Source organism: Pseudomonas spelaei (assembly GCF_009724245.1).
In the GTDB taxonomy this organism is placed as follows: Bacteria; Pseudomonadota; Gammaproteobacteria; order Pseudomonadales; family Pseudomonadaceae; genus Aquipseudomonas; species Aquipseudomonas spelaei.
In genome coordinates this window covers 1-57,280 of sequence record NZ_WNNK01000023.1, presented here as the reverse complement: position 1 = coordinate 57,280, position 57,280 = coordinate 1, and the positions used below count along the sequence as shown (strand labels likewise).

47 protein-coding genes, 1 tRNA gene and 1 pseudogene are annotated in these 57,280 nt (G+C 60.8%); 22 read left to right on the top strand and 27 right to left on the bottom strand.

From position 1 onward, the window contains the following. Positions 1 to 233 precede the first annotated feature (233 nt). Positions 234 to 1,085 carry a LysR family transcriptional regulator gene (locus GNF76_RS23415; protein WP_155585454.1) on the bottom strand — a complete coding sequence of 284 codons (852 nt, stop codon included), beginning with the start codon at positions 1,083 to 1,085 and terminating at the stop codon, positions 234 to 236. A 105-nt stretch (positions 1,086 to 1,190) separates the two neighbouring features. Between GNF76_RS23415 and GNF76_RS23410 the strand changes: the two genes are divergently transcribed. Then, entirely contained in the window at positions 1,191 to 1,652 is a 462-nt protein-coding gene (locus tag GNF76_RS23410) for a nucleoside deaminase (protein WP_155585453.1), read from the top strand. Then, entirely contained in the window at positions 1,639 to 2,826 is a 1,188-nt protein-coding gene (locus GNF76_RS23405; RefSeq protein ID WP_155585452.1) for a CynX/NimT family MFS transporter, read from the top strand. The genes GNF76_RS23410 and GNF76_RS23405 overlap by 14 nt, the downstream gene beginning before the upstream one ends. A gap of 59 nt (positions 2,827 to 2,885) precedes the next feature. On the opposite strand, the gene GNF76_RS23400 is transcribed toward GNF76_RS23405, so the two are convergent. Then, on the bottom strand, positions 2,886 to 5,252 hold the full coding sequence (locus GNF76_RS23400) for a TonB-dependent receptor (RefSeq protein ID WP_155585451.1): 2,367 nt from the start codon (positions 5,250 to 5,252) through the stop codon (positions 2,886 to 2,888). Between the two features lie 155 nt (positions 5,253 to 5,407). Here GNF76_RS23400 and GNF76_RS23395 point away from each other — a divergent pair, with 155 nt between their 5' ends. After that, positions 5,408 to 6,343, top strand: coding sequence for a LysR family transcriptional regulator (locus GNF76_RS23395; protein WP_155585450.1), 936 nt, complete (start codon positions 5,408 to 5,410; stop codon positions 6,341 to 6,343). Positions 6,344 to 7,133: 790 nt separating this feature from the next. After that, the gene (locus GNF76_RS23390) at positions 7,134 to 8,747 is read left to right on the top strand and encodes an alkaline phosphatase family protein (RefSeq protein ID WP_155585449.1); all 1,614 of its coding nucleotides are present in this window, start codon (positions 7,134 to 7,136) and stop codon (positions 8,745 to 8,747) included. A 122-nt stretch (positions 8,748 to 8,869) separates the two neighbouring features. Here GNF76_RS23390 and GNF76_RS23385 read toward each other — a convergent pair whose 3' ends face one another. Continuing rightward, positions 8,870 to 9,775: a TauD/TfdA dioxygenase family protein gene (locus tag GNF76_RS23385; protein WP_155585448.1), complete on the bottom strand. Its 906-nt coding sequence runs from the start codon at positions 9,773 to 9,775 to the stop codon at positions 8,870 to 8,872. A 182-nt stretch (positions 9,776 to 9,957) separates the two neighbouring features. Here GNF76_RS23385 and GNF76_RS23380 point away from each other — a divergent pair, with 182 nt between their 5' ends. Beyond that, entirely contained in the window at positions 9,958 to 10,887 is a 930-nt protein-coding gene (locus tag GNF76_RS23380) for a LysR family transcriptional regulator (RefSeq protein ID WP_155585447.1), read from the top strand. 109 nt (positions 10,888 to 10,996) lie between these two features. Here GNF76_RS23380 and GNF76_RS23375 read toward each other — a convergent pair whose 3' ends face one another. Continuing rightward, positions 10,997 to 11,998 carry an ABC transporter substrate-binding protein gene (locus GNF76_RS23375; RefSeq protein ID WP_155585446.1) on the bottom strand — a complete coding sequence of 334 codons (1,002 nt, stop codon included), beginning with the start codon at positions 11,996 to 11,998 and terminating at the stop codon, positions 10,997 to 10,999. Between the two features lie 287 nt (positions 11,999 to 12,285). Here GNF76_RS23375 and GNF76_RS23370 point away from each other — a divergent pair, with 287 nt between their 5' ends. Genes GNF76_RS23370 through GNF76_RS23360 form a run of 3 tightly spaced genes read left to right on the top strand, consistent with a single transcriptional unit; the run spans position 12,286 to position 16,321 of the window. Then, a complete protein-coding gene (locus GNF76_RS23370; protein WP_155585445.1) occupies positions 12,286 to 13,884 on the top strand; it encodes an ABC transporter permease in 1,599 nt (532 codons plus the stop codon). Continuing rightward, positions 13,881 to 14,696, top strand: a complete 816-nt coding sequence (locus GNF76_RS23365; RefSeq protein WP_155585444.1) for an ABC transporter ATP-binding protein — start codon at positions 13,881 to 13,883, stop codon at positions 14,694 to 14,696. Before GNF76_RS23370 ends, GNF76_RS23365 begins: the two co-directional genes overlap by 4 nt. Before the next feature lie 14 nt (positions 14,697 to 14,710). Beyond that, positions 14,711 to 16,321: an arylsulfatase gene (locus GNF76_RS23360; RefSeq protein WP_155585443.1), complete on the top strand. Its 1,611-nt coding sequence runs from the start codon at positions 14,711 to 14,713 to the stop codon at positions 16,319 to 16,321. On the opposite strand, the gene GNF76_RS23355 is transcribed toward GNF76_RS23360, so the two are convergent. After that, entirely contained in the window at positions 16,293 to 17,372 is a 1,080-nt protein-coding gene (locus GNF76_RS23355; RefSeq protein ID WP_155585442.1) for a fatty acid desaturase, read from the bottom strand. The two genes, GNF76_RS23360 and GNF76_RS23355, sit on opposite strands and share 29 nt — an antisense overlap. A 101-nt stretch (positions 17,373 to 17,473) precedes the next feature. Here GNF76_RS23355 and GNF76_RS23350 point away from each other — a divergent pair, with 101 nt between their 5' ends. Then, positions 17,474 to 18,478 (top strand): AraC family transcriptional regulator, encoded by a 1,005-nt coding sequence (locus GNF76_RS23350; RefSeq protein WP_155585441.1) that lies wholly within the window; start codon positions 17,474 to 17,476, stop codon positions 18,476 to 18,478. 47 nt (positions 18,479 to 18,525) lie between these two features. On the opposite strand, the gene GNF76_RS23345 is transcribed toward GNF76_RS23350, so the two are convergent. Both GNF76_RS23345 and GNF76_RS23340 read right to left on the bottom strand, forming a co-directional pair. Then, the gene (locus tag GNF76_RS23345) at positions 18,526 to 18,891 is read right to left on the bottom strand and encodes a response regulator (protein ID WP_155585440.1); all 366 of its coding nucleotides are present in this window, start codon (positions 18,889 to 18,891) and stop codon (positions 18,526 to 18,528) included. A 38-nt stretch (positions 18,892 to 18,929) separates the two neighbouring features. Next, entirely contained in the window at positions 18,930 to 19,616 is a 687-nt protein-coding gene (locus tag GNF76_RS23340) for a Crp/Fnr family transcriptional regulator (protein ID WP_155585439.1), read from the bottom strand. Between the two features lie 83 nt (positions 19,617 to 19,699). Between GNF76_RS23340 and GNF76_RS23335 the strand changes: the two genes are divergently transcribed. Beyond that, positions 19,700 to 20,224, top strand: coding sequence for an Mpo1 family 2-hydroxy fatty acid dioxygenase (locus tag GNF76_RS23335; protein ID WP_155585438.1), 525 nt, complete (start codon positions 19,700 to 19,702; stop codon positions 20,222 to 20,224). A gap of 116 nt (positions 20,225 to 20,340) precedes the next feature. Here GNF76_RS23335 and GNF76_RS23330 read toward each other — a convergent pair whose 3' ends face one another. From GNF76_RS23330 to dibA, 6 genes are all read right to left on the bottom strand, one after another. Then, a complete protein-coding gene (locus GNF76_RS23330) occupies positions 20,341 to 21,321 on the bottom strand; it encodes a sulfate/molybdate ABC transporter ATP-binding protein (protein WP_155585437.1) in 981 nt (326 codons plus the stop codon). A gap of 3 nt (positions 21,322 to 21,324) precedes the next feature. Next, positions 21,325 to 22,197, bottom strand: coding sequence for a sulfate ABC transporter permease subunit CysW (gene cysW / locus GNF76_RS23325; RefSeq protein ID WP_155585436.1), 873 nt, complete (start codon positions 22,195 to 22,197; stop codon positions 21,325 to 21,327). Positions 22,198 to 22,210: 13 nt separating this feature from the next. After that, positions 22,211 to 23,029 carry a sulfate ABC transporter permease subunit CysT gene (gene cysT, locus GNF76_RS23320; RefSeq protein ID WP_155585435.1) on the bottom strand — a complete coding sequence of 273 codons (819 nt, stop codon included), beginning with the start codon at positions 23,027 to 23,029 and terminating at the stop codon, positions 22,211 to 22,213. Between the two features lie 134 nt (positions 23,030 to 23,163). Beyond that, positions 23,164 to 24,174, bottom strand: coding sequence for a sulfate ABC transporter substrate-binding protein (locus tag GNF76_RS23315; protein WP_155585434.1), 1,011 nt, complete (start codon positions 24,172 to 24,174; stop codon positions 23,164 to 23,166). 77 nt (positions 24,175 to 24,251) lie between these two features. Continuing rightward, on the bottom strand, positions 24,252 to 24,434 hold the full coding sequence (oscA, locus tag GNF76_RS23310) for a sulfur starvation response protein OscA (RefSeq protein WP_003170956.1): 183 nt from the start codon (positions 24,432 to 24,434) through the stop codon (positions 24,252 to 24,254). A gap of 254 nt (positions 24,435 to 24,688) precedes the next feature. After that, on the bottom strand, positions 24,689 to 26,599 hold the full coding sequence (gene dibA / locus GNF76_RS23305) for a phosphodiesterase DibA (protein WP_155585433.1): 1,911 nt from the start codon (positions 26,597 to 26,599) through the stop codon (positions 24,689 to 24,691). 165 nt (positions 26,600 to 26,764) lie between these two features. Here dibA and desA point away from each other — a divergent pair, with 165 nt between their 5' ends. Both desA and GNF76_RS23295 read left to right on the top strand, forming a co-directional pair. After that, entirely contained in the window at positions 26,765 to 27,949 is a 1,185-nt protein-coding gene (gene desA / locus GNF76_RS23300) for a delta-9 fatty acid desaturase DesA (RefSeq protein WP_155585432.1), read from the top strand. Positions 27,950 to 28,252: 303 nt separating this feature from the next. Beyond that, positions 28,253 to 29,266, top strand: coding sequence for a GGDEF domain-containing protein (locus tag GNF76_RS23295; RefSeq protein ID WP_155585431.1), 1,014 nt, complete (start codon positions 28,253 to 28,255; stop codon positions 29,264 to 29,266). On the opposite strand, the gene GNF76_RS23290 is transcribed toward GNF76_RS23295, so the two are convergent. The 3 genes from GNF76_RS23290 to GNF76_RS23280 are packed head-to-tail and all read right to left on the bottom strand — an operon-like array spanning position 29,263 to position 33,694. After that, positions 29,263 to 29,400 (bottom strand): hypothetical protein, encoded by a 138-nt coding sequence (locus GNF76_RS23290; RefSeq protein ID WP_155585430.1) that lies wholly within the window; start codon positions 29,398 to 29,400, stop codon positions 29,263 to 29,265. The two genes, GNF76_RS23295 and GNF76_RS23290, sit on opposite strands and share 4 nt — an antisense overlap. Then, positions 29,397 to 32,528, bottom strand: a complete 3,132-nt coding sequence (locus GNF76_RS23285; RefSeq protein WP_155585429.1) for an efflux RND transporter permease subunit — start codon at positions 32,526 to 32,528, stop codon at positions 29,397 to 29,399. The genes GNF76_RS23290 and GNF76_RS23285 overlap by 4 nt, the downstream gene beginning before the upstream one ends. Positions 32,529 to 32,530: 2 nt before the next feature. Further along, on the bottom strand, positions 32,531 to 33,694 hold the full coding sequence (locus tag GNF76_RS23280; RefSeq protein WP_155585428.1) for an efflux RND transporter periplasmic adaptor subunit: 1,164 nt from the start codon (positions 33,692 to 33,694) through the stop codon (positions 32,531 to 32,533). 115 nt (positions 33,695 to 33,809) lie between these two features. Here GNF76_RS23280 and GNF76_RS23275 point away from each other — a divergent pair, with 115 nt between their 5' ends. Further along, positions 33,810 to 35,231 (top strand): ATP-binding protein, encoded by a 1,422-nt coding sequence (locus GNF76_RS23275; protein WP_379652618.1) that lies wholly within the window; start codon positions 33,810 to 33,812, stop codon positions 35,229 to 35,231. 4 nt (positions 35,232 to 35,235) lie between these two features. Next, positions 35,236 to 35,910, top strand: a complete 675-nt coding sequence (locus GNF76_RS23270; RefSeq protein ID WP_155585426.1) for a response regulator — start codon at positions 35,236 to 35,238, stop codon at positions 35,908 to 35,910. Here GNF76_RS23270 and GNF76_RS23265 read toward each other — a convergent pair. Continuing rightward, complete coding sequence (locus tag GNF76_RS23265; protein WP_155585425.1) at positions 35,907 to 37,121, bottom strand: HDOD domain-containing protein; 1,215 nt, start codon at positions 37,119 to 37,121, stop codon at positions 35,907 to 35,909. The two genes, GNF76_RS23270 and GNF76_RS23265, sit on opposite strands and share 4 nt — an antisense overlap. A 244-nt stretch (positions 37,122 to 37,365) precedes the next feature. Between GNF76_RS23265 and GNF76_RS23260 the strand changes: the two genes are divergently transcribed. The 6 genes and pseudogenes from GNF76_RS23260 to GNF76_RS23235 all read left to right on the top strand — a co-directional run bounded on the left by GNF76_RS23260 (position 37,366) and on the right by GNF76_RS23235 (position 45,520). Next, entirely contained in the window at positions 37,366 to 39,540 is a 2,175-nt protein-coding gene (locus tag GNF76_RS23260) for a TonB-dependent receptor (RefSeq protein ID WP_155585424.1), read from the top strand. 31 nt (positions 39,541 to 39,571) lie between these two features. Continuing rightward, positions 39,572 to 40,936 (top strand): annotated as a pseudogene (locus GNF76_RS29670) (type III PLP-dependent enzyme domain-containing protein). Between the two features lie 37 nt (positions 40,937 to 40,973). After that, positions 40,974 to 41,966, top strand: a complete 993-nt coding sequence (locus tag GNF76_RS23250; protein ID WP_155585423.1) for an ornithine cyclodeaminase — start codon at positions 40,974 to 40,976, stop codon at positions 41,964 to 41,966. After that, positions 41,960 to 43,342, top strand: a complete 1,383-nt coding sequence (locus tag GNF76_RS23245; RefSeq protein ID WP_155585422.1) for an MATE family efflux transporter — start codon at positions 41,960 to 41,962, stop codon at positions 43,340 to 43,342. The genes GNF76_RS23250 and GNF76_RS23245 overlap by 7 nt, the downstream gene beginning before the upstream one ends. Further along, the gene (gene hisC / locus GNF76_RS23240; protein ID WP_155585421.1) at positions 43,335 to 44,489 is read left to right on the top strand and encodes a histidinol-phosphate transaminase; all 1,155 of its coding nucleotides are present in this window, start codon (positions 43,335 to 43,337) and stop codon (positions 44,487 to 44,489) included. The genes GNF76_RS23245 and hisC overlap by 8 nt, the downstream gene beginning before the upstream one ends. Continuing rightward, positions 44,486 to 45,520 carry a PLP-dependent cysteine synthase family protein gene (locus GNF76_RS23235; RefSeq protein ID WP_155585420.1) on the top strand — a complete coding sequence of 345 codons (1,035 nt, stop codon included), beginning with the start codon at positions 44,486 to 44,488 and terminating at the stop codon, positions 45,518 to 45,520. The genes hisC and GNF76_RS23235 overlap by 4 nt, the downstream gene beginning before the upstream one ends. Before the next feature lie 39 nt (positions 45,521 to 45,559). Here GNF76_RS23235 and gabT read toward each other — a convergent pair whose 3' ends face one another. Further along, the gene (gene gabT / locus GNF76_RS23230; protein WP_155585419.1) at positions 45,560 to 46,840 is read right to left on the bottom strand and encodes a 4-aminobutyrate--2-oxoglutarate transaminase; all 1,281 of its coding nucleotides are present in this window, start codon (positions 46,838 to 46,840) and stop codon (positions 45,560 to 45,562) included. 185 nt (positions 46,841 to 47,025) lie between these two features. Then, positions 47,026 to 48,468 carry an NADP-dependent succinate-semialdehyde dehydrogenase gene (gene gabD / locus GNF76_RS23225; RefSeq protein WP_155585418.1) on the bottom strand — a complete coding sequence of 481 codons (1,443 nt, stop codon included), beginning with the start codon at positions 48,466 to 48,468 and terminating at the stop codon, positions 47,026 to 47,028. 369 nt (positions 48,469 to 48,837) lie between these two features. Here gabD and GNF76_RS23220 point away from each other — a divergent pair. After that, positions 48,838 to 48,914, top strand: a tRNA-Arg gene (locus tag GNF76_RS23220). A 60-nt stretch (positions 48,915 to 48,974) separates the two neighbouring features. Here the strand turns inward: GNF76_RS23220 and GNF76_RS23215 are convergent. Genes GNF76_RS23215 through GNF76_RS23205 form a run of 3 tightly spaced genes read right to left on the bottom strand, consistent with a single transcriptional unit; the run spans position 48,975 to position 51,868 of the window. After that, positions 48,975 to 49,604: a hypothetical protein gene (locus tag GNF76_RS23215; RefSeq protein WP_155585417.1), complete on the bottom strand. Its 630-nt coding sequence runs from the start codon at positions 49,602 to 49,604 to the stop codon at positions 48,975 to 48,977. Further along, positions 49,601 to 50,173 carry an RNA polymerase sigma factor gene (locus GNF76_RS23210; RefSeq protein WP_155585416.1) on the bottom strand — a complete coding sequence of 191 codons (573 nt, stop codon included), beginning with the start codon at positions 50,171 to 50,173 and terminating at the stop codon, positions 49,601 to 49,603. Before GNF76_RS23210 ends, GNF76_RS23215 begins: the two co-directional genes overlap by 4 nt. 30 nt (positions 50,174 to 50,203) lie before the next feature. Beyond that, positions 50,204 to 51,868: a vWA domain-containing protein gene (locus GNF76_RS23205; protein ID WP_155585415.1), complete on the bottom strand. Its 1,665-nt coding sequence runs from the start codon at positions 51,866 to 51,868 to the stop codon at positions 50,204 to 50,206. A gap of 239 nt (positions 51,869 to 52,107) precedes the next feature. Here GNF76_RS23205 and GNF76_RS23200 point away from each other — a divergent pair, with 239 nt between their 5' ends. Then, on the top strand, positions 52,108 to 54,288 hold the full coding sequence (locus GNF76_RS23200) for a M10 family metallopeptidase C-terminal domain-containing protein (RefSeq protein ID WP_155585414.1): 2,181 nt from the start codon (positions 52,108 to 52,110) through the stop codon (positions 54,286 to 54,288). Positions 54,289 to 54,334: 46 nt separating this feature from the next. Here the strand turns inward: GNF76_RS23200 and GNF76_RS23195 are convergent, their stop codons facing one another. The 5 genes from GNF76_RS23195 to GNF76_RS30005 form a co-directional block, all read right to left on the bottom strand. Continuing rightward, on the bottom strand, positions 54,335 to 54,985 hold the full coding sequence (locus tag GNF76_RS23195) for a DUF799 domain-containing protein (protein WP_155585413.1): 651 nt from the start codon (positions 54,983 to 54,985) through the stop codon (positions 54,335 to 54,337). Then, the gene (locus GNF76_RS23190) at positions 54,982 to 55,341 is read right to left on the bottom strand and encodes a DUF4810 domain-containing protein (protein ID WP_155585412.1); all 360 of its coding nucleotides are present in this window, start codon (positions 55,339 to 55,341) and stop codon (positions 54,982 to 54,984) included. Before GNF76_RS23190 ends, GNF76_RS23195 begins: the two co-directional genes overlap by 4 nt. A gap of 29 nt (positions 55,342 to 55,370) precedes the next feature. Continuing rightward, on the bottom strand, positions 55,371 to 56,054 hold the full coding sequence (locus GNF76_RS23185; RefSeq protein WP_169357286.1) for a CsgG/HfaB family protein: 684 nt from the start codon (positions 56,052 to 56,054) through the stop codon (positions 55,371 to 55,373). A 648-nt stretch (positions 56,055 to 56,702) separates the two neighbouring features. Continuing rightward, complete coding sequence (locus GNF76_RS23180; RefSeq protein WP_155585411.1) at positions 56,703 to 57,116, bottom strand: SMI1/KNR4 family protein; 414 nt, start codon at positions 57,114 to 57,116, stop codon at positions 56,703 to 56,705. A gap of 34 nt (positions 57,117 to 57,150) precedes the next feature. Continuing rightward, positions 57,151 to 57,280, bottom strand: a 130-nt coding sequence (locus tag GNF76_RS30005; RefSeq protein WP_218585306.1) for an HNH/ENDO VII family nuclease, incomplete at its 5' end; no start/stop codon positions are given.

The following is a 57,280-nucleotide window of genomic DNA, read 5'->3' as shown; positions in this document are numbered from 1 at the left end:
TCCCTACGGTCTTTAAACAAAAAAACCGACAGGCCTGCCTGAGCGGCCGTCGAGGGCTGAATCATCGGGGCCAGACGCTTATCTCTTAAAGTAATCTTTAAAGTTATACATAGACTTAAATCGAATATTAAAAAATGACACACACGGCAAAGCCACGCCGTTCGTGGGCTCGCGCCCAGGCGCTGAATTCCAATGCTCTACAGGCATAAAAAATATTCGCCAAAGGCATCCATTCAGCGCGGATTACGCCCGCACAACGCCAGCAACTGACGCTGTAATGTCTGCCCCGCCGCTCCCAAACCCGTGCGTCCATACAACGCCAAGCGCACGCCCTGCACTGCCGGCAAACCACTGTCTGGCCCGAGCATCACATGCCCGGCTTGCACCACTCGCACCGGCAACAAACTTATCCCCAGTCCCGCCGCCACTGCCGAGCAGACGCTGGCCAGGCTCGCGCTGGAATAACCGATGCGCCAGCGCCAACCGCCGACTTCCAGGTGATGGAGCATTTCATTGCGGTACAAACCGCCTACGGGAAATGCCACCAGCGGCAACGGATCACGCCCCAGGGACGGCGTACTGCGGCTGTCGACCCAGCACAACGGCTCCGGCCATGACGCCAGGCAGTCATCGCTGTCGCCCATCTGCTTGACCAGCAACACATCGAACTCACCGCCGCGATACTGGCGCAGCAACTCAGGCCCCAAACCACTGGTGACCTCCAGTCGCACCCGTGGATAAGCCACAACAAACGCCGAGAGCAACGGCATCAGCCGCTCGGCCGCAAAATCCTCGGGCACGCCCAGGCGCAGCACGCCGTCACTTTGCTGATTGGCCATGACGTCGGTCGCTTCTTCGTGCAGCGCCAGGATCCGCCGTGCATAGGCCAACAGGCGCTCACCCTCGGCGGTGGCAACCACGCGACGCTGATCGCGGTCCAGCAGCACACAGCCAACGCCCTCCTCCAACCGTCGAATCTGTTGGCTGACGGTGGACTGAGTCAGGTGCAGGCGCTCGGCCGCGCGGGTGAAATTGCCGCAATCAGCGACGGCGACAAAACTGCGCAACAGCACGGGATCGAACATGGGTATCACCATTCCATTTGCCACTGATTGGCATGGTTATATTTAATTTCAGAATACCTCGCAGGCTGCCCATACTTCACCCTTCATTGCGCCCGGAGGCTTTCCATGACTGATGATCAACGCCATTTGCAGCGAGCCATAGCGTTGGCCCGACACAACGTGGCCGGTGGTGGCCGTCCATTTGGCGCAGTACTGACCTATAACGGCGAAGTGTTGGTAGAGGCGGCCAACGAGATTCACCTCAGCCAGGACCCCACCGCCCACGCCGAAATGCTCGCAATCCGCACCGCCAGCCAACGCTTGGGCGCCCGCCTGCAAGACTGCGTGATCTACGCCAGTGGCCAACCCTGCCCGATGTGCTTGAGCGCGATGTACCTGAGCGGCGTATCACGGGTGGTGTTCGCCGCCAGCAATGAAATGGCGGCGCCGTTTGGCCTGTCGACAGCGGCCATCTCTCAACAGATCGCACTGCCCCTGGCCGAGCAACACCTGGCCATCGAGCATCTGCCACAGGCCGCTATGGCCACCCTTTATCACGACTGGCAGGCCTTGCATGACGCTGAATAACTCACTGGCTGGCAAGCTCGCTGGCTGGGGCTTGTTGGTGGTGCTGGGGCTCAACCTGCGACCGATCCTCAGTTCCATCAGCCCGCTGCTGGGAGAGATTCGCCTGGCCACCGGCCTGAGTTTCCAGAGCAGTGCCCTGCTCACCAGCCTGCCGGTGATCTGCATGGGCCTGGTGGCGCTGGTGGGCGTACGCGTGGAAGCGCAGTTGGGAGAACGTCGCGGTATTGCCCTGGGCCTGATGATGATTCTGCTGGCCTGCCTGGCGCGCTGGCTGTTTGGCCAGGCAGCAGCGCTGTTGACGACGGCGTTGCTGGGTGGTGCTGGTGTGGCACTGATTCAGGCGTTGGTACCGGCGATGATCAAGCGCCAGTTTCATCAGCAGGTCCCCTTGGCGATGGGAGTGTATTCGGCCTCGTTGATGGGCGGTGGGGGGTTGGCAGCGTTGCTTAGCCCAGTGGTCGCCAGCCAATTCCAACACTGGCAAGCGGGCCTGGGAATCTGGTTGCTGCCAGCACTGGGCGCCCTGCTTTTATGGGCGTGGCTGCCGTTGGGCGCGGCAAAAAGTCAGCGGATCACAACGCCGCTCAAAGGCCTGCGTAATCGTCGGGCGTGGTTGCTGGCGGTGTATTTCGGCCTGGTCAATTGTGGCTATATGAGCATGGTGGCGTGGCTGCCGGCCTACTATCAGCAATTGGGTTGGGGCGTGTTGCCCAGCGGCTCATTGCTGGCCTTCATGACGATCTTCCAGGTGATTGCCGCGCTGCTGATGCCAGCCTTGGCTCAGCGAGGTATCGACCGTCGGCCCTTGTTGGGCATCAGTCTGCTGGCCCAGGCGGTGGGTTATCTCGGCTTGCTGATGGCGCCACTGCAACAGCCGCACCTGTGGGTGGCACTGATCGGTTTCGGCCTTGGCGCCTGCTTTGCGCTTAGCCTGCTGCTGACACTCGACCACCGCCGCGACCCTCGGGAAGCCGGGCAATTGGCGGCGTTTGTGCAGGGCGTGGGCTTTTTGATCAACGCCATTTCACCGTGGCTGACCGGTTGGTTGCGCGCGCTGACCGGCAGTTTCGTCAGCGCCTGGGTGGTGCTGATGGTGACCGTGGTGGCGATGCTGGTGGTGACCCGGGTGTTCAGCCCGGCAACGTACCGCACCGCACGATTGGAACCGACATAACCGCCAACCATGTAGCCGCTGCCGAGGCACGAGGCTACATCGGTTATGTCGGTTGAAGGCTAGAAGTCATACCGACCGGTCACTCCCAGCGTGCGCGGAGTGCCCAGCAGACCTTCATAACCACCGTTGCCCGCGGTCCACAGGGTGGTGTAGTAGGTCTTGTCGAAGGCATTTTTCAGCCATAACGACACATCCCACTGCCCTTGCTGATAATTGCCGCGCAACCCGGTGGACAGGTTGACCACCGCGTAGCTCGGAATCTGCCCGTAGTCGGAATCTTCGACCGTGCCCACCGCCTTGGAACGGAAGGCGTAGCTGGCGGTGACGTAAGGTTCAAAGCCGTTATCCAGGTTCCACTTGTATTCGCCATTGGCGTTGACAATCCACTTCGAAGCCCCCACCACTTGATGCCCGCTGAGGTCGCACGAAGCCGGCGCACCAGGACGCAGGCTGACCTCCGGTGGGCAAGGCGCGTCCTTGTAAGACAGATAGCTCACATCGTTGAAGGAGCCGTTGACGTTCAACGTCAGCCCCTTGATCGGCACCAGGGTGCTTTCCACCTCCACACCCCGTGAGCGCACCGAACCGGCATTGGTCAGGTATTGCACGCGATTGCTGTCGTCGTAGGCGTTGGTCTGGTAGCCGTTGACCTGGGTCCAGAACAGGTTGGCGTTAAGCTGCAAGCGACGGTCCCACAAGGTGCTTTTGAAACCCAACTCGGCGTTGTTGGCGCGCTCGGTACCGATCAGCAACGAGTCCGCCCCCGCCGTCGGTGCAGAGCCCACCGCCAGGTTGACGCCACCGGACTTCTCGCCATGGGACAAGGTCGCGTAGCCCAGCAAGTTATCGGTGAAGCGGTAGCTGAGGTTCAACAAGCCGGACGGGCTGGTGCTGTATTGGTTGAGGTCACCGGAGTCATAGGCGCCCGCGCGACCGCGTCGAACAGTCGCGGCAGCGCCCGTTACCGCAGCGCCACCGACGGGTGCATTGCGGGTAACCCAGGCGCTTTTTTCTTCGTAGGTGCCGCGCAGGCCCGCGGTGAAATCAAGGCGCTCGGTCAAGTGCCAGGTGCCCTGGCCGAACAGCGCAAAACTGTCGGTGCGGATATGACCGTTGCCGACGCTGCTGACGTTGTTCAAGGCGCCCGTGGGCGTACCATTCCAGATGTCGGCCTTGGGCCCGTAATAGGCGAAGGATTTGTTGCTCAGGTCAGAGCCAAAGTAATAGGCGCCGAGCACGTAATCGAAGAAACCACCGGTGGGCGACGCCAGGCGAAATTCCTGGGACCACTGCTTGTCCTCTACCGACACGCCCGCGTTATAGGACGCCGGCACGTTGAGACCGTCATCATTACGCGGGGTGAAATTCCACCAGCGATAACTGCTGACCGAGGTCAGAGTGAAGTCACTGGGCAAGGTCCAGTTGGCCTCCAGCGACGTGCCACCCTGGAACACCGTGACGTGCTGCTGGCCATCCAGATTGACCTTCCGATGGGTACCATCCACCAAGGTCGCCCCCGCTGCATCCGCCCGGGATTGGTACAGGTTGGTACCATTGATGGTCGGCCCGGTGTTGTACAGCACACGAGTGCCAGCGCTGGAATCCTCTTCGTTGTAATCGCCGATCCAGCGCAGGTTGAATGCCTCGTTGGGCTTGTACAGCAGTTGCCCACGAAAGCCCTGGCGTGAACCGCCGTTGAGGTCGTGGCCGTCGTATTCGTTCTTGATGTCGCCGTCGCTGCGGGTGCGATAGGCGGAAAAGCGTCCCGCCAATTCATCAGTAAGCGGACCGGAAATCGTGCCCTTGGTCTGGAAATAACCGTCCTCGCCCAGCGAGGTTTCGATGCTGCGCTCGGGGGTAAAACTTGGCGCACGGGTACTGATATTGATCACCCCGGCCGTGGTGTTCTTGCCGAACAGCGTGCCTTGCGGGCCGCGCAATACTTCAAGCTGCTCGATGTCCATCAGGTCGAATACCGCCATCCCTGGCCGGCCGAGGTAAACGTTGTCGATGTACAACCCGACGCTGCCTTCCAGGCCATCACTGGCCGGGTTGTTACCCAGACCGCGAATCGACACGCTGGACTGGCGCGCGTGCATATAAGCGACGTTGACGCTGGGCACCAGTTGCTGCAAATCCTGAATCCGGTACACCCGCTGACTCTCCAACGCCTGACCACCGATCACGCTCATGGGCGTGGGCGTGGGCACATCCTGGGCGCTTTCGGTGCGCCGCCGGGCCGTGACCGTGACGGTTTCCAACTGGCCGCTGGCGCTCTGGCCCTTGCTTGCAGGCGCAGGCTCGGCGTCCGTGGTTTCAGCAGCCTGGCTGTGGGACCAACTCGCGCTGCCGGCCAGCAACAACGCCAGTGGCAGGCGCTTGAGCCGCAGGGGAGAGGAAGGGACAGCGGGCTTCAACAGGCTCATAAGCGGCTCCGGCATCAGGAAATAGGCAGCAGCGCATATTCCATATGGTTATTTATTTATGTTTTTACAAACATTTACTGCATAAGAGATAGCCTTTATAAGGAGTCGACCTAATGCATAGCCAATGCATTTCCCCGATATTTTTAATGTGAAAAATGCATATCGATCTGCGCCAGCTTCGCCACTTCATCGCCCTCGCTGAACAGCGCAGTTTTGTCGCGGCCGCGTTGACGGTGAACCTGTCGCAATCGGCGTTCAGTCGCAGCATCCAGGCCCTTGAACACAGCGCCGGGTGCCAACTGGTGGATCGCGGCCGCAAGGACCTGGCGCCAACCAAGCAAGGCCAGGTGCTGCTTGAACATGCACGACGGCTGGTCAGTGGCGCCCAGCAACTGGCCAACGAGATCAGCCAGTTCAATGGCCTGGAGGCTGGCGAGTTACGCTTCGGCTGCGGCCCGGCACCGGCGGCGGGGTTGATCCCCCGGGCAATCGGCAGTTTTATCGGGCGTTACCCCAAGGCGCGAGTGCAGTTCCAGGTGGACGATTGGCAAAGCCTGAGCAAGCGTCTGCTCAGCGAAGAGTTCGAATTTTTCGTCGCCGACACCCGTCACTTCGAAGCCAACCCGGACTACCAGACGTACCGCCTGCGCCCGCGCAAATGGCATTTCTGCTGCCGCACCGGACACCCGCTGGCCCAACTGGACAGCGTGAGCGCGGCCGAGCTGATGAGTTATCCCCTGGCCGTGACCATCCGCCCGCCGAACTTGCGCAAGGTCATCGTCGACCTCAGCGGGCGGCCCGATTACATCCCCAATGTCGAATGCGAAAACGGCTACAGCTTGTTGGGAGTGGTGTTGCGGTCCGACGCGATTGGCATCGTCAGTGCCAACAATGATGTGCTGCGCATGGCTCGGGGTGAGTTGGTGTGTTTGAAGATTGATGGGTTGGCCGAGGATCTGGAGGAACGCTATACACGCTATGGCATTGTCAGCCGTGCGGGGTATCGGTTATCGCCGCTGGCGGAGGCGATGATCGAGCAGATCAAGGCAGTGGATGAGGAGGTGTGTGCATTGGAGAATTTTGCGGTTTGAGTGGGCTGTTGCGGGGGGTTGTGTACATATCCGTTGCTGAGGTCACGGCGGCTATTGGTTCCGCTTTTACAGCGGGTCACTTTCGAAAAGCGCGAAAGTAACCAAAGCGCTCTTGCCCCACCACTCGGCACCTCGCTAGTGCTCGGTGTGCCTTCTCTCCGGCATTGCTCCGTGGGCCGCCGCAATGGGCCATCCCTGGCCCAGTGCGGCTAAACCGGCGTCCTGCCGGTTTACCCACGGACCAATGCCTACGCTCAGCCAGCGTGGTTTAACGGGGCACCTAAGATCAAAAACAAAGCGAGGCGGCCTAGTAGCCGACCTAGTATCTGAAGCGTATGCGTTTCCTCCTAACACCCTCGCGTAGCAGCTGTCGAGCGCCAGCGAGGCTGCGTGCTCTTGATCTGCTTTTGATCTTGATCTTGATCTGAGGCGCCCCGTTAAACCACGCTGGCCGAACGCAGGTATTACGCAGTGGGTAAACCGGCAGGACGCCGGTTTAGCCGCGTTGGGCCAGGGATGGCCCGTCGCGGCGGCCCACGGAGTAATGCCTGCGTTCGGGCACACCGAGCCTGAGCGAGGTGCCGAGTGGTGGGGCAAGAGCCCTTTGGTTACTTTGGGGCTGTTCCAAAGTGACTCGCTGTAAAAGCGAAACCATAAGTAGCCGTTACCAAAAAAATGGATAAGCCCCCACCCATGCACCCCCTGCATAAAACCCATTCCCCAAATGCACTTGCCTCCCCCCCACCCAACCGGCGAAAACCCTCACCTGTCCTCCGATCGGTGAACCCTCATGCCCCATCCCCAACCCGTGCGCAACGTGCTCTACATCATGTGCGACCAACTGCGCCGCGATTACCTCTCGTGCTACGGCCACGCTCATCTGCACACCCCCAATATCGACCGCCTGGCAGCGGCCGGCGTACGTTTCAGCCGCGCCTATACCCAAGGCACCATCTGCGGTCCATCGCGGATGTCGGCCTACACCGGCCGCTACGTCAGCAGCCACCAGGTGGCATGGAACGCGGTGCCGTTACCGCTGGAAGAGCTAACCATCGGCGACTACTTGCGCCCCCATGGCATCCGTACGGCACTGGTGGGCAAGACCCACGCCACACCCAACGTCGAGGCCTTGCAGCGTCTGGAGATTGACCCCGCCAGCCCCCAGGCCGAGCCACTCAATGAAGTCGGTTTCGACGCCTACTTTCGTCACGACGGGATCTATCCCGACAGCCCGTTATTCACCGACAAACGCGAGTCGGCGCCCTACACCCATTACCTGCGCGAACACGGTTATGACGGCACCAATCCATGGCATGAATGGGCCAACGCGGCCGCTGGCGAAGCAGGAGAAATCCTCAGCGGCTGGCACATGCGCAACGCTCACCTGCCGGCGCGCGTGGCCGAACAACACTCTGAAACCGTCTACACCACCGACCGCGCCATGGACTTCATCACCGAGCAAGGCGAGCAATCGTGGTGTTTGCACCTGTCCTATATCAAGCCGCACTGGCCCTACATCGCCCCGGCGCCGTACCACGCGCTGTATGGCGCCGAGCATGTCCAGGCACCGATTCGGCCACAACCCGGGCACGCCAGCAATCACCCGGTGTACCAGGCCTTCCGCCAACACCAGGAAAGCCTGAATTTTTCCCGGGACGAGGTTCGGCTCAACGTCATTCCGACCTACATGGGCCTGATCAAACAGATCGACGACCAGCTCGGCCGGCTGTTCGATTTCCTCGAAAGCAACGGCCGCTGGGACGACACGCTGATCGTGTTCACCAGCGATCATGGCGACTTCCTTGGCGATCATTTCCTGGGAGAAAAGGAGTTTCTGCTGGAGCCTGCGGTAGGCGTGCCACTGATCGTGCGCGATCCACGTGCCGTTGCCGATATCAGTCGTGGTTCGGTGGATGAACGTCTGGTGGAAACCATCGATGCTCTGCCGACCTTCCTTCAAGCCTTGGGATTACCCGGTGCCGAGCATCGCCTGGAGGGCCGCTCGTTGATCCCGTTGCTGCACGGTGAAGACACGCCTTGGCGCCGCTATGCCATCGCCGAATATGACTACGCCTTCCAGGCCCCGGCCCGCGAACGCCTGGAGCAACCTATCGACCGTTGCCGGATGACGATGGTGCGCAGCGAGCGCTGGAAATACCTGGCGTATGACGGCTTTCACGCGCAGCTGTTTGACCTGGAAAATGACCCCCAGGAATTACGCGACCTGGGCACTGACCCTGCGTATGCCCAGGTGCGCGAGACTCATCAGGGTTATCTGTTCGAATGGCTGCGAGGGTTGAAGCGGCGCACCACCATCAGCCACGCAGAGATTGATCTGCGCGGCCAACGGTTTCGTTATGGTGAGCCTGAGGCGCAGAAGGTGGTGCAGATCGGGGTGTGGTAAGCACCGCAAATCCAGTGTGGGAGCGGGCTTGCCCGCGATAGCGGTGTACCTGTCGCCACATCTATCGACTGTACTGCCGTCATCGCGGGCAAGCCCGCTCCCACAGGGGATCAGCGGTGTATCTAAAGCCCTTTAGTGGTCTGGCTGCGATGCCCCAGCACGCCCACCGGAACATCCCCTTTCAACGTCACCCGCCGCACAATGCGCTCCTGGGTACCGTAGTCATCCACCGCGTAATGCTGGGTGGCGCGGTTGTCCCAGATCGCCACATCACCGGTATTCCAGCGCCAGCGCACGGTGTTTTCCAGGCGGGTGACGTGACTTTGCAGAAGGTTGAACAGTTGCGTCGAATCAGTCTGTGAATAGCCCTTCAGGCGTTTGACAAAATGCCCCAGCAGCAAGGTTTTTTCGCCGCTGACCGGGTGCACACGCACCACCGGGTGTTCGGTTTCGTACACCGTCGAGGTGAACACCTTGCGGTACTCCTCAAGCTTCTCCACCGACACGTCCGGCTTGCGCGCGGCGTAGTCGTATTCGTTGCTGTGCACCGCCCAAAGGTTGTCCGCCAGCGCACGCAGCTCAGGCGTCAGGTCGTTGTAGGCGCTGGCGGTGTTGGCCCAGACCGTGTCGCCACCCGAGGCCGGCGACAACACCGAACGCAGGATCGAGGCTTTCGGATAAGCGTCGACGAAGGTCACGTCGGTGTGCCAGGAGTTGGCTCGATGCCCGCGGGCGCCGTCCAGCTCCAGCAGAAAACGCGTTCCGTCGCGCACCGGCACCGTCGGGTGGGCAATCGGCTCGCCGAGCAAATGGGCGAAGGCTTCCTGGCTCTGATCATCAAGGTGAGTCTGCTCACGGAAGAAGATCACCTTGTACTGCACCAGTGCCTGCTGGATGGCTTCGACGGTGGCGGCATCCAGGTTACCGGACAATTTGATGCCCCGGATCTCGGCGCCAATGCGCCCGGCGACCGGGTGAATGTCCAGCGCCTGGGCGACGGGTTGAACAGCTAGTGCGGCATTGCTCATTGTGATGACCCTCATGTGCCTGCTTACGGTGGGGAAGCGCTTCGACAACGCTCTATTCATATGCAATTTAGATCTAGCAAATGAACACATGCTTCGTTGACGGAATAAGAGCTTGCATTTAAAACCTCAGATCCCTGGGTCGCAAATGCCTTCGACCTATTTTTCAGATGCCGGGAAAGCATATGGATCTTCGCCAACTGCGGTACTTCATCGCCCTCAACGAACACCGCAGTTTTGTACGCGCAGCGGACGCCATGGGCATCACCCAACCAGCGTTCAGCCGCAGCATCCAGGGGCTGGAACAGGAGTTCGGCTGCGTGCTGGTGGACCGTGGCAACAAGGACCTGCGCCCCACGCCGGAAGGCCAGGTGGTACTGCAACATGCCCTGACCCTGGTGCAGGGCGCCGCCTTGTTGAACAGTGAGGTGACGCGCATGACCAAGCTCGACGCCGGTGAACTGCGCTTCGGCTGCGGCCCGGCGCCGGCGGTGAAACTGGTGCCCGACGCGGTGGCGCGATTTATCAACGCCCACCCGAAAATCCGCACCCATTTCCAGGTGGATAACTGGGAAACACTCAGCCGCAGCCTGAGCCGTGAAGAAATCGAATTTTTTATCGCCGACATCCGCCAATTCGAAGCCGACCCGAACTTTCAGACTCAAGCACTGACACCCAAGCGCGGGGTATTTTTCTGCCGGCCGGGGCACCCGCTGTTGGCCAAGGACAGCCTGTCGACCAACGATATGTTTGACTATCCCTTGGCGACTCCGCTGATCTCCCAAGGGATTCGAAAACTGCTGGCGAACCTCAGTGGGCGGATGGATTTTTCACCCAACATCCAGACCGAACACTTCCCGGCGCTGGTGAAGATCGTGTTGCAGTCCAATGCGATTGGCGTGGGCACCGAAGAGGCATTTTCCGAGGACATCGCCAAGGGTGAACTGGTGCTGCTGCACTGGCGCAACCTGCCGCAGAACATGGAAACCATGAGTGCGCGGTGCGGGATTGTCAGCCGCACCGGGTTCAGGTTGTCACCGGCGGCGAAGGCGATGATTGAGACGTTGGTGGCGGTGGATGGCTGTAGCCCTGTAGTCGCTTGCAATGGGTTGTAGCCGCTGTCGAGGTACGAGGCTGCGATGGGTTGCGCAGCGACCCCCGAGGGCGGTCCTGCGGACACGCATCGCAGCCTCGTACCTCGTCAGCGGCTACAGCGTTGGAGGGTTACAACCCCGCCGCCGCCAAATTCGGCGCCACCCAGTCACTCACCTGAAACGACTTGCGGATCAGCCGCTCTTTCGACGCCAAATCCACCGCGTCCTGCAATTTTCCAAGGAACACCGGGTCCAGGCTCGAGGGGAAAATTTCGCTGAGTTTCTGGTCTTTCAAATCATTGGTCAGAATCACCGGCGGATAACTGGCCAGCCCCGATACCAGGTCAATGTAGGCCTGCTTGTTGTTGTCATCGGTCAACCATTGCACCGCTTGTTGCTGCGCCTTGAGCAACTTGGCCACAGCTTCCGGATGCTCATCGACAAACTTGCCGCTGCCCACCAACACCGCCTGAATACTGCCCGCGTCACCGAGGTCCTTGGTACTCAGCGGTATTTCGGCCAACCCCTTGGCCTGCAATGCACTCAGGCCCGAACTGCCCCAAGTGGCGTCAATCTGCTTGGCCGCGAGTGCGGCGACGGCGGCGTTAAAGTCCAGGTTGATGACTTTCAAATCCTTTTCACTCAAACCCTGGCTGGCCAGGGCGCTGTCAAACGACAGTTGGCTGGCCGTGCCGCGAAACACCGCGACGCGCTTGCCCTTGAGGTCCTGCAAGGTCTTGATGCCCGAACCCGGCACCACGCCCAGGTAATGTTTCACGCCTCGGGCACTGGCACTGAGCAGCCGCGTATCAAGGCCATTGGACTTGCCGATGATCGCCGCCAGATCCCCCAGATAAGCCAGGTCCACCTGGCCGTTGGCGAAGGCTTCATTGATCACCGGGCCTGCGCCCTTGAAGTAATTCCATTGAATCTTGATGCCCTGGTCGGCGAAGGCTTTTTCAAAGATTTGCTGTTGGCGCAACACGTCCGTCACACCGCCGCCACTGTGTTGGGCACCCGCACTGAGGTCGGGCACGGCGATGCGGATTTCCTTGAGGTCAGCGGCATGCACCAACCCGGCCAGCGCAGTGCCTGCGAACAGCGTGATCAAGCGTTTGAACGGCAGCTTCATGGGTAGTGCTCCTGTGGGCGACGGTTGCCTGGGAAGCAGAAAGTAGGCATAAGCCGACCAAAACTTTAAATACTATAAATTCACAATTTAATAACTTTTAGAACTATGCGAGCCAATACACAGGCTCCAGAGGGCTATGCATCAACAGCATGGAAAATATTCTCCGAATGCATTGGATGCGTGCCAGGCAGAGGCTTTAAATGGTTTTTCTTATCCCTCAATCGTATTGATTGTTTGTTTATAAGATCAAAAAGACATAACACCCCACCGGACAACGGAGGTCATCCATGGCCCGAATCTCGCTGCTGAGCTTGCCGCTGACGGCCCCGGCCCAAGGAACGCCGCCACGCTGGCCACATTTGAGCGAACGCGTGCTGCCTTGGCTGCTGCCGCTCACGCTGTTTACCCTGTGGTGGCTGGCCAGCCGTAATCACTGGATGAGCGAGCAGATTCTGCCGGCGCCTTCACTGGTCTGGAGCAGTGCAGTGGAACTGGCGGGTGGCGAGTTGTGGAGCCATCTGGCGGTCAGCTTGCAACGGTTGTTCTGGGGCTTGCTGGCGGGCGTCAGCGCCGGGGCGTTATTGGGTGCGCTGCTGGGCTTCAGTGCCCGCGCCGAGCGCCTGGTGTTTCCGACGTTCAGCGCCTTGTCGCAGGTGCCGACCCTGGCCTGGATTCCGCTGTTCATGGTGTTTTTCGGCATCGGAGAAACACTCAAGCTGGTGGTGCTGGTGAAGGCGATTGTGGTGCCCGTCACCCTGCATACCCTGGTGGGCGTACGCGATGCCCAGCCTGGTTTACGTGAGGCCGCACGCGTCTTGCGTCTACCCACTCACCTGCTGATCCGCCGCCTGATCCTGCCTGCTGCGCTGCCTGCCTTCATGGCCGGCGTGCGGTTGGCGCTGGCGGCCGGCTGGACCTCGTTGCTGGCCGTTGAACTGTTGGCGTCCAGCGAAGGCATCGGTTACCTGATGGTCTGGGCGCGGCAGTTGTTCATGCTCGATATCGTCTTCGTCTGCATCGTGGTCATCGGCGTACTGGGTGTGGTGATGGATCGCGGCATCGGCTGGCTGGACCGCAAGTGGGTGCATTGGCCGCATCCCGCCACCGCGCAGATTCGACGCGGCCCGCGTTATCAAGGTTGGCAACGCCTGCAACCGTGGTTGCTGCCCCTGAGCTTACTGGCACTGTGGCAGGTGGCAACGCAGCAGGACTGGGTAGACCCGAACATTCTCGTCAGCCCATGGGCGGTGCTGCAAACCGCTGCCACTGGCGTGCGGGATGGCAGCCTGGTCAGCGCCCTGGGCCTGAGCTTGAGCCGCACCCTCGGCGGATTGATTCTGGGCGGTGGCCTCGGCTTTGCCTTGGGATTACTGCTTGGCCTGTCACGCACCAGTGAGCGGGTGCTCGGCCCGACGCTCTCTGCCCTGCGCCAGATCGCGATTTTCGCCTGGGTACCGTTGCTCACCGCCTGGTTCGGCCTGGGCGAGTTGGCCAAGTGGGTATTTATCGCCCTCGCCGCCTTCTTCCCATTGTTTATTGCCACCCAACGCAGCGTGGTGAACCTGTCGCCACAGCTCAACGAAGCCGCGCAAGTCTTGCGCCTGAGCCTGGGCCAGCGGCTGCGGCGCCTGGTGTTGCCAGGCGCGGCGCCGGGGATTTTTGCCGGGCTGCGCCTGAGCCTGATCTATGCCTGGCTGGGCACCATCGGTGCCGAATACTTCATGCCGTCCAACGGCGGCATCGGCAGCCTGATGATCGGTGCCCAACAGTTGCTACGCATGGACCTGATCATGAGCGGCATGCTCCTGGTAGGCCTTACCGGCGCGACTCTCAACCTTATCGGCCAACGTATCGAAACCCGCGCCACGCGCTGGAGACACGCATGACTGCACCTATTGTCAGCTTCAATCACGTGGGCAAAACCTTCGATGTCGACGGCTTTGAACTGGAAGCCATTCGCGAATTCAACCTGGACATTGCCGAGGGCGAATTCGTCGCCATTGTGGGCTCCAGCGGCTGCGGAAAATCCACCCTGCTGCGGTTGCTGGTGGGCCTGGATGCACAATTTCGCGGCGAAATCCGCGTCGACGGCAAGGCAGTGACCGGCATTGGTGGCGAGCGCGGCATCGTGTTCCAGGAACACCGTTTGTTCCCCTGGCTGACCGTGGAAGAAAACATCGGCCTGGGCCTGGTCAACGAGCCGTTGAGCGAGGCCGAACGCAAACGACGCATCGGCGATTTTATCGAGTTGGTGGGCCTTACCGATTTCACCCGCGCCTATCCGCATCAATTGTCCGGCGGCATGGCGCAACGGGTGGCGATCGCCCGTGGCCTGGTGGCCAGCCCACGCATTCTGCTGCTGGACGAGCCCTTCGGCGCCCTGGATGCCCTGACCCGCCAGCAAATGCAGGACGAACTGCTGGCGATTCGTACCCGGGCCAGGATCACCACGGTGCTGGTGACCCACGATGTGGAAGAAGCGATTTTCCTCGCCGACCGCGTGGTGGTGATGGAACCCCGCCCCGGGCGGATCAAACAGGTGGTGGACATCGCCCTGCCCCATCCCCGCCAGCGCAGCAGTTTCGACTTCCATCAACTGCGTGAAGAACTGCTGCACGAACTGATCAGCGACGACCACTACCAGCCGCCAGTACGCGAACAAATCCGCGACCTGCCACTGGCCTTTATTGCCTGCTAATGAGGAGCGCCTTGATGCCGCAACGTCCCAACTTTTTAGTGATCCTGGCCGATGACATGGGCTTCTCCGACCTGGGAGCCTTTGGTGGAGAAATCTCCACGCCACACCTGGACGCCCTGGCCCTCGGCGGCCTGCGCCTGACAGATTTTCACACCGCGCCCACCTGCTCGCCGACCCGTTCGATGCTGCTGACCGGCACCGATCACCACATCGCCGGCATCGGCACCATGGCCGAAGCGCTGACCCCGGAACTGATCGGCAAACCGGGGTACGAGGGTTACCTCAACGACAAGGTGGTCGCCCTGCCGGAACTGCTGCGAGACGCCGGTTACCAGACATTGATGAGCGGCAAATGGCACCTGGGGCTGACCGCCGAACTTGCGCCCCACGCCCGAGGTTTCGAGCGTTCGTTCTCACTGTTGCCGGGTGCGGCCAACCACTATGGGTTCGAGCCGACCTACGACGACAGCACGCCAGGCCTGCTCAAATCCACGCCCGCGCTGTACATCGAAGACGACACCTTCGTCGAGCAGCTACCCAAGGATTTCTATTCCTCCGATGCCTTTGGCGACAAGCTGCTGCAGTACCTCAAGGAGCGCGACCAGACCCGACCGTTCTTCGCCTACCTGCCGTTTTCCGCACCGCACTGGCCGTTGCAGGCGCCGGTCGAGGTTGTCGACAAGTACCGTGGCCGCTATGACGCCGGTCCCGAAGTGCTGCGCCTGGAACGCCTGGAAAAACTCAAGGCGCTGGGGCTGATCGACGCAGACGTCGAGCCTCATCCGCTGATCGAACTGAATACCCAATGGGCTGCACTGAGCGACGAGCAGCGCCAAGTGTCGGCGCGGGCCATGGAAGTGTATGCGGCGATGGTCGAGCGCATGGACTGGAACATTGGCCGGGTGGTGGAGTACCTGCGCCAACAGGGGCAACTGGACAATACCTTCATCCTGTTCATGTCCGACAACGGCGCTGAAGGCGCGCTGCTGGAAGCCTTTCCCAAGTTCGGGCCAGAGCTTTTGACCTACCTCAACCAGCATTACGACAACAGCCTTGGGAACATCGGACGCGCGAACTCCTACGTCTGGTATGGGCCGTCCTGGGCCCAGGTGGCGACTGCGCCGTCACGGCTGTTCAAGGCGTTTACCACCGAGGGCGGGATTCGAGTGCCGGCGCTGGTGCATTACCCCCAGCTGTCACTCAAGGGCCAGATCAGCCATGGCTTCGGCACGGTGATGGACATTACGCCGACCATTCTTGATTTGGCCGGCGTACGTCACCCCGGCAAGCAGTGGCGCGGCAAGCCGGTGGCACCGCTGCGGGGCAAGTCGTGGCTGGGGTTCCTGTCTGGCGAGACCGAGCAGGTGCACGACGAACACACCGTTACTGGCTGGGAGCTGTTCGGGCGCCGGGCGATTCGCCAGGGCCAGTGGAAGGCTGTGTATATCCCAGGCCCCGTGGGGCCGGCGACCTGGCAACTGTATGACCTGGGCCAGGACCCGGGCGAGATTCATGACCTCGCCCTGAGCCACCCCGAGAAACTGGCCACCTTGATCGGCCACTGGCAACAATACGTCGAAGAAACCGGCGTGGTCCTCAGCGCGTCACCGTTTCAACCGGATTGATCACCACGGATGAGTGCGTGGTGCGCTCAAACCGATTGGCCCGGGCAAAGGTCCCGAAATCATTGAAGCGCACGCCCATGTCAGCCATCACCTTGTGTGCCACCTTGGCGGTCATCTGCCGAATGTAGAACGGCTCCTTGACCACAAAGTGGTGGATGCCATGGGTGCTGCCGAAGTTGAAGCAGAATGCTTGCAGCGGCCACAGCCACCAAGGGTTCAGCACCTGGGTCTGCTGGATCACATTGCCCAGCTCCACATCGCCGTAGTAGTGCATGTTGGAGCTGACAAAGTGCAGGCAGAAGGTGCGCAGCACGTTGGGGCCGATGATCACCACCGCCGCGATGTCGATGACGTGCATCACCGACAAAGTGCCCGCCGACCACTCGATCGGTGCACCCATCAGGCTGGCGATGCCATTGGCGGCGTGAAAACCCAGGAACACATACCACGCCCCCCAATGCAGCAGCGCCAACGGTGCGTAGACCAGCGCCGTACGCTTGAGGATGTTCAGTTTTTGCTGCCAGGACGGTGCCCGCAACACACGGATCAGCGCCGACATGATGTTGTCGCCCACCATCAGCAACCGGACAATGCCCCAGGGCTCACCGTTGGTGATCGCCCGCTCTTCGATATCGGTTTCGGTGCCCGACACCTTGTGGTGATTGAGGTGAATATGCCGGCGTACCCATGGATTGATCGTGCTCGGCCGCGCCAGCCAGACCAGGCCCATCATCAGGTTGTGGGGCAGGCGCTGTTTGCGAAAGTACATGCTGTGGATCAGGTCATGTTCCAACTCATGGGTCAGCGATGCCAGGAAGGCGTTGAGCAGCAGGCACGCCCACCACGCCATATAGCCGGTGATATACAGCGCCGCCAAGCCGATCATGCCCAGCAAGGCAAACGCCAGGATGCCCGCGCCCAGGGCGTCCTGATGCAGCAGCCAGGGGTGGCGCTGGCGCCATTTCACGCCTTCGGCCAGCACCACTTCACGGATATGCGCTGAACGCTGTTGTGCGTTCATCTGCTGGGGACTTGCAGAAGTACCGTCCATGCTTCCATCCTCTGACTTATTGATGCGTACATCCTGCCCTATGCGATCTGGCAGGACGCTAGCTCCGGACGCCAACCTGTTGACCGCAAGCGCCAATCAACATGACTGAACCCACTTCCCTTGCCAGCTGGACCCGCGCCTTGCGCAAGCAACTCGATGCCCTGGGCCTCGACAGCGCCGCGCTGTGCGTGCAAGCCGGGCTCGACCCGCAGCAGATGGACGATCCCAACGCCCGCTACCCCCTGTCGGCCACCACGCGCCTATGGGAGCTGGCGGTGCAGGCCAGTGGCGATCCCGCCATTGGCTTGCGGGTGTCACGTTTCGTCAGCCCCACCACCTTCCATGCCCTGGGCTATGCGTTGGTGGCCAGCGGCAGCCTGCGGGAAGTATTTGAACGAATCGTGCGCTACCACCCGGTGGTCAGCGACGCGCTGACGCTGGAGCTTAGTCGAATCGGCGAACGTTATTGCCTGCGCTTGCAGCAGCCCAACACCAGCCCGACGCCGGCGCTTGAAGCCATCGATGCCTTCGCGGCGATTTACGTGCGCACCTGCCGCAACCGCCTGGGCCGCGACTATGCGCCGCTGGCGGTGTACCTGAGACGGCCGGAGCCGGCGGACCCCAAGCCCTGGCACACGGTGTTTCGTTCCCCGGTATTTTTCGGCGCCGAGGAGGATCGCCTGGAGTTCGCCGCCCATGACTTCGACAGCCACCTGGACGACGCCAACCCGGAACTGGCCGCACACAATGAAACCGTGCTCAAGCGCACCCTCGCCCAACTGCAACCGCTGACCTGGGAACGCAAGGTACGCGCGGCCATCGAAGCGCAGTTACCGGAGGGTGAGCCAAGTGCCGAACGCATTGCCCAGACGTTGCATTTGAGCTTGCGCAGCTTGCAGCGACACTTGGCGGATGAGGGGTGTCGGTTTGATGCGTTGCTCAATGAGTGCCGCGAGAACCTGGCGCTGTTGCACCTGCGCGATCCGCAGTGCTCGCTGGCGGAGGTCAGTCATTTACTGGGATTTGCTGATACCAGCAGCTTCAATCGGGCGTTCAAGCGCTGGACGGGGATGACGCCGGGGCAGTTTCGGGATGGGTTGCGGTAAATATCTGTAGCCGCTGCCGAGGCACGAGGCTGCGGCTACAGGGTTTCTCAGCGCCCCCGATCACGCCGCAACAGCGTCCTCACCCGCGCCACCAACCCTTTGGCATCAAACGGCTTGAGTAAATAATCATCCTCATGCAGTTCCAACCCACGCAAACGGTCTTCAATGCCATCGGGCGTGGTCAGGAACAACACCGGCGTCTCACCCTTCAGCCGAATCGCCTGCTGCAGCTTCCAGGCATTCAGCCCAGGCAGCATCACATCGAGGATCACCAGATCGTACTCGGTGCTTTCGACAAAGCGCAGGGCCGCCATGCCGTTGGCCGCCACCTCCACCGTGTAACTGGCCTCCTCCAGGCTCTTGCCCATCCACTCGGCCGTCTCCGGCTCGTGTTCCACTAACAGCACACGCATAACACACCTCGAATAATCGTGACCGCAGGCTAACACCCTCAGGCGTGCGCCGCCTCGCGCAACCGCTGAACGTCGAGGATTTCGATCTCGCCATAGCCCAGGCGCACGATGCCTTGGCTTTGCAGGTCCTTGAGCAAGGCGTTGGTGGTCTGGCGTGACAGGCTTAACATCGCCGCCAGGTCTTCCTGGGGCAGTTGCAGCATTCGCCGCGCCTGTTCGATCTCGCCGTAGCCTTCGGCGATCATCAGCAGGCGGTGGGCCACACGCACCGACGCCGGCATCAGGCTCAGTTGTTCGATATTGATAAAGGTCAGGCGCAGCTTCTGGCTCATCAGCAGGGCCATGTCACGCCAGTAACGCGGGTGCTCTTCGAGGATCTGCAACATCGCCGGCTGCGGCACCTGCAGCAGGGTGCAGGGCCCGACGGCGCAAGCGTCATGGGTGCGGGGCAAACCGTCGAACACGGAAATCTCGCCAAACCAGTGGGGCAGCTCCACCAGGCTCAACACCGCCTCCTTGCCCTGTTCGCTCACCGCGCTGATGCGCACCGTGCCTTCCAGCACCGCGTACAGCCCGCACGGCGGGTCGCCGCGCTTGAACAGGTACTGCCCCGCCGTCAGATGCCGCAGGCGGGCGTTGGCCAGCAAGCTATCCTGCAAGGTAGCGGGCAAGTGGCTATACCAGTGGCCAGTCAGCAGCCGCGCATGCCATTTCGCTGCGTCCATGAGAACTCCGAAGATTGTCGCCCAGTTGACAGTTCGCCACAGGCTTACAGGGCATGATCAAACATCCTACAGGAGGAATAACAATGAAAAGCCTCGTCGACCACCTCAGTCAATACGCCGCCTACCACCGCGACCCGCGCAATATTGCCAGTCACTTCATCGGCATTCCGCTGATCGTGGTGGCCGTGGCGGTCCTGCTCTCGCGCCCCGAATGGTCGGTGGCCGGGCTGTGGCTGTCGCCAGCGGTGTTGCTGGCATTGTTCTCGGCCTGGTTCTACCTGCGCCTGGAACTGGCGCTTGGCGTGCTGATGACGGTATTGATGGGCTTGTCGGTATGGGCAGGGCATGTGTTGGCGGCACAAAGCACGCCGGTGTGGCTCGGCAGCGGCATCGGGATGTTTGTAGTGGGCTGGGTGATCCAGTTTGTCGGCCATTACTACGAGGGCAGAAAACCTGCGTTTGTCGATGACGTGTCGGGGCTGATTGTCGGGCCGTTGTTTGTGGTGGCGGAGCTGGCGTTTTTGTTGGGGTTGCGGCACGACCTCAAGCAACAGATTGAAGCGCGTTCGGGGCCGGTGACAGTCAGGGGCAAGCACGCCACAATGTAAAAATGTGGGAGCGGGCTTGCCCGCGATTACGGTGGATCAGCCAATACACTCATCAACTGACAGACTGCTATCGCGGGCAAGCCCGCTCCCACATTAGGTTTGTGGTGGCCCCAGACTCAGGCCTTTTGCCAGACCTTCGGCTTGAAGAACAACGTCTCGCCCCGCGCCAAACCGGTCAGGCTGTCGTGGTCTTTCACCACTTCAGCCTCAATCAGTTCGCTCTGGCCTTCGACTTTCAACGTCACCCGAGTCGTCGCACCCAGCGGCCGAATATCCCGCACCTCAGCCGCATGGTGATCTTCCAGCTCATGGCGTGACAGCGACACCTCATGCGGGCGGAACAACACGTGTTTGTCCTCGCCCAGGTGCAGGCGGTTGGAATCACCGAGGAAGTGGTAAACAAAATCGCTGGCCGGGTTTTCGTAGACGTCGCCCGGTGAGCCGATCTGCTCGATCACGCCCTTGTTCATCACCACGATGCGGTCAGCCACTTCCATGGCTTCTTCCTGATCATGGGTCACGAATACCGAGGTCAGGTTGATGTCCTCGTGCAGGCGCGCCAGCCAGCGGCGCAGTTCTTTACGGACCTTGGCATCCAGGGCACCGAACGGCTCGTCGAGCAACAGTACTTTGGGTTCCACCGCCAAGGCGCGGGCCAGGGCGATACGCTGGCGTTGGCCACCGGAGAGTTGTTCCGGATAACGGTCGGCCAACCAATCCAGTTGCACCATGTTCAGCAGTTCGTGAACCTTGGTCGCAATCTGGCTTTCGCTGGGGCGCTGGTTTTTCGGTTTCATGCGCAGGCCGAACGCGACGTTGTCGAACACCGTCATGTGGCGGAACAGCGCGTAGTGCTGGAACACAAAACCGACATTGCGATCACGCACGTCGTGGCCGGAGACGTCTTCGCCGTGGAACACAATGTTGCCGGTGTCCGGGGTTTCCAGGCCGGCAATGATGCGCAGCAAAGTGGTCTTGCCGCAGCCGGACGGGCCGAGCAACGCCACCAGCTCACCGCTCTGGATATCCAGGCTGATGCTGTCCAGGGCCTTGAAGGCGTTGAAGTTCTTGCTGACATTACGGACTTCGATGGACATGCGTTATTCCTCAGCTGCACTGGCGCGCAGGCGGTTGATACGGTTCTCGCTCCACTGCTTGAGCAGCAGGATGAAGAGCGCCAGGATCAGCAACAGGCTCGCCACCGCAAACGCGGCGACGTGGTTGTATTCGTTGTAGAGAATTTCGACGTGCAGCGGCAGGGTGTTGGTGACCCCACGAATGTGCCCGGACACCACCGACACCGCGCCAAACTCACCCATGGCCCGTGCAGTACACAGCACCACGCCGTAGATCAGGCCCCATTTGATATTCGGGACGGTGACGTGCCAGAACATCTGCCAGCCATTGGCGCCCAGCAGGCGCGCGGCCTCTTCTTCCTGGGTGCCCTGCTCCTGCATCAGCGGGATCAGCTCCCGGGCCACGAACGGCACGGTGACGAAGATCGTCGCCAGCACAATGCCCGGCAAGGCGAACACGATCTGGATGTCATGGTCCTGCAACCATGGGCCGAAGAAGCCCTGGGCACCGAACATCAACACGTAGACCAGGCCGGCGATCACCGGCGAGACCGAGAACGGCAGGTCGATCAGCGTCACCAGCATGCTCTTGCCACGGAACGAGTACTTGCTTACGCACCAGGCGGCGCTGACACCGAAGACCACGTTGAGCGGCACCGAAATCAGCACGGCGATCACCGTGAGCTTCAGCGCCGACAGCGCGTCGGGCTCGAAGATCGCAGCGAAGAATGCCCCCAGGCCGAGCTTGAGGCCCTGGGACACCACGATAAACAGCGGCAGCAGCAGAAACAGCGCAAAGATCAGCCAGCCAAGGCTGATCAGGATGCGCCGGGACACGGCACTGCCACGGCGGGCAGCGTTGGCCGAAGACGCGGCGGTAATAGACGATTGGGACATGTTCCGCGCCTCCTTATGGGGTTTCGATGCGCCGCTGCAACAAGTTGATCAGCAGCAACAGGACAAAGGAAACCACCAGCATCAGCACGCCGATGGAAGTCGCGCCGGTGTAGTCGTATTGGTCGAGCTTGACCATGATCAGCAGCGGCAGGATCTCGGTTTTCATCGGCATGTTGCCAGCGATGAAAATCACCGAACCGTACTCACCCACGCCACGGGCAAACGCCAGGGCAAAACCGGTCAGCCAGGCCGGCAGCAGCGCCGGCACCAGGATGTAGCGAAACACCTGCAACGGTTTGGCACCCAGGCAGGCGGCGGCTTCTTCGATTTCACGGGGGATATCGGCCAGTACCGGCTGCACGGTACGCACCACGAACGGCAGCGTGACGAAGGTCAGTGCCAGGGTGATGCCCAACGGGGTGTAGGCGATCTTGAAGCCCAGGTCGGCGGCGAACTGCCCCACCAGACCTGTCGGCGTGTACAGCGCGGTGAGCGCGATACCGGCGACGGCGGTGGGCAAGGCAAACGGCAGGTCGATCATCGCATCGATGATCTTGCGTCCCGGGAAGGTGTAGCGCACCAGCACCCAGGCCAGCAGCGTGCCGATCACGCCGTTGATGATCGCGGCGTACAGCGCAGTGCCGAAGCTCAGCTTCAACGCCGCCAGCACCCGCGGTGCGGAAATAATGGCCCAGAACTGATCCCAGGTGAGTTGGGCGGCATGGACGAACATTGCCGCCAGGGGGATAAGCACAATCAGGCTGAGGTACACCAAGGTGTAGCCCAGCGTCAGCCCGAAGCCGGGTATGACGGGGGAGATACGACGCGACATAAAAGTCCTTGGTTAGCGAACGCGCTTATGTGGGAGCTGGCTTGCCTGCGATGCAGGCACCTCGGTGTGTCAGTCACACTTCGGTGATGCTATCGCAGGCAAGCCAGCTCCCACACAATCCGGGTCAGTGATGCTTATTGTGCAGTGTAGATCTGGTCGAACACGCCACCGTCATTGAAGAATTTCGGTTGGGCAGTTTTCCAGCCGCCGAAGTCTTTGTCGATAGTCACCAGGTCCAGTTTCGGGAACTGCTGGGCGTACTTGGCGGCGACTTCCTTGTCACGTGGGCGATAGAAGTTCTTGGCCGCGATCTCCTGGCCAGCCGGGCTGTACAGGTGCTTGAGGTACGCGGTGGCGATCTCGGTGTTGCCCTTTTTCTCGGCGTTCTTGTCGACCACCGCCACTGGCGGCTCGGCGAGGATCGACAGGGACGGCACGACGATGTCGAACTTGTCGGTGCCACCGTCTTCTTTCAAGGCCAGGAAAGCTTCGTTTTCCCAGGCCAGCAACACGTCACCCTGACCGTTGTTGACGAAAGTAATGGTCGAGCCACGAGCCCCGGTGTCGAGGATCGGCACGTGCTTGAACAGCTCTTTCACGTACTCCTGAGCCTTGGCTTCGCTGCCACCGGCTTTCAGGCCATAAGCCCAGGCGGCGAGGAAGTTCCAGCGAGCGCCGCCGGAGGTTTTCGGGTTCGGGGTAATGACGGAAACGTCTTTCTTGATCAGGTCGCCCCAGTCCTTGATGCCTTTAGGGTTGCCTTTGCGCACCAGGAACACGATGGTCGAGGTGTAGGGCGTGCTCGCATCCGGCAGGCGGGTCTGCCAGTTTTCCGGAAGGGTTTTGCCCAGCTTGGCGATTTCGTCGATGTCGCCGGCCAGGGCCAGGGTCACTACGTCGGCACGCAGGCCATCAATCACCGCCCGGCCTTGCTTGCCCGAGCCACCGTGGGATTGCTGGATCTTGACGTTATCGCCCGGGTGCTCTTTCTTCCAGAAACTGGTGAATTCGGCGTTGTAGTCCTGGTACAGCTCACGGGTTGGATCGTACGAAACGTTGAGCAACTCGTAATCCTTGGCAACTGCGGAACCGGCAAACACGGCACTGGCCAATGCTGCCAGGGCATAACGGCGAATCGACGACATAGAGAAGCTCCTGAAATTCTTTTGTGTTGGCTTTTTCTTATAAGTGCGGGTCACGCAATCGAATCGCCGATCCTGCTTTAGCTCGGTTTGTTACCCGGGTTCTGCAGGCGGAATTTCTCTTTGCGTTCGATCTGTACCACTTGGGCGTTATGCACAGTGATTTCCACCGCACCAAACCGCAGATCGCGCAGGGCGCTCTGGATCTCGCGCAAAATGGCTGCTTCGTCCTGGCCGTCAACGCTACGTAGAGATGCGCTCATGGTCGTGCTCCTGAAATGAGAAGTGCCTGGCAGTGGCGGCACTGCTTGCGGCGTGAGGGCGATAGTAGATAAGCGCGGATATTCTTAAAAATACTATTTAAGAATGTTTATATAACCAGAAAGAATTTTCTGGCTAGACAGAGACTTGCGCCATTTCTGTAGCCGCTACCGAGGTACGAGGCTGCGATGGGCTGCGAAGCAGGCCCTGAGGGCGGCCCTGCGGACCGCATCGCAGCCTCGTGCCTCGGCAGTGGCTACAGGATTGCAGGCGCTCTTTGCCAATCAATTGCATGCGCCGGCATCGGCCGGCCAAACCAATAGCCCTGGCCCAGATCGCACTGGTGGTCCAGCAGGAACTGCGCCTGCTCCACCTGTTCGATCCCTTCGGCGTGGACCTGCATGCCCATGCTCTGCGCCAAGGCAATGACCACGCGAACAATCGCCGCGTCATCTTCATCCCACGGCAACCCGGCCACGAACCCTTGGTCGATCTTGAGCTTCTGCACCGGCAAACGCTTGAGGCGCAGCAGTGACGAATAACCGGTGCCAAAGTCGTCGATGGCCAGGCGCAAGCCCAGTTCCCGCAGGCGGTGCAGTTGTTCAAGGGCGGCTTCCGGGTCGTCCATCACCGCGCTTTCGGTGACTTCCAGCTCCAAAAAGGCCGGATCCAGGCCGGTGTCATGCAGCACCTTGGCCACTTGCTCATACAGTTCACGCCGAGCGAACAGGCGGCTGGAGACATTCACAGCGAGGAAGGACAAGGTCACGCCGTCGGCCAGCCATAGGCACATCTGGCGACAGGCCTGGTCCATGACCCAGGCATCAATCTCGGCGATCAACCCGGTACGCTCGGCAATCGGGATGAAATCTCCCGGCGACACCAGGCCGCGTTCAGGGTGCTGCCAGCGCACCAGCGCTTCGACCCCTATCAGGCGGCTGCTCTGCAAGTCGTGTACGGGCTGGTAGTAAACCCGCAGCTCCTGCTGGTCGAGGGCGCGGCGCAGTTCGCCGGCGATTTCCACCCGGTGCTGAGCGTGAGCAGTGAGTTCTTCGGTATACAAGGCATAGCCTTCGCGGCCGGCGCTCTTGGCCTTGAACAGCGCGGAGTCAGCGTTACGCAGCAGTTGCTCGGCGCTCAAGGCATCGCTGGGAAACAGGCTGATGCCGATGCTGGCGCTGATAAACAGCTGGTGGCCGTCGAAGATGAATGGGTCTTTCATCGCATCGAGGATGCGCTGCGCCAGGACGGCGGCCTGGGCCACCTGTGGACAACTTTCCGCCAGCACTGCGAACTCATCGCCCCCCAGGCGTGCCAGGGTAACGCCGGAGCCGAACAGGCCTTGCAAGCGTTCGCCTACGACTTTGAGCAACTGATCACCCACATTGTGGCCCAGGCTGTCGTTGATGATTTTGAAGTGGTCGAGGTCAATCAGCAGCAAGGCACACCCACGCTTGTGCACCTGGGCCGAGGCCAGCGCTTGCTCGGCGCGGTCGGTGAACAACAGGCGGTTGGGCAAGTCGGTCAGCGGATCGTGGTGAGCCAGGTGCGCCAGTTCGTGCTCGGAATGCTTGATCGCGCTGATGTCGGAGAACACCGCAACGTAGTGGCTGACCTGACCCTGATCATCACGCACCACCCGGATCGTTTGCCACTGTGGGTAAACTTCACCGCTTTTGCGCCGGTTCCAGATCTCACCGCTCCATTCGCCGCAGTGCTCCAGCGTCTGGAACATCTGCTGATAGAAACTGACCGAATGGCGCCCTGACTTGAACAGGCTGGGGCGATGGCCCAGCACGTCTTCGCGCCGGTAGCCGGTGATTTCGATAAAAGCACGGTTAACGTGAACAATCAGGCCCCGGATGTCGGTAACCAGTACCCCTTCGCGGGTGCAATCGAACACCGCTGCTGCCTGGCGCAGGCGTTCGCGGTTTTCCTTCAAGGGTTGCTGGATCAGGTTCGCCCGGGCAAAACGGGCGCACAGAAAGAAAATGACCAACGCACTGAGACCTGCCCACACGTAACCACCGATCAGTTGCCAGTGGATGATCCGCAGCGGTTCATCGAGAAGATTGATCAATAGATAATGACTGAGTTGTATCCCAACAATAGAAACCAGCAGGTATAACAGCCCCGCCCGCAGGGCACCTCGGTATGAAAACAGCATATGGTTAGCAATCCTTACTAAAAAACCAAATTCGCCCTACAAAGGTTGGGGATTATAGAATAAGAAACATCCAGTCACTCCTATCTGAAAGGGCGACTGGTTTTATCTGTGGGCTTAGTGATAATGCGTGAGCTGTTTTTTCTTTATCTGAGGGCCATACAGCCTATGTGGTACAACGGTTTTCTTGACTTGTCGCCTTGGCAACTGGTGGCAGTCACCCTGTTGATGACCCACGTGACCATTGTGGGCGTCACGGTCTATCTGCACCGCTATTCAGCCCATCGCTCCCTGGAGCTCAATGCCGGCCTGAAACACTTCTTCCGCTTCTGGCTGTGGCTGACCACGGCGCAGAACACTCGCGAGTGGACGGCCATCCACCGTAAACACCACGCCAAATGCGAAACCGTCGACGATCCCCATAGCCCGGTGATCAAGGGCCTGTCCACCGTCCTGCGCAAAGGCGCCGAACTGTACCGTGCCGAGGCGGAAAACCCCGAGACGCTGCGCATCTACGGCAAGAACTGCCCGGAAGACTGGATCGAACGCAACCTCTACACCCGTTTCCCGCTGTTGGGCGTCGCCATCATGGGCGTCATCGACCTGCTGCTGTTCGGCACCATCGGCATCACCATCTGGGCGATCCAGATGATGTGGATCCCGTTCTGGGCCGCCGGCGTGATCAACGGCCTGGGCCATGCGGTTGGCTATCGCAACTTCGAATGCCGTGACGCGGCGACCAACCTGATTCCCTGGGGCATCATCGTCGGTGGCGAAGAGCTGCATAACAACCATCACACCTACCCCAACTCCGCCAAGCTGTCGGTGAAGAAATGGGAGTTCGACCTGGGCTGGGCCTGGATCAAGGTGTTCAGCTTCCTGCGCCTGGCCAAGGTTCAGCGCGTTGCGCCGATTGCCCACCGGGTCGAAGGCAAGGGCCACCTGGACATGGACACCGCCATGGCGATCCTCAACAACCGTTTCCAGATCATGGCCCAGTACCGCAAGCTGGTGATCGCGCCGCTGGTCAAGCAGGAGCTGGAAAAGGTCGATCATTCGGTCCGTCACCAATTCCATCGCGCCAAGCGCCTGTTATCGCGGGAAACCAGCCTGCTGGATGACCGTCACCACGTGCGCATCCAAAGCATGCTGGAACACAGCCAGGCCCTGAAAGTGATCTACGAGAAGCGCCTGGCGCTGCAACAGATCTGGCTCAAGACCAGCACCAATGGGCATGACATGCTGGCGGCGATCAAGGAATGGGTCCACGAGGCCGAGGCCAGCGGGATTCAGTCCCTGCGCGACTTCGCCCATCAGTTGAAAACCTATTCGTTGCGGCCTGCCAAGGCCTAAAGGCCAAGCCGGCACATCCGTAGTAGCGGTGGCTGCGTCAGGGACGACGCGGTTTTCGCCCGGCTCGGTGGTTGCAGTGCGGCCGACGCAGCCTCGCCGGGGCTCGACAGCTGCTACGGGGATGTGGGGCGCCCCTTACAGGTTTTTGACGCCATTTCGCAGGCACCCCACTTTCCCGCTCAATCGCCCCCGATAACGGAACTTCGCTGCAAATCCCTCCTCTCAAGCAACGCTTTGCCATCCTGGCGAGCCTTGTTGTGACCGCTGTCCGATCCTGCGGCACGCCCAGAGAGACTTGTGCCGATGGTCCACGATACGACCACCCCAACACTGACACCCTCCCCGCCCACGGCTGACCAACCGCGCCCGGCTGCGGCCGCTACCTTGCTGGCCCTGATGCATGCCCAGGGCGAAGTGGAGCGTTTGAGCGAGCGCGAACAGTTACTGAGCTCGCTGCTGGTCAGCGTGAATGCCGTGCTCTGGGCAATCGAATGGGATACCCGTCGTGTACTGTATGTCAGCCCGGCCTACGAGCGCGTTTTCGGACGTATGGCAGGCTTGCTGCTGACCGATTATCGGGAATGGCGCAACAGCATCCACCCCGAAGACCTCGACTATGCCGAGCACAGCCTCGCCCAGGTTCTGGACAAAGGCGTGGTGGAAGACCGCGAGTACCGCATCATCACGGCAGACGGGCAGATCCGCTGGATCAGCGACAAGTGCTACATCAACCAGCACGCCGAGCCCGGACAACCGGTCATCATCGTGGGCATGGCCGAGGACATCACCGAAAAGAAGCAGTTGGAGCTGGAGTTGCACCGCCTGGCCACCACCGATGTGTTGACCCAGAGTAGCAACCGCCGGCACTTCTTTGAATGTGCCAACCGTGAATTCGACCGCGCCTGCGCCCAGGGCACCCCCCTGGCGTTCCTGTTGCTGGACATCGATGACTTCAAGGTCATCAACGACACCTACGGCCATCTGGAGGGCGATCAGGTGTTGCAGCGCATCGCCGGGAGCGGTCGAGGGGTTTTACGCCGTGGCGATCTGTTCGGGCGCATTGGCGGCGAAGAGTTCGCCGCCGTGCTGCCTGGTTGCGCACCCGAGATGGCCTTGCAAGTGGCGGAGCGGTTGAGGCACGAAATCCAACAGTTAAGTTTCAGCCATGAAGAGCAGGATTTCAGCGTGACGGTCAGCCAGGGCCTGGCCAATCTCAGCGCCGAGGATGCCAACCTGGACAGCCTGTTTGGCCGCGCCGATACGGCGATGTATGAAGCCAAGCGTCAGGGTAAGAACCGGGTGGTTCAATCAACTTAGGCATAAACTTGCCGCCCTGCCTTCCACCACACCGGCGTCGCTTCGCTGTCCGGTAAATCCTCCCCACCTTCACTGCAACTACCGGCCAACAGCCAGCCCATCAATAACCAGATGAAAAACCAACGCCTGGTCATTGCTCAGACTCCGTGGATACGGCAGCGGACGACTTGCGCGTAAACCACCCGCGAATCAACACAAAAAACAGCGGCACGAAAAAGATCCCCAACACCGTCGCACTGAACATTCCGCCCAACACCCCGGTGCCGATGGCCTGCCGGCCTGCTGACCCTGCGCCACTGCTCAAGGCCAACGGCAGAACACCGAACATGAACGCCAGTGACGTCATCAGAATCGGCCGTAAACGCAAGCGCGCCGCCGTCAACGTGGCCTCCACCAAGCCTTGGCCCTGCTCCTGCAAATGCTTGGCAAACTCCACAATCAGGATCGCGTTCTTGGCCGCCAACCCAACCGTGGTCAGCAGGCCGACCTGGAAATACACATCGTTCGACAGCCCCGTTACCCGCGTCGCCAGCACCGTACCGATCACGCCCAATGGCACCACGAGCATCACCGAGAATGGCACCGACCAACTCTCATACAACGCCGCCAGACACAGGAACACAAAGACGATGGACACCGCGTACAACAGCGGCGCCTGAGTACCCGCCTGACGCTCCTGGTAGGACTGCCCACTCCACTCGTAGCCGATGCCTTCGGGCAGTTGCTTGATCATTGCTTCTACTGCCGCCATCGCCTCACCCGAGCTGACGCCCGGCGCCGGGTCACCCACCAGTCCCAAGGAGGCGTTGCCGTTATAGCGCTCCAGTTGCGGCGAACCGTAATTCCAGGCGGCGCTGGCAAAAGAGGAAAACGGCACCATCTGCCCCAGACTGTTGCGCACAAACCAGCGGTCCAGGTCTGCGACCTGCATGCGCGCCTCGGCCTCGCCCTGGATGTACACCCGCTTGACCCGGCCTTGATTGAGGTAGTCGTTGACGTAATTGCCGCCCAGCGCCGCCGACAAGGTGTTGTTGATGTCGCTGGTGGACAAGCTCAACGCACCCGCCTTGCGATCATCGATACTAACCCGCAGCTCGGGCGTGTCATTCAGCCCGTTGCTGCGAACCCGTTGCAGCAGCGGATTCTGGTTGGCCTGGCGAATGAACTCGTCGCGGGCCTTGACCAGTGCATCGTGCCCCAGGCCACCGAGGTCCTTAAGCTGCACATCAAAACCCGAACTCTGCCCCAGCCCACGGATCGCTGGGGGCAAACTGACAAAAATGCTCGCATCACGCACGCTGGCCAGCGCCTGGCTGGCGCGCCGGGCAATCGACGCCGAGTCCTGGCCGGGGCCTGTGCGTTCGCTCCAATCCTTGAGCTTGATGAACGCCCGCCCGGTACTCTGCCCATTCCCGCCGATGCCCAGGCCGGCAATGCCGATCAGCGCGTCGACCTCGGGTTGCGCCAGCATGTAATCCTCGAGCTGGCTCATGGCTGCATCCATGCGGGTATTAGTCCCGCCCTCCGGCAGTTTGATCTGCGCCATCAGCGTGCCCTGGTCTTCATCCGGCAGAAAGCCTGTGGGCAACTGCACATAGACCAGGCCCATGGCACCGGCTATCAGCCCATACACCAGCAGCCCCGAACGTTTGCGCTTGAGCATCTGCCCCACGCCGGCCTGATAACGCTCGGTATTGCGCGCAAACATGCGGTTGAACCACCCGAAGAAGCCGCCACGGGCCCCATGATTGACGTCGCCGGGCCGCAACAGCGTGGCGCACAAGGCCGGGGTCAGGGTCATGGCGACAAACACCGACAACAGCATGGCGACCACGATGGTCACCGAAAACTGTCGGTAGATAATCCCTGTGGAGCCGCTGAAAAACGCCATGGGAATGAACACTGCCGACAACACCAGGGCAATCCCCACCAGCGCACCGGTGATCTCATCCATCGACTCACGAGTCGCCTCCAGCGCCGACAGGGCTTTTTCGGCCATGACCCGCTCGACGTTCTCCACCACCACAATCGCATCGTCCACCAGCAAGCCGATGGCCAACACCATGGCAAACATAGTCAGGGTATTGATCGAATACCCCAGCAACGCCAGCACCCCGAAGGTCCCCAGCAATACCACTGGCACGGTAATGGTCGGGATCAATGTGGCCCGTACATTTTGCAGGAACAGGTACATGATCAGCACCACCAGCACGATGGCTTCGCCCAAAGACTTCACTACTTCCTGGATCGACAGGCTGACAAAGGGTGTGGTGTCGTAAGCCACCACCGCCTCCAGTCGCAGCTCGCTGGGAAAAAACGGCTCCAGTTCGGCCAGTTTGGCCTTCACCGCATCGCCCACCGACAAGGCATTGGCGCCGGTGGCCAGGGTCACGCCCATGGACGCCGCCGGCTGGCCGTTGAGGGTGGTGATCACGTCATAGCTCTCGGCCCCCACCTCAATGCGTGCCACATCGCTGAGCAGCACCAGGGCACCGTCACTGGCTGACTTGACCACCACATTGCGAAACTCCTCCTGGGTCTGCAACTTGTTGCGCGCGGTAATGGTGGCGTTCAATTGTTGCCCCGCAACTGCCGGCAGTGCCCCCAGTTGCCCGGCCGAGACTTCGGTGTTTTGCGCCTGCAACGCGGTGCTGACATCCGAAGGCATCAGCGCGTACTTGGCCAACTTGGCCGGGTCGAGCCAGATACGCATGGCAAAGCCGGAGCCGAGCAACTGCACCTCGCCTACACCGTTGACCCGACTCAGTTGGTCCAGCAAGGTACTGTCGATGTAGTCGCCAATCTCGTTGCTGGTGACCTGACTGTTCCCCGACTTCAACGCCACCATCAGCAGAAAGTCAGAACTGCCCTTGGTCACCGTCACCCCTTGACTCTGTACGGTTTGCGGCAAGCGCGACTGGGCCTGCTGGAGCTTGTTCTGCACCTGCATCTGCGCCACATCCGGGTCGGTGCCGGGAGCGAAGGTCAGGGTGATGGTCGCGGTGCCTGCCGAACTGCTGGAGGCAGACATGTACAACAGGTTGTCCAGGCCGGTCATTTGCTGCTCGATGATTTGCGTCACCGAGTCTTCCACGGTCTTGGCCGAAGCGCCGGTGTAGATAGCGGAAATCCGTACGCTGGGTGGTGCGATATCCGGGTACTGTTCAAGCGGCAGTTGGCTGATGGACAGCGCACCGCCAAGCATGATGACGATGGCGATGACCCAGGCAAAAATCGGCCGGTCAATGAAGAAGCGCGCCATGTTCAGCCCTCCTTCTTCACAGAGACGTTTTCCACGATCGACACCGCCGCGCCAGGCCGGACTTTCTGCCCGCCCTCAACGATCACCTGCTCGCCGGCCGCCAGCCCCGAGGTCACCCACCACTGGTTATCCACGGCCCGGTCAACGGTGATTGGCCGCTGCTCAACCTTGCCGTCCACCACCAACAGAACGGACGTAGCACCGCTGGCAGCGCGGGTCACCGCTTGCTGCGGCACCAGGATCGCCTGGTCGTCCCGCGCCTGCTCCAACACACCCCGTACGTACATGCCTGGCAGCAACTGTCGATCGGGGTTGGCGATTTCGGCACGCAAGGTCACCGTGCCGGTGCCCTCGTTCACCCTGGCGCCGCTGAACTTCAAGCGTCCGGTGTGGTTGTAGAGGCTGCCGTCTTCCAGACGCAGGGACATGTCTGCTTCGCCCTCGGCAGCACTGCGCAAAGTGCCGGCCGCCAGTTCGCGCTGCAGGCGCAGCAACTCGGTGGTGGACTGGGTGACATCGACGTACAACGGATCGAGCTGCTGAATGGTGGTCAGCACCGTCTCCTGATTGGCCACCACCAAGGCGCCAGGCGTGACCGTGGAGGTTTCAATACGCCCGGAGATCGGCGCGACAATACGGGTGTAGGTCAGGTTGATCCGCGCGGTTTCCAGCGCCGCCTCGGCGAGTTTGGCGTCCGCCGCTGCGGTCTCAACATTGGCCTGGGCGTCATCGTTGTCCTGGCGGCTCAGCGCCTCGATGCTCGCCAGTTCAGCCGTACGTTTGGCCGTGACTCGCGCCGCCTTGAGGCTCGCACGGGACTTGGCCAGCGACGCCTCGGCTTGCGCCACGGTAGCGCGATACGGCGCCGCATCCAGCTCGTACAACACCTGTCCGGCCTTGACCTCGCTGCCTTCGACAAACAAGCGGCGTTGCACCACGCCGCCCACTTGCGGGCGCACCTCGGCCATCAACAGGGCCTGGGTGCGGCCCGTCAGCTCGGTGCGCAGTACCTGGCTTTGCGGTTTCAGGGTAATCACGCTGACCTCGGGGGCCGCCGGTGCTGCCGGCGGCTCATCCGAGGAGCAACCGTTCAGCAGTGAAAGCACCAGCAGCGCCATCACGAACGCGCATGTCACCAGGAATTTGGCGAGCAGTTTTGTCGACATAGAGGCCTCAGCAACAAAGGGAAAAGCTTGAGCGAGGCGTCAGGATGAGAGGCAAATGTGCAGGAAAATTGAAGATTGGCCCGCACCCTTGAAACCTGCACGTCAGCGGGCCTAAATGGACGGACATTCCGCGACTTGCCCACCGCCCATGAAGCTGAGTATTTCCACCAAACTGTTCGCCGCCATCTTTGCCAGCGTACTGCTGGTCATCCTGGTGATGAGTGCCGCCACTGGCTGGAGCTTTCAGCGCGGCTTTATCGGCTACCTCAACGATCAGGGGATAACACGCCTGGAGAAAACCTTGCCAAGGCTGGCTGAGTTCTACGCCCGGGAGGGCAATTGGCAGCGTTTTCGCGATGATCCACGCCAACTGTTCGAACTGATGCGGCCCATTCCGGGTGTGGATTTCCCGCTGGATACCCCACGGGAAGAAGCGATGATGCCCGACTCCACTGGCGCGCTGTTTCGCATGGCGCTGCTGGATGCACAGCAGCAGCGCGTGGCCGGCTACCGAAAAACCGGTGCACGAGCGATCATGCGCCCCATCCTGCTGGATGGAAAAACGGTCGGCTGGTTGGCCCTCGCGCCCTTTCAGAGCGTTTCAGAAGGCGGCGGCGAAATCTTTCGACGCTACCAACTCCACACCAGCCTGATCGTCGGTATTGGTTCCCTGCTGCTGGCCACACTGATCGCCTGGTGGATCTCCCGCACGCTTCTTGGCCCAGTCAAACGTGTGGCAGCCGCCACCCACCGACTGGCCGCCGGTGAGTACAGCTGCCGAGTGTCGGTGGCGTCCCAGGATGAAGTCGGGCAACTGTCCCGGGACTTCAATCAACTGGCCCTGACCCTTGAGCGCAATGAACGTATGCGTCGCGACTTCATGGCCGACGTCTCCCATGAACTGCGCACACCCCTGGCGATCTTGCGCGGTGAACTGGAGGCCCTTGAAGACGGCGTACGCCCCCTGGACCGCAATGCCCTATGGTCACTGCAAACCGAAGTGGGCCTGCTGGGTAAACTGATCGAAGACCTGTATGAACTGTCCCTGGCGGACGTCGGCGCCCTGACCTATCGCAAAAGCAAAGCCGACGTGGGCGCACTACTGAGCCAGAGCGTCGAGTTGTTTCGCGAGCGCAGCGTGGCCCGCTGCCTGAACCTGGAGCTGAAACTGCCGGCCAGGCCATACGTTCTGGAAGTGGATGCCAGCCGCATGCAGCAGCTGTTCAGTAACCTGCTGGAAAACTCGATGCGCTACACCGCGGCCGGCGGCCATGTACGCCTCAGCCTCAGGCCCGATGGGCAAGCGTTGATCATTGATATTATCGACTCCGCGCCCGGGGTGAGCGCCGAGCAACTGCCACACCTGTTCGAACGGTTCTATCGTGGCGACGTGTCGCGCAATCGGGCCAATGGTGGCGCAGGCCTGGGCCTGGCGATTTGCCGGAACATCGTCGAAGCACATGGTGGCCGGATCGATGCGGCTCACTCGCCGGAAGGTGGGTTGTGGCTGAGCATCCGCCTACCTTGGGAGAATTGAACCAATGACTGCCGAAGCACCGATCCTGGTGGTTGAAGACGAACCCAAACTGGCCGCGCTGCTGCGTGACTACCTGGTCAATGAAGGCTACGAGGTGAAGTGCCTGGATAACGGCCTGGATGTCGTACCCGCCGTGGCGGTGTTCAATCCACGTCTGATCCTGCTGGACTTGATGCTGCCGGGGCGCGATGGCCTGGAGGTCTGCCGTGAGCTGCGCACCTTCAGCGCGGTGCCGGTGATCATGATCACCGCCCGAGTCGAAGAAATCGACCGCCTGCTGGGGCTGGACCTGGGCGCCGATGACTATATCTGCAAGCCCTTCAGCCCTCGGGAGGTCGTGGCCCGGGTCAAGGCTATCCTGCGGCGCGGAGCCCTGTTGGAAGCGCTCCCCACCCCACGCCTGGTCATCGACGAGGAACGTTATTGTGCCCAGTTTGGCGGTATCGCCCTGGACCTGACACCGGTTGAACTGCGCCTGCTCAAGACCCTGGCGAACACCCCGGGACGGGTGTTTTCCCGCGATCAATTGCTGGACAGGTTGTACTTCGATCACCGGGTGGTCACCGACCGAACGGTGGACAGCCACATCCGCAACCTGCGCCGCAAACTGGAACATGCCTGCCCCGGGCAGGACCCGATTCGCTCTATCTACGGCGTGGGCTACAAGCTGGAGCTTTAGCGCCTTGTAAGCCGCATCCGGGTCAGCTCCGGCAACCCGACCTTGAGCAACCGCGCGGTCTTGCTTCTGGCCAGTTCCTCGACGCCTTCATGCTCGGTCAGCCGCGCCAATTGCGCGGCCATGTTCATCACCAGCGCTTCGCGGGAATACACCCCGCCCTCCAGTGAATAAACCGCCGCGATCAACTGCCGCAATTCCAGAGGCAAGCGCCAGCGGGTGCGCAAAGCCGAGCCGTAGCTGGCGCCAAAGGTAAAGAGCGACTCGCCAATCAGTTCGTCATCCAGTTCCCCGCCACCCTGGCGCCACTCCTGCAAGCAGCGCAGCAGCGCCAGGTCGCCCAAGCGATGGAGAATGCCGGCGCTGTAGCAGCGTTCGTGATCCAGGTCGAGCATGCGCGCCAGGGAGCGGGCGTACTCGGCGGTGCGCTGGGACAGTTGCCAGTGACGCTCGGCGTAATCCATCAGGCCAGGGTCGCTCAAGATCACGTTGTGCTTGAGGGCCAGGCCGAGGATCAGGTTCATGCTCTGCCCGGCGGCCAGCTTGTGCAATGCCATGGACAGGGTGTGCACCGGCGTACCGTGATGGCCGGCACTGTTGGCGGCGGCGATCAGCACGGCGGTGATTTGCGGGTCCACACGCACCTGCTCTTCCAGGTGCCGGAGGTCCAGGCCTTGCGGTTCAAGGCTGTGTTGCACGGCGGCCTTTACGTCGACTCGCAACGGCGCCCCATCAGACGTTTCCCGGCGGCGTTCAAGAAACACCGGCAAGGTCATGCCCGGTGCCAACGCCGGGACATCGCAGTAAACCGTCTCGCCTTCGTTAAGCAGCAGGTCTTGCAGACGCTGGGTCAAGCCTTCCATATTCAAGGGTTTGGTCAGGTACGCCGTCGGCGCCAGGGGCAAGGCTTCGCGCACACTGGTGCTGTCATTACGGGTACTGATCAGGATAAACGGCAACGCCGGGGACCGCCGCTGCTGGCGCACGCTGCGCAACAGGCTCAAGCCGTCGACACCGGGCAGCTCCCAGTCGGCAATGATCAGGTCGTAGGTTTTTTCACTCAGCATCAAGGCCGCTTGCTGGCCGTCCGCACACAGGTCCAGCCGTGCGTCACAGCGCACATTCAACAGCACCTGCTTGAGCAGATCCCGCGACCAGGGATCTGCCTCGGCAATCAGCACACAGGGTACAGCAGGTAAATCAACAGCAGTCATCCAGGACGCTCCACACGCAATGTTTGCACCTTAGTCAAAGGCGGCCCGTTGATACAGGGCAAATCGGGCAAAAACTTGTAAAAGCGCGGTCCAGCACACGTTTTCGCTCTTCTGTGCACCTTCCGTATCCCAGCAGCGCACTCGACATTGCCACCTTAAAACAAATGTTATAATGTATCCATTGATAACGATTCTCAAATTAACGAGAGCGTTTTAATCCACTCATGGATCAAGGGAACGAGTGATGAACGAGCGCCAGGGAATATCCATTCGGCTTGCCCCCGTGTTGGCCACAGGGTTGATCTGCGCCCTGAGCGGCATGCCCAGTGCCGATGCGCAGAACGTCAGCGAGGAGCGTGACGAGGCCATCACCGAACTCGATCCCACCCGCATCAGCGCCCCACCACTGAACAATGCGTTTGTGGTCAATGCCGGTGGTTTCGGCGCCAAGGACCCGATGGAAATCCCCTTGGCCATCCAGAGCTACACCGCCAAGACCATCGCCGACTCCTCCGCGCGCACGGCGGGCGACGTACTCACACTCGATCCTTCGATCCTCAGCGCGTCCTACGGCAGCTCCTTCGACAATTTCCGCCTGCGCGGCTTTGCCATGGACAACTTCAACACCATTCGCCGGGACGGCCTGACCCTGGCACCGCACCATGACGTGCCTCTGGAAAACATCGAGCGAATTGATGTGCTCAAAGGTCCATCGGGTTTTCTGTATGGCTTCAACTCACCCGGCGGCACCATCAACTACATCCTCAAGCGCCCGACCCGCGACCCGCTGCTGGACGTCACCGTACAAGGCTCCTCTTTGCTCGGCCGCTATGTGGCAATCGACACCAGTGATTCGTTCAACGAAGGCGCTTTCGGTTACCGCCTCAACGCCGGCTACGAGAAAAACGGCGACTACGACCACGCCCGTGACATGGAGCGCAAATTCATTGGCCTGGCCACCGACTTCCGTCTCAGCGACCGTGCGTTGCTGCAACTCAATGCCGACTGGTCATGGAAGTCCACCGTGGCCGACCCCTTGCTGCGCGCCGACCAGAGTGGCCGTGCCAACCCGCTGGACGCTTCCAGCTATGTGCGTCCGCCGAAGATTGATCGCCGGGATCTGCTGACCGGTTCCTGGTTCCGCCACCAGACCGAAGGCGCCAACCTCGACGCCAAGTTCGAATACACCCTGGATGACAACTGGACCTCCGTCACACAGGCCAACTATTCCCGCGCCGAGCGTCATGGCGGCTACAACGACTTGTTCGACATCCAGCCCAACGGTGATATCGGCCGTGCCGATTACTACCAGTCCCGTGGCGAAGTGTTCAGCACCTGGTCATTGCAGTCGTACCTGGCGGGAAAATTCGCCACTGGTAACATTTACCACGACGTGTTTTTCGGCAGTTCCTACAAGCAGTTCAAAGACCGCAGCCTGTTTTGGGACTCCGTCGATAGCAGTACGCCGGGCATCAGCGTGGCCGATGTATCAGTGGGCAATATCCTGCATCCGGTACAACCGAAAAAATGGGATTTCGGCCCCAGACAGGACGTCGATTTCGTCTCCACCATCAAGGAAACCTCGGTCTTCGCCAGCGACCTCATTTCCCTCAACGAGCAGTTTCAGGTCATGCTCGGCGGACGCTACATCTGGTACCGCGCCGATCAGCTGTCTGCCACCGCGCCGTCCCAAAGTCACAACGTGTTCGTGCCCAGCGCCGCGCTGATCTATCGCCCCCTGGAAAGCCTGATGACTTACATCAGCTACTCCCGGGGCTTCGAAAAAGGCGACTACGCGCCCTATAACGCCACCAACAGCAACCAACCCACCGATGCCATCGAGTCCGAACAGTATGAAGTCGGCCTGAAAGTCGACCTCAGTGATCGCCTCAATGCCGGTGTCGCGGTCTTCGATATTCGCCGCAAGGCCAGCTATCTGGACAGCAGCAACACGTTCGTCAGCAACGGCGAATACCACCATCGCGGCGTCGAGCTGACGTTGTCTGACCGTGTCACCGACGCCCTGACCTTGACCGGCAATGCCGCGTACCTGAGCACCCGGCTCGACGATGTGGACGACACCAGCGTACGCGGCAAGCGCACCGAAGGCGTGCCGAAATGGAAAGGCGCCATGGGTGCGATCTATACCGTTTCCAGCGTACCGGGCCTGTCGTTCGACAGCACAGTGAGCTATGTCGGCAGCCGTCCGGTGGACGCGCAAAACAGTGGCTACGTCCCCAGTTTTACGCTGCTGGATGCGGGCGTCAGCTACCGCTCAAAACTGAGCGGCACCCCGGTGACGTATCGCTTGCACGGCAAAAACCTGACCAACAAGTACTACTACGCCAGCACCTACCAAGGTGGGTTGGAAGTTGGTCGCGAGCGAGAGATTTTCCTGTCGACCAAATTCGAGTTCTGAGCCCGCCCTCAGGACATCACAAGGAACGTAGATGACTCGCCCAATCACCCCAACCGCCTCACCGGCGCTGCCCAGCCTGCGCCATCCGTGGGTGGAACAACTGTTGAACGAACATCGACAGAAGCTCCATGAGTGGGTGGAAGGCCTTGGCTCGCCGCTGCACCTGATATTTCCGCAGATCCTGGAGGCCAATATCAAACAGTTCCAGCAGGCCTTCACCCGGGCGCAAGTCTGCGGCAGCGTGCTGTTCGCCAAGAAAGCCAACAAGGCTGACAGCTTCGTCAGAACCTGCTCCGAACGCCGTATCGGCATCGACGTAGCCAGTACCGAGGAACTGGAAAGGGCCTTGGCCGGTGGCATCATCGGGCGCGACATCGGCGTCTCCGGCCCACAGAAAACCGATCATCTACTGAGCCTGTGCCTGACCCATTAATGCCTGCTGGCCATCGACTCCCTGAACGAACTGCACCGCGTGTATCACCTGGCACAGTCACGGCACGTCCAGGCCCGCCTGCTGTTGCGCTACCGTCCCGACACCCAGGCCCACAGCCGCTTCGGCATGACCGACAGCGAATGCGACCAGGCCGTGACATTCTGCCGAGAGCACACCGACAGATTGATCCTTGAAGGCTTTTCCTTTCACCTGAGCGGCTACTGCCCGCAAGCGCGGGCACACACCGCCAGCCACCTGATCGATCGCTGCCGCCACAGCGGCCTGCCCACGTGTCGCCAAGTCAACCTGGGCGGCGGCTTTGCGGTGAGCTACGTGTCGCCCGAACACTGGCGAACCTTCACCAGGCAAGACAGCCCTGAGCACTACCACGGCCAGAAAACCTTCGGTGGTTTCTATCCCTATGGTGCGCTGCGCTCGGGCGCACAAGCTCTGGAGGATGTACTCGCCAGCGCCGTCGACGGTCACACAAGCCTGGCGAAAAAGGCGCAGGCGCATCACATCGCATTGATCATCGAACCAGGCCGAGCGCTGCTGGATCAGGCGGGCCTGAGCCTCTTCCGCGTCCAGGGCGTCAAGGACCGTCGCTCCACCGACGGCTACGCCCACGTCACGGTACAGGGCAGCAGCTTCAGCCTCTCCGAACAGTGGTTCAACAGCGAGTTCCTGCCCGAGCCGCTGCTGCTGACGGCCTCTGCGCGTGACGCTTCGCCGTTCGTAGCCTGCATTGGCGGTGCCACGTGCCTGGACAGCGACATGCTCACCTGGCGCAAGGTCACCTTCAACCAGCCTATCCAACCCGGCGACCTGCTGATTTACCTCAACACCGCCGGGTATCAGATGGACTCCAACGAATCGCCTTTCCACGGCGTCCCGCTGCCGCAAAAAGTCGCCGTGCGCCTGCACGCTCAACACCTGCACTGGAAGCTGGACCACCTGGCCTGAATGTTCAGGCCATCATTCACAGGAGAACACGGTGAACATGCCTAACCAACACCTCGGCCCCGGCGACTTATGGGTGCTGCCACAAGCCGCCCTTGAAGACCTGCCCATCAGCTATCAGAGGGTACTGGAGGTGGTCGAGAACGCTTACAAAGCACTGCGCGACGGCGACTCCCAGAACCCGTTGAAGACCATCGTCGAACCCCGTGATCGACACTCCATCAGCTACTCCATGGTCGGTCGCGACGGCGCGAGCAACACGGTGGGCTTTAAAGTCGTCTACGAACATGACCCACAACGCAGCCGTGACGCTTACCAATTCCATTCGTTCATCTTCCTCTGCGATGACCTGACGGGCCGACCGATTGCGCTGATGGATGTGGTCAAACTCGGACCGCTGCGTACCTCGGCCACCTCTGCATTGTTTGCCCGGGCCGCCTGCCCCGATGCTCGCACAGCCCTGGTCGTCGGTACCGGCGTGCAAGGCCAGATTGCCCTGCCAATGCTGCTCGCCGCATTGCCCAAGCTGGAGCGGCTGTGCGTCTACGGCCACTACACCGAAGGGCTGAAGGCGGTCCGCGAGAACCTTAAGCGTCACTACCCCGAGCGCGATGTCGAGGTGGTTGAAGACCTGGCCAAAGCCGCCGCAGAGGCCGACATCATCCTCGGCGTCGCCGGGCTTTCAGCCCGCGAGCAAGTGCGCCACACCTGGCTCAAGCCCGGTGCCGTGGCGGTGCTGGTCGGGTATGGCGTGGACGCCGACGTCCTGCACGGCGCCGACTACCGCATCACCACCGACACCTCCCAGATGCAGGTCACCTGCACTGACCTGGCCAAGCCTGACGGCAGCCTGCCCGCCGTCGACGCCGAGTTGCCTGACATCTTGCTGGGCAATGCCCCGGCACGGCGCAATGCCCGCGACATCGTGTTCGCCTACAACAGCGGCATGGTGGTGACCGACGTCGCGCTCGGCCGCCTGATGGCTGAGCAGGCACTGGCGAAAAACCGTGGCCAGAGGGTCAAGCTATGGTGACCTTGTGGAGGAAAGAATCCGCCGCACTGCTGTACCTCGCACTGCCGCTGATCCTCACCAATCTGGCTTATGTTGCCCTCACCACCATCGACGTCGTGGTGCTCGGCACCCTGGGCGCCAAGGAATTGGCCGCAGGCGGCCTGGCCATCGCTCTGTTCAACCAGCTACGCACCACCGGCACCGGGTTGGTCACCGGTGTCAGCAATCTCGTGGCAGAGGCCAATGCCCGGGGCGATGAGGTGCGCGTACGAGCACTGCTGGTGGCCGGAATGTTCTGGGCGACCGTCAGCGGCCTGGTATTCATCGCGGTGTTGCTGGTGCTGGAAAAACCCCTGACCTGGCTCGGCCAGGACGCGAGCGTTGCAGCCAATGCCGCCGGATTTCTGCTGATCCTGGCACCGGGTTTGCTGCCTTGCCTATGGTTTCAGACCTTGCGCCACTTCACCGTCGGCCTCAAATACCCCGGCCCTTTGCTGGCCATCACACTGATCTCCATTGCCCTGACGGCGGGCCTGAACTACGTGCTGGTGTACGGCAAGTTCGGCTTCGCAGCCTATGGCTTCGAGGGCGTGGCAATCACCAGCGTCGTGGTGTTTTTTCTGTCGTGCCTGATGTTCCTGGGAGTGGTGCTATGCAACCGCAGGTTGTCCGGCTACTTCGTGCTGTCGCAGTTGACGTTCTCCTGGGCCGAGATCAAGGCCGTGTGGAAACTCGGGTTACCGATTGCCGGCACCTACGCCAGCGAAGCCGGTTTTTTCAGCGTGCTGACGCTGTTGATCGGCACCCTGGGCATGGAGGCCCTGGCGGCACAAACCGTGCTCAACCAGATCATCTACATCGTGTTCATGTTTTCCGCCGGCATCTCCCACGCCGCCTCGATTCATATCAGCGAGGCCTGCGGCATCGGCCAGTACCAACGCGCCCGTATGCTGGGCCATCTGGCGCTGGTGATGGGCCTGGTGACCATGGTGTTGTTCGCGATTCCTTACGCCTTGATTCCCGAACAGGTGGTCTCGCTGTTCATCAGTGTCGATCACGCCGACAACCTGGACGCGGTGCAACTGGCAGCCACCGGTCTGTTGATTGCCATCGTGCTGCAGATCTTCGACGCCAGCCAGAACATCGGCAACGGGATCCTGCGGGGGATCGGCGACACCGCCGGGCCGTTCCGCATTTCGTTGTTGGGCTATTGGCTGGTGGGCCTTCCCGCGGCCTACCTGCTGGGCATCGTCAGCCCTTATGGCATCTTCGGTGTGTGGAGCGGCTTGGCAATCGGTCTGGCAGCCACGGCCCTGTTGCTGGTGTGGTCGTTCGAGAAACAACTCAAGGCCCTGAGCCAAACCCTGCCCGAGCAAGGAATACACGGCCATGCATGACCTCCACGATCATCACCGCCTCCAAGCGCTGATCCGTCCCAGTGTGCGCGACCTGCCACTTTATGACCCGGGGGCCGATCCACAGACGCTCACCGCGCCAAACGTCGCCAAGCTGTCGAACTGTGAAAACCCGTTGGGCATCTCGCCAGCGGCCGCCCGCGTCATTACCGCCTGCACAGGCGCCGGCCTGGAACGCTACCCCGACCCTACCGGCAAGGCGCTGCGACGACTACTGGGGCAACACCTGGATGTTGACCCGGCGCGGATTATCCTCGGCAACGGTTCGGAAAATATCCTGGAGCTGCTGTGCCTGGCGTTTCTCGATCCTGGCGAACGCGTCGTCACCCAGCAACCCTGTTTCGGCCTGCACGAAATTTTCCCGCGGATGATGGGCGCCCACGTCGATAAAGTGCTGCCCAACCACGACTTCGGTTTCAACCTCCAGGCCTGGCAAACCGCCCTGGCGCTACACACCAAAATGCTCTTGTTGAGCACCCCGTCCAATCCCGTGGGTACCGCGCTGTCTGGTTCCGAATTGCGGGACTTGGTGGCGGCGGCCGAGCAAGACACCTTGTTGGTCATCGACGAGGCTTACTACGAGTTTGCCGTCGACCAGGCCGATGCCCTGGCTATTCTCGGCGCCCAGTCACGGCCCTGGATCGTGTTGCGGACCTTTTCCAAGGCCTATGGCCTGGCGGGGCTGCGCGTGGGTTACGGCATTGCGTCCCATCCCGACCTGATCGATGCCCTGCATCGGGTGCGCACACCGTACAACGTCAACCAACTGGCCCAGGACGCCGCCTTGGCCGCTTGGCTCGACCACGAACACCTGGCGCGCAGCCAGGCGTTTGTCCAGGCGCAGCGCCAGCGCATGAGCACCGCACTGAACGATGCCGGCTTTCGGGTAGCCCCTTCCCAGGCGAACTTCCTGTTCATCGACACCGGGTGCAACGGCCTGCTCGTGGTCAACGAACTGCTCAAGGACGGCTTCATCGTCAAAGCCTGGCGCGAGCCGGGGTACGCGAACTTCATCCGGGTCTCGCTGGGCCAGGAGGCACAGAACGATCGATTTCTCGGCAGCCTGCTTCGGGCCGTCGAAACGTTGAGCCCGCCACCTGTTTTTTCATCTCCCCAGAGGTCGTCATGATCAAGACCCACATCTCAGAACTGATCGGCGGCTCGCCGCTGCTGCAACTGTGCGTCACTGCCAACGGCTCGTGTGTGCTGCTCAAACTGGAACAGTTCAACCCCACGGGCACCGCGAAAATCCGCATGGCCAGGCAGATGATCGATGAAGCCGAAGCGTCGGGCCAACTCAAGCCAGGCGGCTGGATTGTCGAGTCGACCTCAGGCAACACCGGACTGGGGCTGGCCTTGATCGCCGCCGAACGTGGCTACCGCTTCACCGCCGTGGTCGATCATCACTCCAGCCCCGATAAGCTGCGTGGCATGCAGGCGTATGGCGCACAACTGGTACGGGTCGGTGAGCCTGACGCAGGACTGGCCACTGCCGACCGCGACGCTACCGCTGGCCGCATCGCCCAAGAGCAAGGCGCCTATTGGACCCAGCAGCATCACAACCCGGCCAACGCCAATGGCTACCGTGCATTGGCCGAAGAGCTGCGGGCCGAACTGGGCGACGAAATCCATTACCTGGTAGGTGCCGTCGGCACCGGCGGCTCGCTGTGCGGCACCGCACGCGCCTTGAAGCACCCGGCCAGCGTCCTGCAAGTCATTGGCGTCGAACCGTGCGGCTCAGTGATTTTTGGCGGCCCTGGCGCGCCCTATCACCAGTCGGGTACAGGCACACCCGAGGGTGCCGAAATCGGTGCTCTGGTTGATTACGAGCTGATCGATCAAGGGCTGACCGTCAGCGACTCGCAAGCCTTCGAGACGGCTCGCTACCTGGCCCGTCATCACGGCCTGCTGGTGGGCGGATCGGCCGGCGGGGTGATCTACCAGGCGTTGCGTCAAGCGCAACGCGCGCCGGCACACAGCGTGATCGTGGCGCTGGTGTGCGATGGCGGCGAGAAATACCTGGAGACGGTATTCAATGATGAGTGGATGGCCGCCCACCAACTGTTTGCACCGCAGGTGAGTCGCGAATTGGCACAGTGGCTGGCTCCGGCATCTCCCACACGCGTCGCAACCGAAAACGAAAAAGCCGCTGAGCGTTAGCGTCAGCGGCTTTTTTGAATGAGCCTCACGGCTCAGGCGTTACGCCAGCTCAGAGAAGCACTCTTCGATGATCGCCAGGCCTTTGTTCAACTGCTCGTCCGGCGAGGTCAGCGGAACCAGTACGCGCAACACGTTGCCGTAGGTACCGCAAGACAGCAGGATCAAGCCCTTGTCGCGAGCCTTCGCGACCACGGAGGCAACGGCGGCAGCGTTCGGCTTGTGGGTGTCGCCGTCTTCGAACAGCTCGACCGCGATCATCGCACCCAGGGCACGCACGTCACCGATCACCGGGTACTTGGCCTGGATCGCTTTCAGGCCAGTCACCAGGTGCTCACCCACGGCCTTGCAGCGGTCCAGCAGGTGCTCTTCTTCAAACACTTCCATCACGGCCAGGGCCGCGGCGCAAGCGATCGGGCTACCGGCGTAGGTACCGCCCAGGCCGCCGGGGGCAATGGCGTCCATGTATTCAGCCTTGCCACACACACCGGCCAGCGGGAAGCCGCCGGCGATGGATTTGGCGAAGGTGGTCAGGTCGGCGGCAACGCCCATCTGCTCCATGGCGAAGAAGGTACCGGTACGGCCGGCACCGGTTTGCACTTCGTCGGCGATCAGCAGGATGCCGTGCTTGTCGCACAGTTCGCGCAGGCGCTTCATGAAGGCTTTAGGGGCGACGTAGAAACCGCCTTCACCCTGGACCGGCTCGATGATGATGGCAGCGATGTCACGCGGCTCGGCATCGTTTTTGAAGATGCGTTCGATGCTGGCGATGGAATCATCCACGCTCACGCCGTGCAGTTCATTCGGGTACAGCGCGCGGAAGATACCGCCTGGCATCAGGCCCATGCCGGCCGAGTACGGCACGACTTTACCGGTCAGGCCCAGGGTCATCATGGTGCGGCCGTGGTAAGCACCGGTGAAGGCGATCACACCGGCACGGCCAGTGGCGGCACGGGCGATTTTCACGGCGTTTTCTACCGCTTCGGAACCGGTGGTGACCAGCAGGGTTTTCTTGGCGAAATCGCCGGGCACCTTGGCGTTCACTTTCTCGCACAATTCCACGTAAGGCTCGTAGGCCAGCACCTGGAAGCAGGTGTGCGTCAGCTTGTTCAACTGCGCGGTCACGGCCGCGATGATTTTCGGGTGCAGGTGACCGGTGTTCAGCACGGCGATACCGCCGGCGAAGTCGATGAACTCGCGACCTTCAACGTCGGTCACGGTGGCGTTCTTCGCCGACTCGGCGAAGATCGGGTGAATCTGGCCAACACCGCGCGGTACAGCGGCTTCGCGGCGTTTCATCAGGGAAGCGTTGGTCTTGCTCATCAAAAAAGTCCTCATGCACCGCTCATCGGGCGGCGTGGTCCAAGGAATACGTGGCGGGGAGGCAACTACGGCAGCATGCGATGATCGACTGCCACAGCTTTCCCGGCCACTTCGAATAACGTTTTGAAGCACGCAAAGGGACAGCGCTCTCGTGCCCTTTGCGTTTAACGCAATGCCTTGCCGGGTTAGATACCCAGGCAGAGGTATTTGATTTCCAGGTAATCCTCGATCCCGTACTTGGAACCTTCACGGCCCAGGCCCGAGGCCTTGATGCCGCCGAACGGCGCCACTTCGTTGGAGATCAACCCGGTGTTGACGCCGACCATGCCGTATTCCAGGGCTTCAGCCACACGGAACACACGGCCCAGGTCACGCGCATAGAAGTAGGAAGCCAGGCCGAACTCGGTGTCGTTGGACATGGCGATCACTTCGGCTTCGTCTTTGAAGCGGAACAGCGGTGCCAGCGGACCGAAGGTTTCTTCCTTGGCCACGGCCGCATTTTTCGGCACGTTGACCAGGATGGTCGGCTCGAAGAAGTTGCCTTCCATCACCTTGCCGCCCGCCAACAGGGTCGCGCCTTTACTCAGGGCATCAGCAATGTGCTCCTGAACCTTGGCCACGGCTTTTTCGTCGATCAGCGGGCCCGTGGTGGTGCCTTCTTCCAGACCGTTGCCGATCTTGAGCTTGGCCACGGCCACTTTGAGTTTTTCGGCGAACGCGTCGTACACCGAATCCTGAATGTACAAGCGGTTGGCACAGACACAGGTCTGGCCGTTGTTGCGGTACTTGGAGATGATCGCGCCTTCGACGGCCTTATCCAGGTCTGCGTCGTCGAACACGATGAACGGTGCGTTGCCGCCCAGTTCCAGGGAGACTTTCTTGATGTCCTTGGCGCACTCGGCCATCAGTTGGCGACCGATTTCAGTGGAGCCGGTGAAGGACAGCTTGCGCACGATCGGGTTGCTGGTCAGCTCGCTGCCGATGTCGCCGGCACTGCCGGAGACCACACTGAACACGCCTTTCGGAATGCCGGCACGCTGGGCCAGTTCAGCCAGGGCGAACGCGGAAAACGGGGTTTGCGACGCCGGCTTGAGGACCATGGTGCAACCGGCAGCCAGGGCCGGGCCGGCTTTACGGGTGATCATCGCGGCCGGGAAGTTCCACGGCGTAATCGCTGCGGTCACGCCAATCGGCTGCTTGATCACGATCAGGCGCTTGTCGGGCTGATGGCCAGGAATCACGTCACCGTAGACGCGCTTGGCTTCTTCGGCGAACCACTCGATGAACGAGGCGGCGTAGACGATTTCGCCCTTGGCTTCGGCCAGCGGCTTGCCTTGTTCCAGGGTCATCAGGCGCGCCAGGTCATCCTGGTTCTCGATGATCAGCTCAAACCAGCGGCGCAGCTTGTTCGCGCGGTCCTTAGCGGTCAGTGCACGCCAGGCCGGCAGGGCCTTGTCAGCCGCTTCGATAGCACGGCGGGTTTCGGCAGCGCCCATCTTCGGCACCGTGCCCAGAATCTCACCGGTGGCAGGGTTATTGACCTTGATCGTTTGACCGTTATCCGCATCAACCCAAGCGCCATCAATAAAGGCTTGCTGGCGGAACAACTGGGTGTCTTTAAGCTGCATGTCGGCTTTCCTTAACAGCACCGCGCGCGCGCGGAGCAAATTAGAGTTGTTGAAAGGCGCCTTTCGGGCTGCCGTCAGGGAAATCAGTCACTGGGCGCCAGCATATACATAGCGCACGGGAGACAGAGCGTTTGAAATCTCAAACGAATCCTAGGATCAATGGGGGTAAAGGACAATAGTCTGTTCGAAAAAAAGAACGAAAACGGCGCATTTGCCGGATTTTTCTGATCAGCGTACAGGTGCCTGATTCAGCGCCACCGACACGTACCGCCTGACGTAGGGCCGTGGTACTCCAGAATCCCACTGGCAGACGGCCAAAAACCAGCATGGACGCCCAAGGTCGACATGGGTATGATGTCGCCCGCACAAGCATCCGTAGCTCAGCTGGATAGAGTACTGCCCTCCGAAGGCAGGGGTCGTGGGTTCGAATCCCGCCGGGTGCACCAGATACAAACGAAAAAGCCCCAGGTCGAAAGACTTGGGGCTTTTTTATGGGCGCCGTTTATTTATTGCTTTTGCAACGCCTCCAACCGAGCCGGCAAGTCTTCCTGGGGAAAGCGCTTATACAACGCCAGAAGCTTTTCATCCGCCACCCTGGCCTCACCCGCTTGCCGCAGGCGCACGATTTCCTCAAGCCCTTGCTCCAGCGACTGCGGCTTGACCGCCATCCGCTTGCTCATTTTTGCCATAGGCGCATCCGCCATGGCACCCGCGGCCTCAGCCTGAACCGGCGCACTGTCAGCCTGGGGCGCCATGGCGAATCCGGCAGGCGCAGCGGGAGCCGCCGGGGCGGGCGCTGGTGCATACAGGACCGGGCGGGCCAGTTCACGGAAGTTGGCCGAGTGGTCCCGTAGGGCGGGCGCAGAGAGTTCGGTGTCAGGCACCGGTGAGCGCACCACCAGGCCAATCATCAGCGCCACACCGGCAACGGTGGCGAATGCCATCTGCCAGCGCGGCCGTTGGCAGGCTTGCAGCCATCGCTGCAACAAGCTGGGCTTGGGCACAGGCACTTCGCGGTGAGCGGTGGCCAGGATGAAGGCGTCCAGCGATGCCGGCGGCTCGCCGCTGGCGTGTTGCCGAAAATGTTGGATCAGCACGTCGTCGGTGGGATCCTGGGTATGTCGGGAGTCAGTCATGCGGGTACCTCCTCGGCCAGCAGTCGACGCAATTTCTGCTGGGCGTAACGCAAGCGGCTTTTGACCGTTTCCAGTGGCGCGCCGATCAAGGCGGCAATTTGCGGCACTTCAAGATCGCCGTGCAGGCGCAGCAGGAAGACTTCCCGCTGGTCTTCGGGCAAGTCTTGCAGAGCGGCGTCCAGGCGGCCCTGGTCGCGGCTCAGGCTCAACTGCTGCTCGGGGCTGGCGGTGTCGTCAGGTTGGGCGTGAAGCTGCTCATCGTAGCTGTCATGCAACGGGTTGTGGATGCCGTGCTTGCGCCAATGATCGATCAGGCGGTTGCGGGCAATCTGGAACAGCCAGGTCCGAAAACTCGCCCGGCCCTGAGGTTGGGTGGTGCTGCGGATCAAGCTGAGCCAGGTCTCCTGGAACACTTCTTCAGCCAGTTCGGCCTTGTTGCTCAGGCCCACGAGAAAACGGTACAGGCCCTGTCGATGCCGCGCATACAGGGCTTCGAACGAAGCCCCGTCGCCGTTGCGGTAGCGGGCCAGCAGCGCTTCGTCGCTGGGTGGATCAATCGAAGCAGGCATGTAGGTGGCGAACTCCTTTCGGTGCAGGGATCAACGTTGGGTGGGCGCCTTGAGGCTCTGCGCCAGCTCCACCATTTGCACAAACTCACTGCGCAGGCCAAACGGGTCGTCACCCCGGGCAGAACGGGCCAATGCAGCAGTGTCCTTCAAACTCATGTCAGCGGTGTAACGGCCATCACCCTTGAGTTGCTGGGCGAAGGCGGCCACGGCCGCCGAGAAACGCAGGTCATCGCTGGGCTTGCCGGGCGCTTGCTCACTGCTGACCGGGTGTTCGATCAACCGGCTGCTACCGCCTTCGGCAGGCTTGTAGCGAACCCGCAGCATTGCCAACTCGCCCACTTTGCCGTCCTGCTTAGGAGTGTCGGCATAGCGCAACGGTTCCAGCCAGCCCTTCTCGCCCTTCGGTACAATCTCATACAACGCCGTCACCGTATGCCCTGCACCGATCTCACCGGCATCGACCTTGTCGTTGTTAAAATCCTCACGCTTCAAGGCGCGGTTTTCATAGCCCAGCAGGCGATATTCACTGACCTGGGCCGGGTTGAATTCCACCTGCAATTTGACGTCCCTGGCCACGACCGCAAGGGTCGAGCTGAGCTGGTCCACCAACACCTTGCGTGCTTCACGCAGGTTGTCGATATAGGCGTAGTTGCCATCGCCCGCGTCGGCCAGTTGCTCCATCAAGTGTTCATTGTAGTTGTCCACACCAAAACCCAGGGTGGTCAGGGAAACCCCGCTTTTGCGCTGGTCGACGGCCATCTGTTTGAGGCTGTCGAAATCACTGACGCCGACGTTGAAGTCACCGTCCGTGGCCAGCAGGATGCGGTTGATACCCTTGTCGATAAACCCTTCGCGGGCCATTTGATACGCCATCTCGATACCCGAGGCGCCAGCAGTGGAACCACCGGCGGTCAATTGGTCGATAGCGTTGCGAATCTTCGTCTTGTCGCGCCCCGACGTCGGCTTGAGCACCACGCGCGACTCACCGGCATACACCACCAGTGACACGCGGTCCTGATCCCGCAGTTGGTCCACCAGCAGTTTCAGGGTGCTCTTGACCAGCGGCAGACCTTCGCGACGGTCCATCGAGCCGGACACGTCCACCAGGAACACCAGGTTGGCTGGCGCCAGGTCTGCCACGGCACGGTCCGAGGCCTTGATGCCGATGCGTAACAGGCGGGTGTGCGGGTTCCAGGGTGACACCGCCACTTCGGTGGTCACGCCAAACGGCGAACCATCGGTGGGCAGGGCGTAATCGTAGGGAAAGTAATTGACCATCTCCTCAAGTCGCACAGCCCCTTCGGGCGGCAGGCGGCCTTGATTGAGGAAACGCCGCACGTTGGCATAACTGCCGGTGTCGACGTCGGCACTGAAGGTCGACACCGGGGTTTCGGCGACGCTGTGGACCGGGTTGTCCGGCAGGTTTTGGTACTGCTCGCGAGGTTCGGCGAGGGACTCCCTCTGCACAGAATCGCGCAGGGCAAAGCTCGCGACCATCGGCGCGGGGGCAGCCACTCTTTTAACCATGGCGCCCTGTATGTGAGCGGGCTCGCTTTGCACTTGCGGGATGGGTGCGGAGTCGGATGTCTTGGCAACGTCTTGGGACGAAGGCAGCCCACAACCGGCCAGCGCCACCAGCAAGGTCACGGCAAAGCCCTGGGCAGCAGGACGCAGGAGCAGAAGAGGATGGGACATGGGCTGAACCTCGTGTGTGAATGATCCGTTCACAGGGTCAGACGCAAGGCGCTCACGGTTCGGGTTAAAGGTCGAAGATTTTTTGATAACAGCTTTGAAGGACTCGGCTCGAATCACGTTTGGCTACACAGGGACATTGAACCTGGCGGCGCGAGGCAGCCACTCACCGAGTACCCGCACCTCACACCCAATACTTTGGGTTTTGCGCTGCATGGGATTAAAAAAAGAGGAGCAGCGCCATGACCTACATCCAACATAAAGTCGCTTGGTCCGGTGAGCAAAACCCACGTAAACCCTCCTACACCACCGATCAAGCGGCCGAGCAACTCACCCGAATGGGTTACCGCTGGAAAGACCGCAATCTTGACGGGGTAACCAGCATCTCCTACGAGTTTTTCTCACCGGCCAAGACCGCTTTCAACACCCCAGTCGGTGCCAACGCGTTCACCGCCCACCAGAAAGAACAAGCCAAGCGATCCATGCAGTCCTGGGCCGATGTGGCCAATCTGTCGTTCAACGAAAACAGGCCAGGCGCTGAAGGGCAACTGTTGCTGGGCAATGATGCCAACACGGGGCATTCGGCTTATGCGTCCTATCCCGGCATCTACCTCAATGGAACCCAAGCCTGGTTCGCGTCAGACGGCAAGAGTCGCCCCTTCAATCACGGCAGTTACAGCCGGCATTTACTGGCCCATGAGATCGGCCACACCCTGGGTCTGGCGCATCCCGGAAAATACAACAAGGGTGGCAGTTACGATCAACACGCCAGCTACGCCGAGGACACTCGGGCCCACAGCGTCATGAGCTACTGGTGGGAGGGCCATCGCGGCCACGATCATCGCAAAAATCAGGCAACCCACTACCCTGCCGGGCCGATGATGGATGACATCTGCGCCGTGCAAAAACTTTACGGCGCCAATTTCAAGACCCGCAGCAACGACACCATCTATGGCTTCAACTCCAATACCGGACGCGACTTCCTGAGCCTCAAATCGTCAACCGATGCCCCTGTATTCTGCGTATGGGACGGTGGCGGCAACGACACGCTGGACTTCTCGGGGTTCCACCAGCACCAATCCATCAACCTCAACGCCAAGCAGTTCTCGGATGTTGGCGGCATGAAAGGTAACGTGTCCATCGCCAAGGGTGTGACGCTGGAAAATGCCATCGCCGGTTCCGGGGATGATCAACTGATGGGTAACGCTGCAGACAACCGCCTGACGGGAGGTGCGGGTGCGGACCGGATAAGGGGAGGAGCTGGCGCGGATACGTTTGTCTACGACAAGGCCGGCGACTCCACCGAGAGCCGTCCCGACCTGCTCCTGGACTTTACCAGCGGGCAGGACAAAATCGACGTGTCCGGTGCGATGAAAGAGGCCGGTATCCATGCGCTGAACGTTGTCACACGGTTCAGTGGGCGGCCCGGCGAAGCAGTGCTCGGTTATAACGCCTACACCCGGGAGCACAGCCTGGCTATCGACTTGAACGGCACAGGCAAGTCAGACCTGTTCATTAGAAGCCACGGGGTAATCAAACCTACGGATATCATCAGCCACAACGCGAATACTCCGATCATCCCGAAGCGCACCCCGCTCTCCGTCGGCATCACACCGAATCATCCCCGACAGCCTCTCCCACCCGATAACACCCCACCGGCTCCAAAAACCGGCTTGCAGCAGGCTCCATTCTCTTTGCAGAACTGGTCCAACGCGTCGCTCAAGGGCACCCCCATGCACACCGTTGCAAGAGCGGTAGGCACCGTTCGCGAAGTCACGGTCATGCGTGATTCATGGGGCTACGAGCGCGTTCACCATCGCTCTCTGGGCACCGGCTCGCTGATCGATGGGGGCAACAGCGTACTGACCAACAAACACGTTCACGAAGCACTCGCCAAAGGCAGCAGGCTCGAACTGTGGCTGGGGTATGAGGAAGGTGAAGGCGGGCGCATGAAAGCCGCACGCAAGGTGCCCCTGGATAAACACCTGATCAGCGGCGACGCTCGGCTGGACTATGCCGAGCTGAGGGTTGATTTACCCCAAGCGGAACGAACTACACTGGCGCGTCAATTCCCCCCTCTCAAACTGGCCACCCACCCGCAGATAAAAGCCGGACACAAGATTTTCATGCCCAACCATGGGCAACAGTCCCTCGGCATTTCCTTCTTAAACGGCAGCGGCAAACCCGCCACCATCCTGGGACTGAGCAGCGATAACGCGCATCAGAGCGCGTTCTATCACGACGCCTACAAGATACCGGGAACCTCTGGCTCACCGGTGATCTCGGCTGACACGGGGGAGATTATCGCGCTGCACAACGGCGCCATCAGTGGCCCGCTGGGAGGCGGTCGCGCCTGGATGGGCACTGCCAGCCGCATAGAACTGATCCAGCAGCACCGCCAGGAGCAAAAGAAGCAGCGCTAAAAAGCTCGGCCACCCGAAGGTGGCCAGGCTGTTTAGCGCAGATGAATCAGTCCGAACCGTATTTAGGCGAACGTGGCCCGTACAGGATCCCGGTACGCTGGCCCGCTGACAGCAAGCGCGCGCTGGCAACGCCGGCAATCGGATGCGCCGCATCGGTGGAGCTGTTGATCACTTGCTTGACCGCCGCCGAAATCAACATGCCTACCAGACCGCCACCGTTGTTGTTGCCCTCCTCGCTGGAGGCCCGCGCGGTACCGGTCCACAAGGTGGTGCCGGTGCGCAGGTCCACCAGTTTGGCCGAGGCGGTCACGGCGGTGTCGCTGGAGATCAGCATGTACTTGGTGCCGTACTCGGTGACGGTGATGTACAGCGCCGAATCCGCACCGAAGATGTCATGCAGCTTGCCCGGCGCCACGGCCTGGATATCCGTGGGCGTGGTCAGGCCGTTCTGGCGGAAGGTTTCGTCCACCAGGGCAATCGGCAACACGTAGTAGCCAGCTTCGGCCAACGGGTAAGTGACCTGGGACACCAGGCTATAGGACGCCTGCACTTCAGGCGATTCATTGATCGGCGGCAGCACCAGGATCGACTTGGGCCGCGCCTGCTTGAACGCCGAATAATCCACGGTCTTGGGTGCCGCACAGCCGCCCAGCAACGCCAGGGCCAACAACGCAGTCGAGAGTTTCAACAGGTTCATTTGACGTCTCCGGTCTTGGCGTTCTTGAGCAAAAAGTCCATGTAGGCCGCAGACTCGGGGAACAACGCCTTCTCGGTACGGAACTGCTGCACCATCTGGTCATCCTTGCCCATGCTCAGGTACAGCATGCCCAAGTGGGCGTGATAGCCCGGCGGGGCTTGGTGGCCACTGGCGTTGATCTTTTGCAGATCGCGCTCCAGCGCCTCGACCTGGGCTTCCTTGGGCTCACCCTTGAAGTACTCGTAAACCTGCGGCTGGTAGCTCTCCCATTGGTAGAGAGGTTTGGGCGCCGTCTGGCACCCGGCGACCGTCGCGATTGCTGTCAGCATCAGCGCCAACTTCACTGCCTTGCTCATCCGTGTACTGCTCCTTGGCGTTTTTCTTATTAGTTGCGCGGGTTCCAGGCACCGGCGTTGATGCCGTCTACCAGGCGATTGATCGCTTCGCGCATGGCCAGGTCCAGGACCTTGCCATTGAGGGTGGAGTCGTAGCTGGCGGTACCGCCGAAGCCGATCACTTCGCGGTTGGACAGCGCGTACTCACCGGCGCCCTGGGTGGAATACACCACTTCCGAAGTACTGATGTTGACGATATTCAGGTTGACCTTGGCGTAGGCCACCTGGGTCTTGCCACGGCCGAGGATGCCGAACAATTGGCGGTCGCCGGTCTCTTTGCGGCCGAACTCGGTCACATCGCCGGTCACTACGTAATCAGCGCCCTTGAGCTTCTGCACCGTGCCCTTGATCGCAGCTTCCTGGGAGATTTCGCCCATGTTGTCGCGGTCCAGCACGCTGAAGCGGTTGGTCTGCTGCAAGTGGGTGATCAAGATGGTCTTGGCCTGACCGCCGAGGCGATCCACACCATCGGAAAAGATCCCGCGCATATAGCTGGAACGGTTGTCGAACTTGCCCACGGCAATCGGCACGCGCACGCCGGAATAAGCGACGCTGGCGCTGGCGACTTTCTCGACCGGCAAGGCGCGGGAGCTTTCCGTGGCCGCACAACCGGCCAGCGCCAGCAGCGCTGCGGCGGTGAAGCCCGACAGCAGGATTTTGGACAGTGTTTTCACGTGGTGCTCCTAAGTGAGGAAATCAGCAGTGCTCGGTGTTATGGGAATCAAACCGTGGGCAAACAGCACAGACGCAATCGCGCAGGCGTCGCGCCAGTAATCGCCGTCTGGAGGGGTTGCACAGGTGAGGGAGAAACGTCGTGCGCACACGTCGAGGCACAGTGCACGAAGGAAGAAGTGCCTGAAGTGAGGCAAAACGTAGGCATGTCTGAATTCGTCCCTGAATGATGTCATGTTGCTATGAATGCGGCATTTTACGGGGTTGAGAGGGGTTCTCAAGGTGTTTCGCCCAGTACAAGCCGTTGGGGGGCACAAAAAGGGCCCCCGTTGACGACTAAAACGCGTACTGCGCCTTGACCATCACGCCGTCGGCATCAAAGCCGCTGCGAGCCTGACGGGTGTAGCTGGCGCCTACCGTCAGCGCCCGACGAGAATGGATCGAGGGCAGTGCTTGAGCGAACGCGCGGTGTAAAAATCGAATGGCCTGCGTGGGTTCGGGATCTTAGTTTTGTGTGGTGCAAACCAAATTGCCGACTCATGCAGGCTTCTTCAATACTTCCAACTTATTGATTTTTTGTAAGAAAAATTGGGGATCTCTCAGGGTCTGACCCCGTTTTTCTTGACCCCGTTTTTCTACGAAGCAGATAATCACTCACCATCAATCCATACGTTTTTTATCCAGCTAGCAAGATTAGGCCAAGTCTCAGCAGATAGCCCATCGTGCGACCAGTATCGAATCGAGCCATCCTCAAGCAGACAGTAATAATTTCCGTTATCTTCGCAAATGGGAATCCATGATTCCGGCATGCCTTGTTCGCGGGCGTCAATAACCGCACTCGCCAGCTCCCTCGAACTGTCTCGATTCACAGTCAACTGAAGAGCATCTTTACCGTTATAAATACTGTCACTCGCCTCCTTCACAAAGAATTTGTAATCATCTGAAAACGATATTCCTAGCTCTGCTTCATAGTCACTAATCACCGCATCGTCAGGAAGCACCTGTTTCACCGGAAGACGCAAGCGAACACCTTTCAATTCTGAAACAACATCATAGATCTTCATTACTATAACATTCTCCGAAATTACGTATAACTAACTAAAGACTACTCGCCCGGCTTTTCCAGTAATCCTTTTTCCATCTCTCAAACTGAGCCCGGTTAATCCCAGAAGGAATACTACTACCTGAGTTTATGTGGATAGTCCCGCTATTTTTTTGATGAAAACTC

Bases quoted from the DNA above. Each gene is read 5' to 3' on its own strand.
- GNF76_RS23415 (WP_155585454.1), bottom strand. From the start codon at position 1,085: ATGTTCGATCCCGTGCTGTTGCGCAGTTTTGTCGCCGTCGCTGATTGC.
- GNF76_RS23410 (WP_155585453.1), top strand. From the start codon at position 1,191: ATGACTGATGATCAACGCCATTTGCAGCGAGCCATAGCGTTGGCCCGA.
- GNF76_RS23405 (WP_155585452.1), top strand. From the start codon at position 1,639: ATGACGCTGAATAACTCACTGGCTGGCAAGCTCGCTGGCTGGGGCTTG.
- GNF76_RS23400 (WP_155585451.1), bottom strand. From the start codon at position 5,252: ATGAGCCTGTTGAAGCCCGCTGTCCCTTCCTCTCCCCTGCGGCTCAAG.
- GNF76_RS23395 (WP_155585450.1), top strand. From the start codon at position 5,408: ATGCATATCGATCTGCGCCAGCTTCGCCACTTCATCGCCCTCGCTGAA.
- GNF76_RS23390 (WP_155585449.1), top strand. From the start codon at position 7,134: ATGCCCCATCCCCAACCCGTGCGCAACGTGCTCTACATCATGTGCGAC.
- GNF76_RS23385 (WP_155585448.1), bottom strand. From the start codon at position 9,775: ATGAGCAATGCCGCACTAGCTGTTCAACCCGTCGCCCAGGCGCTGGAC.
- GNF76_RS23380 (WP_155585447.1), top strand. From the start codon at position 9,958: ATGGATCTTCGCCAACTGCGGTACTTCATCGCCCTCAACGAACACCGC.
- GNF76_RS23375 (WP_155585446.1), bottom strand. From the start codon at position 11,998: ATGAAGCTGCCGTTCAAACGCTTGATCACGCTGTTCGCAGGCACTGCG.
- GNF76_RS23370 (WP_155585445.1), top strand. From the start codon at position 12,286: ATGGCCCGAATCTCGCTGCTGAGCTTGCCGCTGACGGCCCCGGCCCAA.
- GNF76_RS23365 (WP_155585444.1), top strand. From the start codon at position 13,881: ATGACTGCACCTATTGTCAGCTTCAATCACGTGGGCAAAACCTTCGAT.
- GNF76_RS23360 (WP_155585443.1), top strand. From the start codon at position 14,711: ATGCCGCAACGTCCCAACTTTTTAGTGATCCTGGCCGATGACATGGGC.
- GNF76_RS23355 (WP_155585442.1), bottom strand. From the start codon at position 17,372: ATGGACGGTACTTCTGCAAGTCCCCAGCAGATGAACGCACAACAGCGT.
- GNF76_RS23350 (WP_155585441.1), top strand. From the start codon at position 17,474: ATGACTGAACCCACTTCCCTTGCCAGCTGGACCCGCGCCTTGCGCAAG.
- GNF76_RS23345 (WP_155585440.1), bottom strand. From the start codon at position 18,891: ATGCGTGTGCTGTTAGTGGAACACGAGCCGGAGACGGCCGAGTGGATG.
- GNF76_RS23340 (WP_155585439.1), bottom strand. From the start codon at position 19,616: ATGGACGCAGCGAAATGGCATGCGCGGCTGCTGACTGGCCACTGGTAT.
- GNF76_RS23335 (WP_155585438.1), top strand. From the start codon at position 19,700: ATGAAAAGCCTCGTCGACCACCTCAGTCAATACGCCGCCTACCACCGC.
- GNF76_RS23330 (WP_155585437.1), bottom strand. From the start codon at position 21,321: ATGTCCATCGAAGTCCGTAATGTCAGCAAGAACTTCAACGCCTTCAAG.
- cysW (WP_155585436.1), bottom strand. From the start codon at position 22,197: ATGTCCCAATCGTCTATTACCGCCGCGTCTTCGGCCAACGCTGCCCGC.
- cysT (WP_155585435.1), bottom strand. From the start codon at position 23,029: ATGTCGCGTCGTATCTCCCCCGTCATACCCGGCTTCGGGCTGACGCTG.
- GNF76_RS23315 (WP_155585434.1), bottom strand. From the start codon at position 24,174: ATGTCGTCGATTCGCCGTTATGCCCTGGCAGCATTGGCCAGTGCCGTG.
- oscA (WP_003170956.1), bottom strand. From the start codon at position 24,434: ATGAGCGCATCTCTACGTAGCGTTGACGGCCAGGACGAAGCAGCCATT.
- dibA (WP_155585433.1), bottom strand. From the start codon at position 26,599: ATGCTGTTTTCATACCGAGGTGCCCTGCGGGCGGGGCTGTTATACCTG.
- desA (WP_155585432.1), top strand. From the start codon at position 26,765: ATGTGGTACAACGGTTTTCTTGACTTGTCGCCTTGGCAACTGGTGGCA.
- GNF76_RS23295 (WP_155585431.1), top strand. From the start codon at position 28,253: ATGGTCCACGATACGACCACCCCAACACTGACACCCTCCCCGCCCACG.
- GNF76_RS23290 (WP_155585430.1), bottom strand. From the start codon at position 29,400: ATGACCAGGCGTTGGTTTTTCATCTGGTTATTGATGGGCTGGCTGTTG.
- GNF76_RS23285 (WP_155585429.1), bottom strand. From the start codon at position 32,528: ATGGCGCGCTTCTTCATTGACCGGCCGATTTTTGCCTGGGTCATCGCC.
- GNF76_RS23280 (WP_155585428.1), bottom strand. From the start codon at position 33,694: ATGTCGACAAAACTGCTCGCCAAATTCCTGGTGACATGCGCGTTCGTG.
- GNF76_RS23275 (WP_379652618.1), top strand. From the start codon at position 33,810: ATGGACGGACATTCCGCGACTTGCCCACCGCCCATGAAGCTGAGTATT.
- GNF76_RS23270 (WP_155585426.1), top strand. From the start codon at position 35,236: ATGACTGCCGAAGCACCGATCCTGGTGGTTGAAGACGAACCCAAACTG.
- GNF76_RS23265 (WP_155585425.1), bottom strand. From the start codon at position 37,121: ATGACTGCTGTTGATTTACCTGCTGTACCCTGTGTGCTGATTGCCGAG.
- GNF76_RS23260 (WP_155585424.1), top strand. From the start codon at position 37,366: ATGAACGAGCGCCAGGGAATATCCATTCGGCTTGCCCCCGTGTTGGCC.
- GNF76_RS23250 (WP_155585423.1), top strand. From the start codon at position 40,974: ATGCCTAACCAACACCTCGGCCCCGGCGACTTATGGGTGCTGCCACAA.
- GNF76_RS23245 (WP_155585422.1), top strand. From the start codon at position 41,960: ATGGTGACCTTGTGGAGGAAAGAATCCGCCGCACTGCTGTACCTCGCA.
- hisC (WP_155585421.1), top strand. From the start codon at position 43,335: ATGCATGACCTCCACGATCATCACCGCCTCCAAGCGCTGATCCGTCCC.
- GNF76_RS23235 (WP_155585420.1), top strand. From the start codon at position 44,486: ATGATCAAGACCCACATCTCAGAACTGATCGGCGGCTCGCCGCTGCTG.
- gabT (WP_155585419.1), bottom strand. From the start codon at position 46,840: ATGAGCAAGACCAACGCTTCCCTGATGAAACGCCGCGAAGCCGCTGTA.
- gabD (WP_155585418.1), bottom strand. From the start codon at position 48,468: ATGCAGCTTAAAGACACCCAGTTGTTCCGCCAGCAAGCCTTTATTGAT.
- GNF76_RS23215 (WP_155585417.1), bottom strand. From the start codon at position 49,604: ATGACTGACTCCCGACATACCCAGGATCCCACCGACGACGTGCTGATC.
- GNF76_RS23210 (WP_155585416.1), bottom strand. From the start codon at position 50,173: ATGCCTGCTTCGATTGATCCACCCAGCGACGAAGCGCTGCTGGCCCGC.
- GNF76_RS23205 (WP_155585415.1), bottom strand. From the start codon at position 51,868: ATGTCCCATCCTCTTCTGCTCCTGCGTCCTGCTGCCCAGGGCTTTGCC.
- GNF76_RS23200 (WP_155585414.1), top strand. From the start codon at position 52,108: ATGACCTACATCCAACATAAAGTCGCTTGGTCCGGTGAGCAAAACCCA.
- GNF76_RS23195 (WP_155585413.1), bottom strand. From the start codon at position 54,985: ATGAACCTGTTGAAACTCTCGACTGCGTTGTTGGCCCTGGCGTTGCTG.
- GNF76_RS23190 (WP_155585412.1), bottom strand. From the start codon at position 55,341: ATGAGCAAGGCAGTGAAGTTGGCGCTGATGCTGACAGCAATCGCGACG.
- GNF76_RS23180 (WP_155585411.1), bottom strand. From the start codon at position 57,116: ATGAAGATCTATGATGTTGTTTCAGAATTGAAAGGTGTTCGCTTGCGT.